This window comes from Saccharothrix sp. ST-888 (assembly GCF_000955975.1).
GTDB lineage: Bacteria > Actinomycetota > Actinomycetes > Streptomycetales > Streptomycetaceae > Kitasatospora.
The window spans coordinates 1-40,810 of sequence record NZ_JYJF01000063.1; the positions used below are offsets into that span (position 1 = coordinate 1).

The window sequence follows — 40,810 nt, forward strand, 5'->3', positions numbered from 1 at the left end:
GTGTCCAGGTCCAGCACCAGGTGGACGGCGGTGGCGAAGCCCTCCTCCCAGTCCTGCCGCAGCAGATAGCCGTTGGCGGCGGGCAGGAACTCGTGCGCGGGCAGCGAGCCGAGCAGGCCGCCGAACGCCCCGGACAGCAGCAGGGCGCGCGAGCCCGCGTCCATGCCCTTGCCGGAGACGTCTGCCAGGACGCACTCCAGCATCCGTCGGCCGGGACCGGTTCTGGCGGCCACCACGAAGTCGCCGGAGAAGGACTGGCCGCCGGCGGGGCGCAGCGCCATGTCCGCGTACCAGCCCTCGGGCAGCGCCGGGACCTGGCTCTGCACCCGCAGCCGTTCGCGCAGGTCGAAGAGCATGGTGCCGCCGCCGCGCCAGGGCACGCCGACCCGGCTGCGGAACTGGGCCAGCAGCAGCCCGGCCACTCCGACCGCGCCGACCACCAGGGCGGCGCCCGGGGTGACGCCGAAGACGTAGCTCTCGGGGTGCTCGCTGGCCACCCGCTCGCCGGTGTGGATCACCGACTCGGTGGACAGGCCCAGCGCGGCGGCGGCGTACAGCAGCACCAGGGTGCCGGGGCGCAGCAGCAGGGCGCCGGCGAGGATCGGCAGGACCAGGGCGGTGGGCGGTACCCAGGCCGGGAACCAGACGTTGAGCAGGACGAGCAGCGGGACCATCGCCAGGAACGCGCCGAAGGCGAGCCAGTCGGAGGCGTCGCCGCGGAAGTAGTCCACCCCGGTTCGGCGCAGCCTTCGCCGGGCCCGGTACAGCCTGGTGCGCAGCCGGGCCGTCCAGGGGTCCGCAGCCGCCGTCGCGGTGGACCTCTTCGCAGTCGTCTGGGGCGGTGGTGCGCCCGGCGTGCTGCCAGCCATGGGCTCCGACCTTATCCACCGGCCGGGGCGGCGTCGATGGGTGTGCCGTGTCGGGCGGGTTGCGCCAGGACTCCCCCGGCGCGTTTCGGCCGCCTGCCCGGCCGCCCATCCCGACTGCGCCGCAAGGAAGTTGGGGACATGGCGGGAAATCGGTCGCGTCCGGCAAAACCGGATGATAGCTGTGGGAAGTATGACTCCGGGTCTTGCGAGTGATTCCACCCATTTCTCTCAAATCGCCCAGACCGTACGCACCTTGGCCCCCGGGGAGTGGGACGCCTGGTTCCGGGCCCTGGAGGTCGCGTTCGGTGGCACAGGGGAACCGCCCGAGGCGCGGCAGCTCTGGCACGACCTGACCGAGGTCGACCGCGCGCAGGGCGTCTGGGAGGGAGCGGTGCCGGTGGCGGGCTCGGGCGCGTTCAGCCTCCGGATGACCGTGCCCGGCGGCGCGGTGGTCCCGGTCGCCGGAGTGACCATGGTCGGGGTGCTGCCGACCCACCGGCGGCGCGGCCTGCTGACCGCGATGATGCGCCGCCAGCTGGACGACATCCGCGCCCGGGGCGAGGCACTGGCCGTGCTCACCGCCTCCGAACCGGCCATCTGCGGCCGCTTCGGCTACGGCCTCGGCACCCTGCGCGTCTCCCTGGACATCGAGAGCCGTCGGCTGAGCCTGCCCGCGCCGCCCGCGGACGGCGCCCGGCTCCGGCTGGCCGACCCGGCGGAGAGCGGACCGGCCTGCGAGGAGCTGTACGCGGCCCGGGTGCCGCTGCGCCCCGGGATGCTGGAGCGCCGGCCGGGCTGGGAACGGCTGCCACTGCTGGACGGTCCCGCGCACCGGGACGGCGCCTCACCGCTCCAGGTGGTGCTGGCCGAGGACGGGCGCAGCGGCCGGCTGCTCGGCTACGCCCGGTACCAGGTCAAGGACGAGTCGACCGGCCGGTCCGCGGCCGGGGTGGTGCTGGTCCGCGATGTCGAGGCGCTCTCGCCCCAGGTGTACGCCAGGCTCTGGTCGTACCTGCTGGAGATCGACCTGACCGACCGGGTGAAGGCCGGCAGCCGCCCGGTGGACGACCCGCTGTTCCACCTGGTCTCGGACACCCGTCGGCTGAACCCCGAGCTCGGGGATTCGCTCTACGTCCGGCTGGTGGAGGTCGGTACGGCGCTCCGGCTGCGCGAGTACGCGGCGCCGGTCGAGGTGGTGCTGGAGGTGGCGGACGAGTTCTGCCCGTGGAACGCCGGCCGCTGGAAGCTGCAGGCTGGCGGGCCCGGCAAGGAGGCGACCTGTCTGCCGACCACAGCGGCGGCCGAGCTGGCGCTGACGGTCCGCGAGTTGGGTTCGGCGTACCTCGGCGGGATGACGCTGGCGGCGCTCGGCGCGGCCGGGCGGGTCACCGAACTGCGCGGGGGTGCGCTGGCGGAGGCATCCCGGGCGTTCGCCTCGGATGTCGCGCCCTGGCTGCCGCACGGGTTCTGACGGCCCGTACGGCAGCTCGCGTCGGAGGGGGGTCAGCCCTGCGGGTGGTGGGCCGGGATCGGGGGGAGCTCGCCGGTGGTCTCGTACTCGCTCAGCATGGCGATCCGGCGGGTGTGGCGCGGCTCGCCGCTGTACGGGGTGTTGAGGAAGACCTCGACGAAGCGGGTCGACTCCTCCTCCGTGTGCATCCGGCCGCCGATGCTGATCACGTTGGCATTGTTGTGCTCGCGGCCGAGCGAGGCGGTCTGCTCACTCCAGGCGAGCGCGGCGCGGACGCCCTTCACCTTGTTGGCGGCGATCGCCTCACCGTTGCCCGAGCCGCCGATCACGATGCCGAGCGCCTCGGGGTCGGCGGCGGTGCGCTCGGCGGCGCGCAGGCAGAACGGCGGGTAGTCGTCCTCGGCGTCGTAGATGTGCGGCCCGCAGTCGATCGGCTCGTGGCCGTTCTCCTTCAGCCACTGGACGAGGTGGTTCTTGAGGTCGTATCCGGCATGGTCGGAACCCAGGTACACGCGCATGCGTATGAGTGTGGCATGCGGGAGGCCGGGCGACCTTTCAGGGGCACGCCCGCGGATGACGGGGCAACACCCCGGGGCGCGGGGGTGTGCGAACAGCCGGGCACCTCGTCGAGGGCCGGTCACGCGCTTCCCCGCGCCCCGGTCGGCGACCCCGGCGCAGCCGGGAGCAGGCACAGCCGGGAGCAGGCTCAGCCGCGGCGGCCGAGGAGCTTCCAGGTGAGGGGCAGCGCGCCCATCGCGAGCAGGACCTTGAGGCCGTCCCCGACCAGGTAGGGGTAGAGGCCCAGGTCGGCCGCCTTGGCCAGCGGGACGTGCAGCGAGGCGGCCAGGTACGGGACGCCGACCGCGTAGATGGCCAGGTTGCCCAGCACCATCGCCACCGCCGTGCGCGGCAGGCTGCGGTCCGCCCCGCGCCGGGCGAACGCGCCGGTGAGGGCTGCCGCCAGGACGAAGCCGATGGTGTAGCCGAGGCTCGGCATCGCGAAACCCGAGCTGCCCCCGGCGAACCACGGCATCCCGGCCATGCCCGCCAGCAGGTAGAGGGCGAGCGAGGCGACGCCCCGGCGGGTGCCGAGGGCGGTGCCGACCAGGAGCGCGGCGAAGGTCTGGCCGGTGACCGGCACGGGCGAGCCGGGGACGGACACCGAGAACTGGGCCGCGAGGCCGGTCAGCGCGGCGCCCCCGGCGACCAGCGCCAGCTCGCGCACCTGGCCGCCGAGCCTGGTGGTCGCTCGCGGAAGGTGGTCGGCGAGGACCGTGGCGGGTGCGGGCGTGGCGGCAGTGGCCATGGGGCAGGTCTCCAGTTCTGGCACGACGTGGTCGTTCGTGGACGCTCGTGAACAGTTGTGAACCTATGCGCTGCGGCGCCTCTGACGGGCATCGGCCTCGACAAAGCGTCCACCCCTCACCTTGTCGGTTTCCGTCCTGTCCTACCTCCACGGTGTCATTTGAGTAGAAATGCGGTCACTTTCGGTCACTCTGATGTCCGGAATCCGGTCCTTGCGTACGAATTCTTGGCATGACCATCCGGCGTACCGAATAGTGGACTGACTGCTCCGCCATCCGTACAGTCTGGATCTTCCTCTATGCCGACCCCCACCACCCAGCCGTTGCTGGAGCCTGCCGAGCAGGCTCCAGGCTCCGAGGGCCAGCAGCTCTCCCACGGCCTCAAGCAGCGCCATCTGTCGATGATCGCGCTCGGCGGAGTGATCGGCGCCGGGCTGTTCGTCGGCTCCGGTGCCGGGATCGCCGCCGCCGGTCCGTCCATCGTGCTGGCCTTCGCCGCCTCCGGGCTGCTGGTCATGCTGGTGATGCGGATGCTCGGCGAGATGTCCGCGGCCCGCCCGGCCAGCGGCTCCTTCTCCGTGCACGCCGAGCGGGAGATCGGCCCCTGGGCCGGTCTGACCGTCGGCTGGATGTTCTGGACCATGCTCTGCGTCGGCGTGGCCGCCGAGGCGATCGGCGCCTCGCACGTGATGAGCAACTGGTTCCCGGGCGTACCGCTCTGGGTCTGGGTGGCCGTCTTCATGAGCTTCTTCTGCGCCACCAACCTGGCGGCCGTGAAGAACTTCGGCGAGTTCGAGTTCTGGTTCGCGGCGGTCAAGATCACTGCCATCTCCGCGTTCCTGGTGATCTGCGCGCTGGCCATCCTCGGCCTGCTGCCCGGCACCTCCTCCCCCGGCGGCGCCAACCTCACCGGCCACGGCGGCTTCTTCCCGCACGGTTCCACCGGCCTGATCACCGGCCTGCTGACCTCGGTCTTCGCCTACGGCGGACTGGAGACCGTGACCATCGCGGCAGCCGAGTCCGAGGACCCCCGGCGCAGCGTGGCCACCGCGGTGCGCACCGCGATGTGGCGGATCGCCCTGTTCTACGTCGGCTCGATGGCCGTGATCGTCACCCTGGTGCCGTGGAACGACGCCGCGGTGACCAAGGACGGCCCGTACGTCGCGGTGCTGAACAGCCTCGGCATCCCCGGCGCCGGCCAGCTGATGAACGTGGTGGTGCTGATCGCCCTGCTGTCGGCGATGAACGCCAACATCTACGGCTCCTCCCGGATGGCGTTCTCGCTGGTCCAGCGCGGCCAGGGCCCCAGGGCGCTGGCCCGGGTGGCCGGCGGGGTGCCGCGGCCGGCCGTGCTGGCCTCCTCGGCCTTCGGCTTCCTCGCGGTGCTGCTGAGCTACTGGTGGCCGACCACCGTCTTCACCTGGCTGCTCAACATGGTCGGCGCCGCCGTCCTGGTGGTCTGGGCCTTCATCGCGGTGGCCCAGCTGCGGATGCGCCGCCGGCTGGAGCGCGAGGCGCCCGAGCAGCTCACCGTCCGGATGTGGCTCTTCCCGTACCTGACCTGGGTGGCACTGGCCGCGATCATCGCGGTGCTGGCCCTGATGCTGACGGACGCCGACAACCGGATCCAGCTGTACTTCACGGCCGGCCTGGCCGTGGTGCTCTCGGTGCTCGGCTGGCTGAAGCAGCGCCGCACCGCCTGACGCCCGACGACACGGCGAGGGGCCCGGTACTCCGGTACCGGGCCCCTCGCCGTGTCCGCTGGTCCGGCCCGGCTACTCGAAGGACGGCGCGGCCGTGCGGGTGCGCTTGATCTCGTAGAAGCCCGGGGTGGAGGCGACCAGGATGGTGCCGTCCCAGAGCCGGGCGGCGGCCTCGCCGCGCGGGGTCGGGGTGACCACCGGGCCGAAGAAGGCGACCTTCTCGCCGTCGGCGCCCTCCACCGCGATCACCGGGGTGCCGACGTCCTCGCCGACCAGCGAGATGCCCTCCTGGTGCGAGGCGCGCAGCTCGGCGTCGAACGCGTCGCTGTCGGCCGCGTCGGCCAGCTCGACCGGCAGACCCGCCGCCACCAGCGCCGCCTCGATGGTCGAGCGCTCGTTGGGCAGGCCCTGGTTGTGGAAGCGGGTGCCGAGCTCGGTGTAGAGCGGGCCGAGCGCCTTGTCACCGTGCGCCTGGGCGGCGGCGATCAGCACCCGGACCGGGCGCCAGGCATTGGCCAGGTTCTGCTTGTACTTCTCCGGCAGGTCCTCGCGGTTCTCGTTGAGGACGGCCAGGCTCATCACGTGCCAACGGGTCTCCACCGGACGCAGCTGCTCGACTTCCAGCATCCAGCGAGAGGTCATCCAGGCCCAGGGGCAGATCGGGTCGAACCAGAAGTCGGCGATCTTGCGGGAGTCTGCGGTGGTCACTGACCTACGTCCTTCACAGTCGACAGCGAAGTGCTCTTGCCTATGTCAGGTCGCAACACCGCCACCTCCGAGCTGATTCCGTGTGACCTGTGCAATGGCACGGCGTGGACTGCGTGAAAGGATGCCCAGCAAGCAACCAGCACCCAGCGTGCGAGCCGGACAAAGGAGTACCGCCCGTGCCGGGCAAGAACCTGAGCCGCGAGGAAGCCCAGCAGCGGGCCGCCATCCTCAGCGTGGACAGCTACCGGGTCCACCTCGACGTGACCTCCGCCGTGGACCCGGCGGCCGCCACCTTCAGCTCCACCACGACGATCGCCTTCCGCAGCTCCGCCCCGGGCGCCTCCACCTTCGTGGACCTGCTGGCACCCGCCGTACGCTCCGTGACCCTGAACGGCCGCGCGCTGGACCCGGCCGCGGTCTTCGACGGCGTCCGGATCACCCTCGCCGGGCTGGCCGAGCAGAACCTCCTGGTGGTCGAGGCGGACTGCGCGTACAGCCGCACCGGCGAGGGCCTGCACCGCTTCGTGGACCCGGTGGACGGCGAGACGTACCTCTACACCCACTACGAACCGGCCGACGCCCGCCGGGTGTTCGCCACCTTCGAACAGCCGGACCTGAAGGCACCGTTCGGCTTCACGGTGACCGCGCCGGCCGCCTGGGACGTCTACAACAACGCGGTGCACGAGGACGTCGCCACCGAGGGCGACGCCCGCGTCTGGCAGTTCGCGGCCACCAAGCCGATCTCCACCTACCTCACCGCCGTGGTGGCCGGCCCGTACCACGTCGAGCGCGACCACTACAGCCGCGAACTCGCCGACGGCAGCACGCTGGAGATCCCGCTCGCCGCGACCTGCCGCAGGTCGCTGGCCCCGTACTTCGACGCGGACGAGATCTTCACCGTCACCAAGCAGGGCCTGGACTTCTTCCACCAGGAGTTCGACTTCCCGTACCCGTTCGGGAAGTACGACCAGTGCTTCGTGCCCGAGTACAACATCGGCGCGATGGAGAACCCCGGCTGCGTCACCTTCCGCGAGGACTTCGTCTTCCGCTCGAAGGTCACCGAGGCCTCGTACGAGGGCCGGGCCAACGTCATCCTGCACGAGATGGCGCACATGTGGTTCGGCGACCTGGTCACCATGAAGTGGTGGGACGACCTCTGGCTGAAGGAGTCCTTCGCCGACTTCATGGGCTCCTTCTCGCAGATCGAGGCCACCAGGTACCAGTCCGCCTGGATCACCTTCGCCAACCGGCGCAAGGCCTGGGCGTACCGGCAGGACCAGTTCCCCACCACGCACCCGATCACCGCGGACATCCGCGACCTCGAAGACGCCAAGCTGAACTTCGACGGGATCACCTACGCCAAGGGCGCCTCGGTGCTCAAGCAGCTGGTCGCCTACGTCGGCCGGGACGCCTTCTTCGAGGGCGCCCGCCAGTACTTCAAGCGGCACGCCTACGGCAACACCGTGCTCGGCGACCTGCTCGGCGTGCTGGAGCAGACCAGCGGACGCGACCTGACGGCCTGGTCGAAGTCCTGGCTGCAGACCGCGGGCGTCAACTCGCTCACCCCGCAGCTCACCACTGACGCGGAGGGCCGGATCACCGAGTTCGCGGTGGTCCAGGACGGCGCGACGGCCCGCCCGCACCGGATCGCGATCGGCTGCTACGACCGCGACACCGTCGGCGGGCTGGTCCGCACCCACCGGGTCGAGCTGGACGTCCACGGCGCCCGGACCGTCGTCCCCGAGCTCGCCGGACTGCCCAGGCCCGCGCTGGTACTGCTGAACGACGACGACCTGACGTACTGCAAGATCCGCTTCGACGGCCACTCGCTGGAGACCCTGCGCACCGGCCTCGGCGAGATCGCCGACGGCCTCGCCCGGGCGCTGGCCTGGTCGGCCGTCTGGAACCTCACCCGGGACGGGCTGATGCCGACCCGCGACTACCTGGCACTGGTACTGCGCTTCGCCGGTCAGGAGTCGGACATCGGCGTGCTGCAGTCGCTGCACCAGCAGGCCAAGGTCGCGCTGGACGTGTACGCCGACCCGGCCGGGCGTTCCGAGGGCGCACGACTGCTGGCCGACTGCGCACTGCGCGAGCTGCGCGCCGCCGCGCCGGGCAGCGACCACCAGCTGGCCTGGGCCCGCTTCCTCGCGCAGACCGCCCGCGAGCAGGAGCAGTTCCAGCTGCTGCGCGGCCTGCTCGCCGGGACCGCGAGGATCGACGGCCTCGACATGGACCAGGACCTGCGCTGGCTGTTCTGGCTGGCCCTGGCCTCCTCCGGGGAGGCGGGCGCCGGGGAGCTCAACGCCGAGCTGGCCGCCGACAACACCGCCAGCGGCAAGCAGAACCTGACCGAGTGCCTGGCCGCACTGCCGACCGCCGAGGCCAAGGCCGCCGCCTGGTCGGCCGTGATCGACTCCGACGAGCTGCCCAACGCCCTGGTGGAGGCCCAGATCGCGGGCTTCAACCAGCCGGGCCAGCGCGAGCTGACGGCCGGCTACGCCGAGCGCTACTTCGCGCTGCTGGAGGACATCTGGTCCGAGCGCAGCATCGAGATCGCGATGCGGATCGTCGGCGGCTTCTTCCCCCGCTACCAGATCGGCGAGCAGACGCTGGCCGCCACCGAGTCCTGGCTGTCCGGGCACCCCTCGGCCGCGCCCGCGCTGCGCCGCCTGGTGCTGGAGTGCCACGACGACCTGGCCCGTGCCCTGCGCGCCCAGTCCTGCGACCGGAGCTGACACGCCGACAGCCGGGCAGCACCCCTGCGGTGCTGCCCGGCTGCGTTGTCCCGACTGCGGTGTACCCACTCCGGCGGTCCGGCCGGGCTGAGCGCCTACTTGAGCGTGGCCGAGGTGAGTCCCGACTGCACCTGGCGCTGGAAGGACAGGTACACCACCAGCACCGGCAGCATCGCGATCGTCATACCGGCGAACAGCGCGGGTGCGTCGCTCTTGTAGCCCGACTGCAGGGCCAGGTTGACCAGGCCCTGGGCGAGCATCGAGTGGTCGGCCTCGCCCGCCGAGGTCGGCTGCATCAGGGTGACCGGCAGGATGTACTGGTTCCACTGGCCGAGCACGTTGAAGATGCCGACGCTGATCAGCCCCGGCTTGGCCAGCGGCACCATGACCTGGAAGAACGCCCGGGTGTGCGAGCAGCCGTCCAGCATCGCGGCCTCGTGGACGGCGGTCGGCAGGGTCCGGAAGAAGGAGTGCAGGAAGAACACGGTGAACGGCAGCGAGTACGCGACGTACACCAGGATCAGGCCCAGGTAGCTGTTCAGCCCGAGCAGCGGGGAGATCTCGCCGAGGTTCCTGACCATGAAGAACAGCGGGACCAGCGCCAGGTAGACCGGGAACATCGCACCGGCCACGAAGAAGAAGTAGATCAGCCGGTTGCCCTTGAACTCGTACCGGGCGAGCACATAGGCGGCCATCGCGCCGAGCAGCATGGTCAGGGTGAGCGAACCGGCCAGCACGATCAGGGTGTTGGCGAAGAAGCCGCCGATGTGGCCCTTGGTCCAGGCGCTGCCGAAGGCCTTGAAGCTCCAGTGGCTCGGCCAGCTCCAGGCGCTGCCGTTGATCTGGGCGTCGGTCTTGAAGGAGCCGAGCACGACCCAGAGCAGCGGGAAGACGATCAGCACGGCCCAGAGGGCGAGGAAGCCGTGCGAGAAGACGTTCAGCACTCCCCCGCTGTCGGCGAAGCGCTCCGTCCGGCTGACGGGCCTGCTGCCCCCGGCCCGTTCGGGGGCCGTGACGGGGGCGGTCTTTTCGATGCTGGTACTCATGCCGGGGCCCCGCTCAGTACTCGATCCGCTCGCGCCGGGTGACCCGCAGCGAGACGACGGACAGGATGAGGGTGAAGAAGAAGATCACGACACCCATCGCGCAGGCGTAGCCGGCCTCGCCGAAGGCGAGGAAGTTGCGCATCAGATACGTGGACATCAGCTCGCTGTGGTGGTCCGGGCCGCCGCCGTAGGTGCGTCCCGGGGTCATGCTGGCGACCAGCGCGAAGGCGTCCATCGCCACGATCGCGAGGTAGACCCAGGCGGTCTGCACGGTCTCCCAGAGCAGCGGCAGGGTGATCCTGAAGAAGGTCTGTCCCCGCTTGGCGCCGTCCAGCAGGGCGGCCTCGTAGATGTCCTTGGGGATCGACTGCATAGCCGCGGAGAACAGCACCAGGTAGAAGCCGACGCCGCTCCAGACCAGCACCCCGAGGATGCACCAGAGCACCAGGTCGGGGTCGGAGAGCCAGGCCACCGGGTGCTGCGCGTCCGCCAGGCCGAGCTTGATCAGGATGCCGTTGGCCAGTCCGCTGCCGTCCGTGCGGTAGACCGCCTGCCAGAGCACGGCGAGGATGGCGATCGAGAGCACCTGGGGGAAGAAGAACACCACCTTGTAGAGCCCGGCCCCGCGCACTCCCTGCACACCGCCCGTGCCGCCCCTGCCGCCGACGTTGAGCATGAAGGCGAAGAAGAGCGCGATCAGGATCGTCACGATCGGCAGGACGGCGAGCAGGAAGACGTTGTGCCACAGCGCGCCGAGGAAGACGTCGTCACCGAGGAGCTTGCTGTAGTTGTCCAGCCCGACGAAGTTCATCTGCTGGCTCTGACCCGACCAGTCGGTCAGGGAGTACCCGAAGGTCTGCAGGTAGGGCCAGAGCACCAGGCCCACGTACAGCACGATCGGAAGAAAGAGGAACCCCACGATGAAGGGGTACTTGCCGTGACGCATCGCCACATCTCCTGTCCGTCAGACACGGGCACGCCGGGGGCCGCCGGTGGCGGGCCCCTGGCGCATCCGTCCGCTCCGCCGGTCAGGCGGTCTTGTTCTTGGTCGCCGACTCCTTGGCACGCTTGATCCACTCGTCCGGACCGATGCGCTTGGCCATCAGCTCACCCGAGGAGTTCTGCAGGTCCTCGTCGAACTTGCTGGCGGTGTTCGGGTACTGGTAGTTGAAGGTGTTGGCGCCGGCGGCCTTCAGTGCCACCACGGTGGACTGGGTGCCGGGACGCAGCTTGACCTCCGGGCCGACCCCGTCCTTGAGGCAGGTCAGGCTGTTGGCGACCTCGGCGAACTTGCCGGAGGCCTCCTTGGTCAGCATCATCCGCAGGAACTCCAGGCCGCCGGCGACGTTCTTGGCCTGCCGCGGCACGATGAACGGCTCACCCGCGCCCGCACGGATCGCCTCGAACGGCAGCTTGTCACCGGGCAGCGACGGCATCGGCAGGAAGGTCATCCCGAAGTCGGCCGGGGTGGAGGGCAGTTGCTCGTTCTCCAGCCAGGACCCGGAGGGGATGAAGGCCGCCTTGTACTGGTTCCAGGCGGTCTGTGCCTCGATGTGGGTCATGCCGTTGGTGCCGGGGAGCAGGAAGTCCTTGTCGACGACCTGGTAGAAGGAGTCGATGGCGGTCTTGACGGCCGGGTCGTCCCAGGCGGTCGGGTCGAGGGTGTCGATCCGCTTCATCAGGTCGAGACCGCCCTGCTTGGCGATCATGTCCAGCATGGCGACGTTGATGTAGTACGGGTACTTGCCCTGGTGGGCCAGCGGTGCGATGCCGGCGGCCTTGATCTGGCCGCAGAGCGTGATGAAGTCTGCCCAGGTCTTCGGTGCCGTCCAGCCGTGGTCCTTGAAGAGCTTGGCGGAGTACCAGAGACCGAAGACGGTGTAGACGTAGGAGAGGTTGTACACCTTGCCCTTGATGGTGCCCGAGTCGATGGTGCCGGGCATCAGCACGTCCTTGACCTTCTTGGACGGGTCGTCGAGGTAGGGGGCGTCCAGCAGCGGCTGAAGGTCGGTCAGCTGGTTGGAGTCGACCAGCACGTCCAGCTTGATCTGCTTGTTGCCGGAGTCGTCGATGACGTCCGGCGGGCTGCCCGCGTTGAAGCGGGGCTGGAGCTTGCCGGTGACGTCCTTGTCGGCCTGCTGGTTGATCTTCGCGTCGGGATAGGTCTTGGCGTAGATGGCCGCGAACGCCTTGAGGTACTCGCTGCCGAAGCCACCGTCGAAGATGAAGGCCTCCAGGGCCGCCTTGCCGTCCACGCCGAACGGGTTCTTGGCGTCGGCCAGGTTGTAACCGCCGCTCTTCGCGCCCTTGGTGTCACTGCCACCGGTGCCGCCGGCGCAGGCGGCGAGCAGCGGGCTCCCGGCGGCCGCGAGCACGGCGATACCGGCGGCGCGCTTGAAGATGTCACGGCGGTTGTACTCGGTTGCAGAGCCCATGAGTGCCCTAACCCCTCGTGTCCAGAAGATGCGGTCAGGTTATGACGGATCGTCAATTCCCGCTGTCGGGGCGCGCCCAGCGGCGAAAGTGCCGGTCAGGGGCGGTTTGCTTCGATGCGAAAAGGTATAGTCCACTGTTCATCTGGCGGCAATAGTCCGACCGTCCGATGCGACCCCCTGACGACCAAAGCGTTGTCGGCGGTGCAGCATGTGCAATTCGCAGGGAGCCTGCACATTTGCACCGACACCCCGCCGACACCGGAGAAGGTAGCGCGTTCGTGCGCGTTTGAACATAGAAACGCGCAGCTTTGAGCAGCACTGCATCAAAAGCACCGCATCGAACCGTGATCGGATGGCGCCTCCGGAAAGCACAAGAGGCCGGTACCCACTCCGAGGAGTGAGTACCGGCCTCTGCCGGATCTACTGGGTTCAGCCGATCAGGCTGCGCAGCACGTACTGCAGGATGCCGCCGTTGCGGTAGTAGTCCGCCTCACCGGGGGTGTCGATGCGGACGACCGCGTCGAACTCCTTGTCACCGGCCTTGACCTTCACGGTCTTCGGGGTGCGGCCCTCGTTGAGCTCGGTCACGCCGGTGATGGAGAAGGTCTCCTCGCCGGTCAGGCCGAGGGAGTCGGCGTCCTGGCCCTCGGGGAACTGCAGCGGCAGCACGCCCATGCCGATCAGGTTCGAGCGGTGGATGCGCTCGTACGACTCGGCGATGACGGCCTTGACGCCCAGCAGCGCGGTGCCCTTGGCGGCCCAGTCACGGGACGAGCCGGAGCCGTACTCCTTGCCGGCCAGGACGACCAGCGGGGTGCCGGCGGCCTGGTAGTTCTGCGAGGCGTCGTAGATGAACGACACCGGGCCGTCGGCCTGGGTGAAGTCGCGGGTGTAGCCGCCCTCGGTGCCCGGCGCGATCTGGTTGCGCAGACGGATGTTGGCGAAGGTGCCGCGGATCATCACCTCGTGGTTGCCACGGCGGGAACCGTACGAGTTGAAGTCGCGCTTCTCCACACCGTGCTCGGTGAGGTACTGCGCGGCCGGGGTGCCCGGCTTGATGTTGCCGGCCGGGGAGATGTGGTCGGTGGTGACCGAGTCGCCCAGCTTGGCGAGGACGCGGGCGCCGGCGATGTCGGTCACCGGGCTCGGGTCCTTCTGCATGCCCTCGAAGTACGGGGGCTTGCGGACGTAGGTGGACTCGGCGTCCCACTCGAAGGTGTTGCCGGTCGGGACGGGCAGCGACTGCCAGCGGTGGTCACCGGCGAAGACGTCCGCGTAGTCCTTGGCGAACATGTCCTGGTCGATCGAGCTGGCCACCACCTGGGCGACCTCCTGCTCGGTGGGCCAGATGTCGGCGAGGAAGACGTCGTTGCCGTCGGCGTCCTGGCCCAGGGCGTCACGGGTGATGTCCACGCCCATGTTGCCGGCGATGGCGTAGGCGACCACCAGCGGCGGGGAGGCCAGGTAGTTCATCTTGACGTCGGGGTTGATCCGGCCCTCGAAGTTGCGGTTGCCGGAGAGCACCGAGACGACGGCCAGGTCGGCGTCGTTGACGGCCTTCGAGACCTCCTCGGGCAGCGGGCCCGAGTTGCCGATGCAGGTGACGCAGCCGTAGCCGACCAGGTTGAAGCCCAGCTTCTCCATGTAGGGGAGCAGGCCGGCCTTCTCGTAGTAGTCCATGACGACCTTGGAGCCGGGCGCCAGGGTGGTCTTGACCCAGGGCTTGACGTGCAGGCCCTTCTCCACGGCCTTCTTCGCCAGCAGGGCGGCGCCCAGCATGACGGAGGGGTTGGAGGTGTTGGTGCAGGAGGTGATCGAGGCGATCACGACCGCGCCGTTGTCGATCTCGTACGAGCTGCCGTCCTCGGCGATCACCTGGGTCGGCTTGCTGGCCTCGGCCGAGTAGGTCGGCAGCGCCTCGGCGAACTTGTCGGCGGCCTCGGCCAGGACCACGCGGTCCTGCGGGCGCTTCGGGCCGGCGATCGACGGGACGACGGTGGAGACGTCCAGCTCCAGGTACTCGGAGTAGACCGGCTCGACCGACGGGTCGTGCCAGAGGCCCTGCTCCTTGGCGTACGCCTCGACCAGGGCGAGCTGCTGCTCGCTGCGGCCGGTGAGCTTGAGGTAGCTCAGGGTCTCGGCGTCGATCGGGAAGATCGCGCAGGTCGAGCCGAACTCCGGCGACATGTTGCCGATGGTGGCGCGGTTGGCCAGCGGGATCGAGGTGACGCCCTCGCCGTAAAACTCGACGAACTTGCCGACCACACCGTGCTTGCGCAGCATCTCGGTGATGGTGAGCACCAGGTCGGTGGCGGTCGCACCGGCCGGCAGCTGGCCGTTGAGCTTGAAGCCGACCACGCGCGGGATCAGCATGGAGACCGGCTGGCCGAGCATCGCGGCCTCGGCCTCGATGCCGCCGACGCCCCAGCCCAGCACGCCCAGGCCGTTGACCATGGTGGTGTGCGAGTCGGTGCCGACGCAGGTGTCGGGGTACGCCTGGCCGCCCCGGACCATGATGGTGCGGGCCAGGTGCTCGATGTTCACCTGGTGCACGATGCCGGTGCCGGGCGGGACGACCTTGAACTCGTCGAAGGCGGTCTGGCCCCAGCGCAGGAACTGGTAGCGCTCCTTGTTGCGGCCGTACTCGATCTCGACGTTCTGGACGAAGGCGTCCGGGGTGCCGAACTTGTCGGCGATGACGGAGTGGTCGATGACCAGCTCGGCCGGAGCCAGCGGGTTGATCTTGGCCGGGTCGCCGCCCAGCTCCTTGACGGCTTCACGCATGGTGGCGAGGTCGACCACGCACGGCACGCCGGTGAAGTCCTGCATGATCACACGGGCCGGGGTGAACTGGATCTCCTGGCTCGGCTGGGCGTTCGCGTCCCAGTTGCCGAGCGCACGGATGTGGTCGGCGGTGATGTTCGCACCGTCCTCGGTGCGGAGCAGGTTCTCCAGCAGCACCTTGAGGCTGTACGGCAGCCGCTCGGAACCCTCGACGGCGGAGAGCTTGAAGATCTCGTACGACTCGTCGCCCACCTGCAGCGAGCTGCGGGCGTCGAAGCTGTTCGCGGACACGACTGACTCCTTCTAGGTGCTTCGTGTGTGCGTGGGGCTGGGCCCCTCCCGCCCACCCGGCGATGAGGTAAGGTAAGCCTTAGCTAACTCACCGTCGCGAGCATGGGCGCCTGCGCCTCTCGGCAAGTATCTTGACGTCAAGATAGACCCTAGTGCGGAGTTATCTCGATGTCGAGATAAACCATAGTGCATGGGCGCGTGAGTCCGACGTTCAGGCATGCCCTTGAGTGCGATCTGACGACACCGCCGCGGCATGTCTCCAAAACTTCCCTCACCGCCCCCGTCACGCAAGTCCTGGGAGCGTGCTCCGACGCACCGGCGGCGGCGGAAGATCCTGGGGTTCGGACGTACCGGGCGCAGGCCGAAGCGGCCGGGCGGCCGACGGGACCGGGACGCGGGTATGGGTACTGCTGGAGGGTACGGGTACCGCCCGCGGGTGCGGTCGCGGGTCCGGCTACGGTGAGCCGCGTCGGTCGATCACCGCCGGCAGCCACCGTCAGTACCGCCACCACCGCCCAGGGAGCCCGCCCGTGATTGTTGTCGATGCCTCCGCACTGGTGCTGGCCCTGGCCGACGAGGGCGCGCGAGGCCAGGCGGCGCGGGCCGAACTCGCGGCGGACGGCGAATGGGCCGCCCCAGAGCACGTGGTGATCGAGGTCATGCAGTCCCTGCGAGGGCTGTACCTCGCCCGCGAACTCGACGCGGGACGGGTGGCCGAACTGGCCGCCGAGCTGCCCGGCCTGGCGATCCACAAGGTGGAGGTCGCTCCCCTGCTCGGGCGGATCTGGGAACTGAAGGACAACCTGACGCCGGACGACGCCGCCTACGTGGCGGTGGCGGAGCAGCTGGGGGTCCCGCTGGTGACGGCCGACCTGCGGCTGATGCGGGCCAGCGGGCCGCGCTGCGAGATCCGCGGCATCGCCCCGGCGCGCTGACCCCGAGCGGTCGCGCGGGCAGGCACCCGGTCGACCGCGTGCTGCCCGGGGCTTGTGCGGCACTCGGGGCTTGCGTGCTGCCCGGGGCCATCGGGGTCCACGGAGGCATGCCGGGGAGGCCCCGCCGAACGGGCCGCTCGTACGGGTGACCCTGCGGCACGGCGGCGCGCCGAGGTCCGGCCCGGGCCGCGACCGTGGTCGATGTCCGTCGCCACGGTCTCAGCCGTGCCCCACCAGGAGGTCCGACCGCACCATGCCCGCCCTGCTCGCCGCTTCCCTGGTCCCGCTCGCCCTGCTGCGCTCGGTCCTGCCGCCCGCCACGGTGGTGGACGCCGACTTCGACCCGGCCACCGCCTTCGTACCGCCGACGGCGATCAGCCACGCGCCGGACCTCGTCCCGTACGGCGCGCACGTCCACGTCACGGTGGTGCGCGCGCCGGACGGGACCACGGTGCGCGTGGAGCTGTCCGGGGTCGCGGCAGCGCACGAGTTCCCGGCCCATGTCCACACCGGACCGTGCGGGGCCGACCCGGCGCTCTCCGGTCCGCACTACCAGCACCGGGTGGATCCGGTGCAGCCGTCCACCGACCTGGTCTACGCCAACGACCGCAACGAGGTGCGGATGACGGTCCGCACCGACCGGTCGGGCAGCGGCTCGGCGAGCGCCACCGTCGGCTGGGCCTTCCGGGTGGGCGAGGCGAAGTCGATCGTCCTCCACGCGGGCACCCCGGCCGGCCCGCACACCGCGAGCGACCGGGCGGCCTGCGTGAACGTCGGCTTCTGACGGACCGAGGGGTAGGTCAGGACCCCAGGGTGGCGACCAGGACGGCCTTGATGGTGTGCAGCCGGTTCTCCGCCTGGTCGAAGACGATGGAGTACTGGGACTCGAACACCTCGTCGGTCACCTCCAGCTCGGACATCCCGGTGGCCTCGTGCATCTGCCGCCCGACCTCCGTACCCAGGTCGTGGAAGGCCGGGAGGCAGTGCAGGAACTTCACGGCCGGGTTGCCGGTCGCCCGGATCGTCTCCATCGAGACCTGGTAGGGCTTCAGCAGCGCGATCCGCTCGGCCCAGACCTCCTTGGGCTCGCCCATCGAGACCCACACATCGGTGTAGAGGAAGTCGGCGCCGGCCACCCCGGCCGCGACGTCCTCCGTCAGGGTGATCCGGGCGCCGGTGGACTCGGCGAGCGCCCGGGCGACCTTCTGCACCTCCTCGGCGGGCCAGAGCTGCCGGGGAGCGACGATCCGGATGTCCATCCCCAGCAGGGCACCGGTGACCAGCAGTGAGTTGCCCATGTTGGAGCGCGCGTCACCGAGGTAGACCAGGGCGACCTCCTCCAGCGGCTTGGCCGTGTGCTCCTGGACGGTCAGCACGTCCGCCAGCATCTGCGTGGGGTGCCACTCGTCGGTGAGCCCGTTCCACACCGGGACGCCCGCGTACTCGGCCAGCTCCTCGACGACCTCCTGGCCGTGGCCCCGGTACTCGATACCGTCGAACATCCGGCCGAGCACCCGGGCGGTGTCCCTGATCGACTCCTTGTGGCCGATCTGCGAGCCCGACGGGTCGAGGTAGGTGGTGCTGGCGCCCTGGTCGTGGGCGGCCACCTCGAAGGCGCAGCGGGTGCGGGTCGAGGTCTTCTCGAAGATCAGCGCGATGTTCTTGCCGCGCAGCCGCTGCTGCTCCGTCCCCGCGTACTTGGCGGCCTTGAGCTGCGCAGAGAGGTCGAGCAGGAAGCGGAACTCCTTCGGGGAGAAGTCGAGCTCCTTGAGGAAGTGCCGGTTCCGGAGGTTGAAGGCCATGCCGGGCTCCTGAAGTGACGGGGACACTGAGACGGGAAGTGTATACGACACCATGAATTTCTATGCAGGAAGGTAGAAGGCCCGCCTTCCTGGCCGCCCCCGCCCGGACGGGCGGGGGCGGCCAGGCGGGGGGTCGGCTGACCGGGCTGCCCAGACGTCACAGCCGCGGGTCGACCGGCTCCGACTCCAGGGCCAGGACGGCGAACACCGGCTCGTGCACCCGCCACAGCGGCTCGCCCGCCGCCAGCCGGTCCAGTGCCTCCAGGCCGAGCGCGTACTCGCGCAGGGCGAGCGAGCGCTTGTGGCCGAGCGAGCGCTGCCGCAGCTGGTCCAGGTACTGGGTGTAGTCCGGACCGTAGATGATCCGCAGGTACTCCCGGCCACGGACCTTGATGCCCGGCTGGACCAGTCCGCCCGCACGGCCTTCGCCCGTATCGCGACGGACGAAGGAGGCGAGCGGCTTGACCACCATGCCCTCGCCACCGGCCGCGGTCAGCTCCTCCCACCAGGCGATGCCCGCAGCGATCGACTCCTCGTCCGAGGTGTCGACCACCAGGCGTCCGGTGCTCTGCAGGATCGGCGCCTGCGGGTCGTCCGCCGCGACCAGACGGTCGATCCGGGCGAGGTGCTCGTCGTGCGGACGCACAGCGAGGTTCGCTCCCTCGGCGGCCAGCACCTGGAAGGGCGCGAGCCGGATCCCGGACAGGCCCTCGGTCGGCCAGCAGTAGCGACGGTAGGCGGCGGTGAAGGCCTCCGCGTCCACCGCGCGCTGCCGCTGCCGATCGGCCAGTTCGCCGAGTGCCAGCCCGCGTCCGGCACCCTGCTCCAGCGCCGCCAGCACCTGCGGCAGCGCCGCGCCCGCCGCCGCGCCGACGGCCGCGTACTGGCGGCGCAGCAGCTCGGCGGCCTTGAGCGACCAGGGCATCAGCTCGGCGTCGAACAGCAGCCAGTCACTTGCCAGCTCCTCGAACAGCCCGGCTCGCTCGGCTGCCGCGCGGACCCGCTCCAGCACCGCGCCGGTCAGCTCCTCGTCGCTCAGGAAGGCCCGTCCGGTCCTGGTCCAGATCGCACCCGGCCCCTCGACACCGAACCGCTTCTCCAGCGCGGCCGCGTCCCGGGCGACCAGGACCACCGCACGGGAGCCCATGTGCTTCTCCTCGCAGACCACCTGCCGCACCCCGTCGTGGCGGTAGGCGAAGAACGCCTCCTCCGGGTGCTCCAGAAAGCCCTCTCGGCGCGAGGTGGCACTGGGCGCCATGGTCGGCGGCAGGTAGGCGAGCAGCCTGGGATCGAGCGCGAAACGGCTCATCACCTCCAGCGCGGCCGCGGCGTTCTCCCCACGCACCGCGACCCGGCCGTGGCGTGCGGTCTCCACCACCCGACGGCCGGCCACATCGGCCAGGTCGAGCGGTCGGCCCTCGCGGGCGCCGGGAGCGTCACTGTGCATCGGACGGACCGGGGCGTACCACTCCTGCTCGGCCGGGACACTCACCAGCTCGCGCTCCGGGTAGCGGAGCGCGGTGAGGCTGCCGCCGAAGACACAGCCGGTGTCCAGGCAGATGGTGTTGTTGAGGAAGCTCGCGGACGGAACCGGGGTGTGGCCGTAGACCACCAGGGCGCGGCCGCGGTACTCCTCGGCCCACGGGTAGCGGACCGGCAGCCCGTACTCGTCGGTCTCGCCGGTGGTGTCGCCGTAGAGGGCGTGCGAGCGGACCCGGCCCGAGTTGCGGCCGTGGTACTTCTCCGGGAGCCCGGCGTGGCAGACCACCAGGTTGCCGCCGTCCAGTAGGTAGTGGCTGACCAGACCGCGCATAAAGGTCCGCACCTGGGCGCGGAACTCCTCGGTCTCGCCCGCCAGTTGGTCCACCGACTCCTGCAGGCCGTGCGAGACGGTGACCTTGCGGCCGTCCATCCAGCGGCCCAGCTTGTTCTCGTGGTTGCCGGGGACGCAGACGGCGTGGCCGGCGCCCACCATGCCCATCACCAGGCGCAGCACGCCCGGTGTGTCCGGGCCGCGGTCGACCAGGTCGCCGACGAAGACCGCCGTACGGCCCTCCGGGTGCACGGCGTCGACCGGGCGGCCCTGCCCGTCCCGGGTGAGGGTGTAGCCGAGCCGCACGAGCAGGGTCTCCAGCTCGGAGCGGCAGCCGTGGATGTCGCCGACGATGTCGAACGGGCCGGTCAGGTGGCGCAGGTCGTTGTAGCGCTTCTCGATGACGATCCCGGCGGCCTCCACCTCCGCCTCGCCCCGCAGGATGTGGACCTTCCGGAAGCCCTCGCGCTCCAGCCCCCTGATCGAGCGGCGCAGCTCGCGCTGCTGGCGGGTGATCACGTGCGGCGGCAGCTGCCGGTCCGGACGGGTGCGGTTGCGCTCGGCGCAGACAGCCGGCGGGACGTCGAGGACGATCGCGATCGGCAGCACGTCGTGCTCCCGAGCCGTCTGCACCAGCTGTCGGCGGGCCTCCTGCTGGACGTTGGTGGCGTCCACGACGGTGAGCCGTCCGGCCGCCAGGCGCTTGCCGACGATGTAGTGCAGCACGTCGAAGGCATCGCCGGAGGCCGACTGGTCGTTCTCGTCGTCGGCGACCAGGCCCCGGCAGAAGTCGGAGGACACCACCTGGGTCGGCAGGAAGTGCTTACGGGCGAAACTGGACTTGCCGGAGCCCGTGGTCCCGATCAGCACCACCAGCGAGACGTCGGTGACGGGCAGGCCGCGGATCGGGGTGGGCGCTGTGCTGGGCGCAGCAGCGGGCACTGTGGTCGGCGCAGCAGCGGGCACTGTGGTCGGCGCTGCGCCGGGCGTTGCGGTCGTGTCGGTCATCGGGCCACGCTCCCTTCGGTGGTGGTCGTGGCGGTGGCCCGGGTCGTGCTGGCCGGGGTCGTGCTGGCCGGGGTGGCCGCTCCGGTACCGGGTTCGGCGGTCCCGAGGCGGAACAGGGCGAGCTGGGTCGGCGCGCCGACCTGCTCGTCGTACCGGCCGACCGGGCGGACGGTGACGGTGTATCCGTACGCGCGGGCCACCCGCTCCGCCCAGGCCAGGAACTGCGCCCTGTCCCACTCGAAGCGGTGATCGGCGTGCCGGACGTGCCCGGCCGGGAGGGTCTCCCAGCGGACGTTGTACTCGACGTTGGGCGTGGTCACGACGACGGCGCCGGGGCGGGCCGAGCCGAACACCGCATACTCGAGGGCGGGCAGCCGGGGCAGGTCCAGGTGCTCGATGACCTCGGAGAGCACGGCCGCGTCATAGCCCTTGAGACGTGCGTCGGTGTAGGTGAGCGCACCCTGGACCAAGCGGACCCGGGACGACTGGCGCTCCGACATCCGCTCGATCCGCAGTCTGCGGGCGGCCGCTGAGAGCGCCCGCGCGGACACGTCCACACCGAGCACCTCGGTCACCCGGGTGTCCTTGAGCAGTGCGCCGACCAACTCGCCCTGCCCGCACCCGAGATCGAGCACCCGGGCCGCACCCGTCTCGCTCAGCGCGGCCAGGATCGCCTCCCGGCGCCGGACCGCGAGCGAGGTGGGCTTCCGCCCGGCCCCGGCCGACTCCGCACCCTCCGTGTTCTCCGTACTTGCCCTGCCGTCGGTGTCCTCCTCGGCGTCCTCCTCGGTGTTCTCGTCGTCCACCGCGTTGTCGAGCTCCTCGGCCTCCCGGTCGTCGGCCTCGGCGAGCCGGGCCAGCTCCAGGCGCTCCAGCGCGGTCCGGGCCAGCGACCAGCGCCGTGCCAGGTAGCGCCGGATGATCAGGTTGAGCTCCGGGTGCTCGGCGAGCCAGCCCTCACCGGCGTCGAGCAGCTTGTCGACCTCGTCCGGCGCGACCCAGTAGTGCTTGGAACCGTCCAGCACCGGCAGCAGTACATAGAGCTGCTGGAGGGCATCGGCCAGCCGCACGGTGGCGGTCAGTTCGACCCGGACGTACCGGGACTCGCCCCACTCGGGGAACGCCTCGTCCAGCGGGATCGCCTCGGCCGCCACCTGCCAGCCGAGCGGCTCGAAGATCCGACCGACCAGCGCCGCGCCACCCGCCTCGCCCGCACCGCTCGCCGGTACGGCGGGCAGCGAGATCCGCAGCGGGAGCGGCTGGTCCGCAAGGCCCGGCCGCAGCTCGCAGACGCCCTTCATCGCCGTCCGGAAGACCGTCCTCAGGGCCACCGCGAGCAGCGAGGAAGCCGCGTAGGGGCGGTCGTTGACGTACTGGGCGAGTGCGAAGTCCGGGGAGCCCCCGCGCCCCTTGCCCCGGCCCTTCCGCACCAGCGCGATCGGGTCGACGTCCAGCAGCAGCGCCGCGGTGCACGCCTCCACCGTCGCCTCGGGGTAGAAGACGTGCGCCTCACCGTGGGAGGTCGAGAACCGCTGCACCTTGTCAGGGTGCTTGTGCAGCAGAAATCCCAGGTCAGTGGCAGGCCGCTCGGCCGTTCCTGTGGTGGAGATCGAGATGAACACCCGTCTGAGTATTGCCGAGCCCAGGCCGTCTGAGCACCGGGTTTTGCCCGTACCCCGTTGCGAAGCCGTGTCCGGACGGTGAACGAGTTCGGCACCGACGGCCGGGATTCGTTAACGTGCACGATGTGACTGCTGAAACCTCCAACCTCGCAAGCGGCGCCGTCGCCGTCGGTCTGGCCACCATCGCCGCCGACGGGACTGTCCTCGACACCTGGTACCCCGCCCCCGATCTCGTCGCCGAGGCGGGCCCGGCCGGCACCGTCCGGCTGACCGCCGAGGAGGCCGAGACGGCTCTCGGCGCAGGCTCCACGGAGGCGCTGCGCAGTGACGCCCGCCGGGGCGTCGAGGTGGTCGCGGTGCGCACCACCATCGCCTCGCTGGACGAGAAGCCGCTGGACGCGCACGACGCGTACCTGCGCCTGCACCTGCTGAGCCACCGCCTGGTCAAGCCGCACGGCCAGAGCCTGGACGGCATCTTCGGCCTGCTCGCCAACGTCGCCTGGACCAGCATCGGCCCGGTGCCGGTCGAGAACGTCGAGCAGGCCCGGCTCGCCGTCCGCGTCCAGGGCGGGCAGCTGGCCGTGTACGGCATCGACAAGTTCCCGCGGATGACCGACTACGTCGCGCCGTCGGGTGTCCGGATCGCGCACGCGGACCGGGTCCGCCTCGGCGCGCACCTGGCCGTCGGCACCACCGTGATGCACGAGGGCTTCGTCAACTTCAACGCCGGCACCCTGGGCACCTCGATGGTCGAGGGCCGGATCAGCGCGGGTGTCGTGGTCGGCGACCACAGCGACATCGGTGGCGGCGCCTCGATCATGGGCACCCTCTCCGGTGGCGGCAAGCAGGTCGTCTCGGTCGGCGAGCGCTGCCTGCTCGGTGCCAACGCGGGCATCGGCATCTCGCTGGGCAACGACTGCGTGGTCGAGGCCGGCCTGTACGTGACCGCCGGCACCCGGGTCACCACCCCCGACGGCAAGATCGCCAAGGCGGTCGAGCTCTCCGGCCAGGACAACCTGCTGTTCCGCCGCAACTCGCAGAGCGGCGCGGTCGAGGTGATCGCCCGGTCCGGCTCGTGGGGCGGCCTCAACGCGGACCTGCACGCGCACAACTGACCTCCTGCGTTCTGCCGGGGCCCTCGGCGTCGTCCTTGCGACGGCGCCGGGGGCCTCGGTGCTTCCCCACGCACCCGGTCGGCGTGCCCGGCCGAGTCCGACGCCGCACCGCAATCCGCTCGCACCCCTGCGCTCGGCAGGGCGCGGGGATCGGACCGCAACGAGTGGTCGGGGGTGACCGCGTGCCCCGGCCGCTCGTTGAACCGACGGCGTCGACACCCGCCGCCTCACGTCGCACCACCGAGCCGAAGGGGCCCCCACATGTCCGAGCCGAGGTCCGAGGCAGCCGTCCCACCACAGACAGCAGCCGCCACAGGCGTGCCCGCCACCACTGCTCCCACTACGCCCGCGACCACCACGCCCGGCAGTCTGCTCGAACAGATGCAGGCCCTGCTCGCGTCCGTCAACGACTCACTGGCCGGTCTCGGCGCAGACCTCCGCTCCGCGGGCGCACAGCCGAAACGGTCCGCCGACGGCGGGGACGCCGACGCCATCTGATCCGCTGCGGAACGGGCCGCCGTCGACAGCTCCGCCGACTCGTCCACCGGGGGCCGGTAGCCGGGCGACCCGCCCGGTGGGGCCAGCGGAATGACCAGGGTCGGCAGACTCCGGTCCGAGCATCGGTCCGCGACCGGCCCGGTCCCCGCATCGTCCGGCTCCACACTCAATTCCGGTGCGCCGCCCGGTCTCGCGCAGTGCCTCTCCCCGCTCCGCCGCTCCCCACCCAGCCGTTCGCCGTGCTGCCGGTCGTCTCCGCTTCGCCGCTCCCGGCGGTGGTCCCACTCCTCGTCCTCGTACCAGCCGTGTCCATCGTCCGGCGAGTCGCTGCCCTCGTCCGTGCTCTCGTCCTCCGACTGCTTGCGTACCGTCCTGAGCAGCTCCGCCACCAAGTCCTTGCACTCGGCCCCGGCGTCCACCCCGTCGATGCACCGCCAGTAGAGGCTCTCGCCGCCGGCACCGCAGGCGAGTACCACGAGCGTCTCGGCGACCTCGTGCAGGAGTCGGCCGAGCTCCTCGAGGACGGGCTCCAGTTCACCGAGTTCGTCCAGCCGGGCCGCTCGGCCGGTGCCGCCCCAGTCGCCCCGGCTCCACTCCTGATCGGCGCCGCCATCGGCCGCCGCGCCGCCGGACGACTGGTCCAGACAACCGACGGTGTGGGCCCCGGCATCGCAGAGCAGCTGGCCCAGCGCGCCGGTCTCACCGGATTCGCGCTCGGCGATCCTCGCTCCGACCGCCTCGGTGAGCAGCCCCGCCTGCCAGGCCTCGGCGAGCGCGTCCGGCACGCTTCTGGCCTCCGCCAACGCGTGTCGAGACGTCCTGATCAATCGCAGCGCGTCCATAACCCGCCGCTCCCCTCGCTTGCGTCGAACCGTCGTCGTCGACGGTGTGTCACGGCGCAAGCGTGCTGCGCGGATCGGGTCCGCGCAGCGCCCCCGGCGAATCCTGTGGACAACCCCGTCCTGTGGAAAACTCATGTCACCCACACGGGTGAACTGCGAGGCAGTCCAGCAGGTCCAGGTTTGCGCGCTCAGATCAGCGAGCCCAGGTCGGCGAGCCCAGAGCGGCGGACTCGGATCAGCCGACCAGGCCATCGGGCCCAAGGTCCAGAGTTCAGGGGTTCAAGGGTCCACATCGGCAGGGCCGAGCGACGGCCCCGCGATCACCCGGCCTGATCGCCCCCTCCCGCCTGGCCCCGGCCGGCTGCCGGAAAGCGCAACTCGTTCCGCTCGATCTTCGCCGCCAGCGCGGTCAGCGGATCCACCCCGAGCACCGTGCAGAACTGCAGCAGGTACGCCAGCACATCGGCCACCTCGTCCCGGACCCGGTGCGCCCGGTCCGGCTCGGCCATCACCGAAGCCGCCTGCTCGGGTGTCAACCACTGGAAGATCTCCAGTAGTTCACCCGCTTCCACGCTCAGCGCGGCCGCCAGGTTCTTCGGGGTGTGGAACGGCTGCCAGTCGCGGGCCGCCGCGAAGTCCGTGAGCCGCTGCTGCAGCTCCCCCAGGGTCGGGCCCGCCGGGCCGTTCGTCTGCTCACTCACACCCCAGGTCTACCCCATCGCCGATGGCTCGGCGCCACCGCCCACCACAGCCCCCTCCGTCCCCGCACCCGCACCCGCACCCGCACCCGCCGCAGCGCCGGTCGCCCCCGCCCCTTCCCCCCGCGCCGACTGCACCGGCACCCGAGGCGGATCGGGCCGCAGCACACTGTGGCCGGTGGCCGGATCCCGTCGGCACTCGACCAGTTCGGCGCCGCCCACCTCCCGTACCGGTGCCGGATCGTTCAGCGCGGCGAGCAGGCGGACATCCCCCTTCTCGCACACCTCGCGGGCCACTCGCAGCAGCGCGGCGATCTGCTCGTTGGCCAGCCCGGCTCCCAGATCCTCGGCCAGTACGGCCAGTTGGCGATGGGCCGGCGGCACCTCGGCGGCGGGCTCGACGTCCAGCACGCCGGCCCCGGTCAGCAGCACGGCGGCGAACGCGAGCAGCCGCAGCATGCCGTCCGATGCCTGGTCCGCGCTGGTCCGCCCGAGCACCCCCTCGTCGAAGACCGCGAGCAGCCGCTCCTGCGCCTCGGGGCCGCGACGGGCCACGTCCAGGCCGAGCAGCGGATGCGGCGCGGCCGCCTGAACAGCCTTGAGCAGCCGGCCGTAACGCCGGGTGCACTCGTTCCTGACCCTGGCCAGGACGGCCGAGATGTTGGCGGCCGAGCCGAGCAGACGGGCGTCCGGATCGGGCTGCGCCCAGTCGCGCATCAGGGCGGGTACGGGGTGCAGCGGGAAGATCTCGCGCAGCGCGGTCAGGAGTTGCTCGGCCGCCGCGAGCACCTTGCACTCCCCGGCCGAGGAACCGGCCACGCGCAGCGGGATCTGGGTGACGATCAGGCTGTCGCTCGGGAAGGGCGCCCGGATGTCACCCTGCCGGGTGTCGTTGTGCCAGGTGACGTTGACCTTGCCGTTCACCACGTCCTGTTCCCCGGTCTCGACCAGCGTCTGCCCCGCGCAGGTGAGCCACTCCCTGGCAACCCGGACCCGCCCGTCGGTGCGCACCACGAGTTCGAGCCGGATCGGGCCGGCGCAGGAACGGACCGTGCACCCGAGGATGATCGCGTTGCGACCGTGCGGCACACAGCCCAGCAGACCACCCCTGACCGGCTGGGCCAGTGGCCCGGCGGTGCCGCCGAGGCCGTCCAGCGAGGGGCCGATCGGCTCGCCGAGCGCCAGCCGGGAGAGCACGGCCAGCGCGTCGAGCGCATTCGACTTGCCGACTCCCGAGGGCCCGTACAGCACGGTGAACGGGGAGAGCGCGAGTGTCGTCCGGCGGTACGACTTGAACGAGGTGAGCCTGAGCTCCTCGACGGCGGGGCGGGCGGAAGTCCTCCCCGCAGGGCTTCCGGCCCCTTGGACGACGCCTCCGGCCGACCGGGCGGCACTTCCGGCCGATGGAGCGGCGGGCTGGGCGGCTTCGCTGGTCACCCGGCGCACCCTAGCTGCCGCCGGGAGAGGCGAAACGTCCCTGCATGCACCGTTCATCCCAATGGATTGTCCGGTGCGCCCCCGGCGATTGACGCCCAGCGCCACCCGCCACCCGGGCGGTCCCGCCCTACTGGTACGTCGCCACCTGCACCGAGCCGGTGACCTCCACCGGTTCCGGCAGCTCGGCCAGGGCGGCGGCGAGTACGTCGGGAGCGGTGTGCCAGGCATTGGGGCCCATCGCCACGACGGCAGCCGCGTCGGCCCGCGACAGGCTGAGCCGGAACTCGACCTCGACCCGGTCGGTCCTGGTCAGCCAGGGGCTCAGCTTCTCGTCGATCCGGCGTTCCTTCTCCTCGTCCACCGACAGCAGGCCGAGGGCGGCGACGAGCTCGCGCAGGTGCCTGGAGGTCGGCGAGACCAGCAGCAGCCGGCCGCCGGGGCGCAGCACCCGCCGGATCTCCGGGCCGTTCCTGGGCGCGAAGACGTTGAGCACCAGATCGGCGCTGTCGCTCTGCAGCGGAAGCGGTCGCCAGGCGTCGCAGACCACCGCGCCGATCCTGGGGTGCGCCTTGGCGGCCCGGCGCAGCGCGTACTTGGAGATGTCCAGCGCGGCGCCCACGCCGCCGACCTGCTCCAGGACGTGGGTGAGGTAGTAGCCGGTGCCCGCGCCCAGGTCCGCCACCAGCCCGTCGGTCCGGCCTGCCGCTGCGACGAGGGCGTCCGCGATCGGCCGGTAGTGGCCGGCGGCCAGGAAGTCGCTGCGCGCGGCGACCATGGCGGCGGTGTCACCGGTGCCGGTGTGCGCGTCGCCGGCCAGCAGGCTGACGTAGCCCTGCTTGGCCTGGTCGAAGGTGTGGCCTGCGGGGCAGCGCAGGGTACGGCCGTTGAGGGCCAGCTGCTGTGCGCAGTGCGGGCAGGCCAGATAGCGCTCGATGTCCTGCAGCAACGTCCGTGGTCCCTCGCCGTGTGGGGTGAAACCCCCAGCCTAGGTCCTGTCCGGCGGATCCCCGATCACGGGCCCACTCGGGCATCGGTCCCAGCGGCACGCCCGGCCGAGCGCCCGACTCGGAAGCCGCCCCGGGCCTGCCGTGGACTCAGTCGGACTCGCCCTCGTCCCCGTCGTCGTCCCCCCGGACCTCCTCCTCCTCGGCCTCGTCGACCACCCAGGCGGCCAGCCGGTCGGACACGCCGCTGACGCCGAGCTTGCCCTCCCTGATCGCCCGGGCCAGGCTGCGGACCTCCCGCGCGGTGGTGGCGACGCTGCAGCCGCTGGCCACCAGGTACGCGTAGGCGACGGCGGTGGCGAAGAGCTCGTTGCTCCGCTCCAGCGCCGGAACGCGGATCAGCTGGTGCATCAGGGCCGCCGCACGGTCCTGCGGCTCGGGGTAGACGGCGATGTCGAAGATACCGGCCTGGTGCCGGGCGACTGCCGCGAGCAGCGATCCGTAGTCGGTGACCGGCGGATCGCCGGGGGTGTACTGCTCGGCAGTCATGAGCAGCCACGAGAGGTCCACCTCAAGGTTCAACGACGCACGTCCTGCAGGCCGTCGCCGAACTCGGCGAGGAAGGTCGACTCGTACTCCTTCATGAACTGCGCGGCGGCGTCGACGAACAGCCGTCCGGTCTCGCCCATGTCCTGCCTGACAAGCCGTTCGATGTACTGGTTCATGCTGATCCCCTGCTGCTCGGCGCGCTCGCGCGCCATCTCGGCGGTGGCCGCATCCACCCGGACGTTCAGCTGCTTCTTCGCCATGAACTAACGCTAGCGTCGAGGTGCTAGCACAACAAGGGCGCATTCCGGCCTCCCCACGCCCCCCTGGTTCCAGTGCTCCCAGAAGGCCGGAAATCGCCTGCGAGCGCTGGGGAACATACCCGCCGACTCCCCCTGTCACCCCTTTGCACGCAACACCGCTACGCGGTCGAACCAGATCCAGCCCCTGGCCGGATGCGCGGGCCCGGACCGGTCAGGCGCCCGCCGCGCCCGCAGTCAGTGCGGGACCACGGCCAGCAGGGTCTGGGCGGCCGTCAGCAGCACCTCGTCCACCTGCCGTTCCACCAGCGGCAGCGCGAAGGCTCCGCCGCCCGCCGCGTACGCCAGCGGCAGGCAGGCGATCAGCAGGGTCCACTGGTTGACCTTGCTGGAGAGCAGCGCCCCCAGCCCGTCGTCGCCGCGCAGCCGCCAGGCGAAGACCACCGCGACGATCAGCTCGGGCGCCTCGGACGCCAGCGGTGCCAGCCACTGCACCAGCAGGAAGCGGTCGATGCCGAGCGACGCTCCGGCGTCCACGAGTGAGGTCGCGAACGGCTCCGCACAGGCGAAGATCACACCCGCTGCCAGGGCGAACACCGCCACCGTGGTGAAGCGCCGACGCCCCCGGGGCAGCAGTGCCAGCCGGGCCGGGACGCCGACCGGCTGCTCCTCGTCGGTCTCGCTGCACCGCCCGATCCGGACCAGGTAGAAGGCGCACCAGAGGATCAGCACCACGGCCACCATCCAGGAGATCTCCCTGGTCAGCGGCATCACGAAGGCGAAGACCGCAGCCGCTCCGAGAAAGGCCACGTCGATCCGCCGGTGCTCGCGCAGCACCACACCCCGCCGCACCCCGGTCCGGCGGTCCGCACAGTAGGCGGCCAGCGCCACCAGCGGCCAGCCGACGCCGACCAGCAGCCGGTTGGCGCCGGTCATGTTGGCCGCCGCATAGGCCGCGTACTCGGGCCTGGTGCCCGCCGCGTACGCGAAGTACAGGTCCACCGCGTACTCGGGCAGCACCGCGATGAATGCCAGCAGCGCCAGCGGACCCGCGATGTCCTCCCGGGCGGTCTCGGCCGCCCACATCAGCAGCAGCGCGGCCGCCAGCACTCCCAGGCCGAACACCACCATCCCGACCACCGCCGCCGGGTGCCCCCCTGCCAGTCGCAGCACCACCGCCGGCGTCGCCCCGGCGCACGCACCCGCGAGCCGCAGCACCGTCGCCCGCCCGCTCGGCGGCACGGCTGCCGGAAGGCCCGTCCCCTCGTTCGCCGTGACGTCGGACACCGGGCGCATCTGTCTCCTCACAGCGAGTCGGCATCGGAGTACGAGCAGGCTACGACCGGTTCCGCACGCCGACCGGCCGCGACGCAGCCGCAATCCGGCGAACCTCCCTCGCCCGGCCCGGCAGACGACAGGGGCGCGGGGAAGGGCACGGGAAGCCTGCACGCAAGGTGCACGGCTTCCCGCGCCGTTCCCCGCGCCCCTGAGACGCGGTACAGCCGACCCGCTTACTCCCCGACCGGCTCCAGGATGGCCACGCACTCGAAGTGGTGGGTCATCGGGAAGAGGTCGAAGGCTCGCAGCGAGACCGGACGGTAGCCGCCCTCGCGGAAGAAGGCCAGGTCACGGGCGAGCGCTGCCGGGTCGCACGCGACGTACGCGATCCGGCGGGCCTCCAGGCCGACCAGGTGCGCGACGGTCTCGCGCCCCGCACCCGCGCGCGGCGGGTCGAGCACGATCAGGTCGGTGGAGGTGATCCCGGTGCGCGGGAGCAGCGACTCGACCTTGTCGCACTCGATCCGGACGTTGTCCACCTCGGCCAGGTTGTGCCGGGCGTCGACGACGGCCTGCTTGCTGGACTCGATGCCGAGCACCGCACCGTCCTCGCCGACCCGGTCGGCCAGCGCCCCGGCGAACAGGCCGACACCGCAGTACAGGTCGAGGGCCATCTCGCCCCACTGCGGGTCCAGGCCCGCCAGGACGGCGTCCACCAGGGTGGTCGGCGCCTCGGGGTGGATCTGCCAGAACCCGCCGTTGCTGACCCGCCAGGTGCGCCCGGCGGCCCGCTCACGGACGAAGGTCCGGCCGTGCACCCGGTGGAAGAGCCCCTGCTCGTCGATCCGGGAGATGGAGACCGGCTGGTCCAGCTCGACCAGCGGCAGCTGGGCACCGGCCCGCGGCGTCAGGACCACCTGGCGGTCCGAAGAACCGCTGGCGGCGATCGCCTCGACCGTCTCGACACCCGGCCAGTCGCGGGCCTCGATGCCCAGCTCGGTCACCCCGGGGGCGGCGATCAGGCAGCGGTCGATCGGCTCGATGTCGTGCGACCGGTGGCGGCGCAGGCCGGCCTTGCCGGTCTCCGGGTCCACCGCGTACTGGATCCGGCTGCGCCAGGCGGGCACCTCGCCGGCCGGGAGCTTGCCGCCCACCGGCTCGACGCTGCCGTCCCAGCCGGCCTCGGCGGGGGTCAGCCCGGCGAGCTTGGCCAGCTGCTCGGTGAGCACCTGCCCCTTGAGCTTGCGCTGCCCGCCCGGGGTGACGTGCTGCCAGTCGCAGCCGCCGCACTTGCCGGGACCCGAGAACGGGCACGGCGCGGGGATGCGCTCCTTGGCGGCCTCCAGGATCTCCACCGCGTCGGCGCGCAGGAAACGGGAGGTGGTGGTGCCCTCGGTGACCTGGGCGATCACCCGCTCACCCGGCAGCGTGTGCCGGACGAAGAGCACCCGGCCCTCGTGCCGGGCCACACAGTGGCCGCCACCGTGCGCGACCGGGCCCACCTCGACCTCGTACCGCTCGCCGACCAGCGAGTCACCGGTCGGGGCCTTGGGCGTGCGCTCGGCACGGGCCGGCTTGGCGGCGCGCAGCGCCTTCGGCGGACGGACGGCCTGCTTGCGCGGACGCTCGCCCTTCGAGCCCTGCGCGGACTTCGCGGCCGCGCTCTTCGAAGCCGACGCGGACTTTCCGGCAGCGGTCTTCGCGGCCGGTGCGGGCCGGTCCTGGGCCACCTGGGGCTTCGGCTCGGCGGGGACGATCGGGGCGGTCTGGGCCGTGTAGCCCTCGCGGTCGGTGGCGGCCGAGCGCGTCGGCTTGGACCCCCAGCGCGGGCGGGCGACCTGTCCCGGCTTGGAGGTCTTTCCGGCCTTGCCGGACTTCCCCGAGGAGCGGGACGGGTTGTTGCGGGTCACGAGGTCGAGTCCTTGCTGGCGTTGGTGAGGTCGGTGCTGGAATTACCCGACTCTACGCGTTCGTGCCTGGGCTCGCCGCGACGGACGGCTCCCGGCGCCGACCACGCGCGCTGCGGCCTGCGCCGCTCGGAGGACTCCAGCTGCCAGGGTACGGAAGTCACCATCACACCGGGCTTGAACAGCAGACGCCCCTTGAGGCGCAGCGCACTCTGGTTGTGCAGCAGGTGCTCGTACCAGTGGCCGACCACGTACTCGGGGATGTAGACCGAGACGACATCGCGCGGGCTGCTGCGGCGCAGGTTCTTGACGTAGTCCAGGACCGGCCCGGTGATCTCGCGGTACGGGGAGTCCAGCACCTTGAGCGGCACCTCGATACCGCGCTCGTCCCACTCCTCGCGCAGCGCCTCGGTGTCCGCCGGGTCCACGTTGACCGTGATGGCCTCCAGCGTGTGCGAGCGGGCCAGCCGGGCGTAGGCGAGGGCGCGCAGCGCGGGCTTGTGCAGCTTGGAGACCAGCACGATGCCGTGCACCCGGGTGGGCAGCACGATGTCGTCCGCCTCCTCGGCGGCCTGCAGCTCCTGGGAGACCCGGTCGTAGTGGCGGCGGATCGCCTTCATCATCACGAAGAGCACCACCATGGTGGCGATCGCGATCCAGGCGTGGCCGATCTTGGTGACCAGGACCACGATCAGCACCGCCGCGGTCATCACCAGACCGAAGGTGTTGATCGCCCGGCTGCGCTGCATGTGACGCCGCTTGGCCGGGTCGGTCTCGGTGCGCAGCAGGCGGGTCCAGTGCCGGATCATGCCGGACTGGCTCATGTTGAAGGACACGAAGACGCCGACGATGTACAGCTGGATCAGCCGGTTCGGGTCCGCGCCGAAGGCCGCTATGAAGATCACCGCGGCGGTGGCCAGCAGGATGATGCCGTTGGAGAAGGCCAGCCGGTCGCCGCGGGTGTGCAGCTGGCGGGGCAGGTAGCGGTCCTGCGCCAGGATCGAGCCGAGCACCGGGAAGCCGTTGAAGGCGGTGTTGGCCGCGAGCACCAGGATCAGTCCGGTGACGCCGGCGATGAAGTAGAAGCCCGGGGTGAAGTTGGAGAACACGGCCTCGCTGATCTGCGCCAGCGCCGTCTTCTGGTGGTAGTCCGCCGGGACTCCCGCCAGCTGGGTCTCCGGGTGCTCGGCCATCTGGGTACCGGTCAGGTGGGCGAGGTAGATGATGCCCATGAACATCGTCACGGCGATGGTGGCCATCATCAGCAGGGTGGTGGCCGCGTTCCTGCTCTTCGGCTTGCGGAAGGCCGGCACGCCGTTGGAGATCGCCTCGACGCCGGTCAGCGCGGCACAGCCCGAGGAGAACGCCTTGAGCAGCAGGAAGACCAGGGCGAACCCGGCCAGCGAACCGTTGCCCGCGGTCGCCTCCAGATGGAAGCCCGCGCTCTCGGCGGGCATGTCCGCCCCGAAGCCGAAGTGCCGGACCAGACCGTAGATCACCATGCCGAGCACGCCGACCATGAAGGCGTACGTGGGGACCGCGAAGGCGGTGCCCGACTCGCGGACACCGCGCAGGTTCATGCCCATCAGGACGATCACCAGGGTGACCGAGAGGGCCATCTCGTGCCCGCGCAGCGCGGGCACCGCGGAGACCACGTTGGCCACGCCGGAGGTGGTGGAGACGGCGACCGTCAGGATGTAGTCGACCATCAGGGCGCTGGCCACCACCAGGCCGGAGTTCGGCCCGTGGTTGACCGTGGCCACCTCGTAGTCGCCACCGCCGCTCGGGTAGGCGTGCACGTTCTGCCGGTACGAGGCAACCACCGCGAGCATCACGATGGCGACCACGACGCCGATCTGCCACGAGAAGTGGATCGCGGACGCCCCGGCCAGCGAGAGGGTGAGGAGGATCTCCTCGGGGGCATAAGCGACGGAGGAGAGCGCGTCCGAGGCGAAGACCGGCAGGGCGATCCGCTTGGGGAGGAGGGTCTCCCCCAGCTTGTCGCTTCGCAGCGCGCGTCCGATCAGGATGCGTTTCGGGAGATCAGCAGGCATAGGCACGTTAAGGAATCGTAAGGGCAGTTACTGCGAGAACGTCCCCCGCGGTACCACCTACGTCGAGACTGCGTTCGGTGGACCGGCTAGCGTGTCGGATGATGAGCTTGGGAGCAGCAGACCGGCTGCCCCGTCGCGCCGAACCGAAGGCGCGGCCTGGAGATCACCCCCGGACAGCGGGGCGGAAGGATGATGAGCGGTGTTTGCGCAGGTCATGACCCCAACGGACTGGGTGAGGTAATCCCGTGCACATCGTCATCATGGGCTGCGGACGCGTGGGCTCGGCCCTCGCGAGAGCGCTGGAGAAACAGGGTCACTCGGTGGCCGTCGTCGATCAGGACCCGACCGCGTTCCGGCGTCTGGGCGCCGGGTTCAACGGGCGGCGGGTGACCGGGGTCGGCTTCGACCAGGACACCCTCAAGGAGGCCGGCATCGAGGAGGCGGGCGCCTTCGCCGCCGTCTCCAGCGGTGACAACTCCAACATCATCGCGGCCCGCGTGGCCCGGGAGAACTTCGGCGTCGAGCACGTCGCGGCCCGGATCTACGACCCGCGCCGTGCCGAGGTCTACCAGCGCCTGGGCATCCCGACCGTCGCCACCGTGCGCTGGACCGCCGACCAGATGCTGCGCCGGCTGCTGCCGAGCGGCGCGGAGCCGCTCTGGCAGGACCCGAGCGGCAGCATCCAGCTGGCCGAGGTGGCCTTCGCGCCGTCCTGGATCGGCCACCGGTTCACCGCTCTGGAGGAGGCCGCCGGTGTCCGGGTCGCCTTCATCACGCGTCTCGGCGAGGGCGTGCTGCCCACGCCGCAGATGGTGGTCCAGGAGGGCGACCTGGTGCACGTGACGCTGCACCGGGCGGATCTGGCGGCCGTCGAGGCCGCGTTCGCGCAGGGTCCGCAGGAGGGTGAGCACTGATGCGAGTCGCCATTGCCGGAGCCGGCGCCGTCGGCCGCTCGATCGCGGGCGAGCTGCTGGAGAACGGCCACGAGGTCCTGCTGATAGACAAGAACCCCGGCTCCATCTCGGTGGAGCGGGTGCCCATGGCGGAGTGGCTGCTGGCGGACGCCTGCGAGATCACCTCGCTGGACGAGGCGGCGCTGCAGCGCTGCCACGTGGTGATCGCCGCGACCGGTGACGACAAGGTCAACCTGGTCGTCTCACTGCTCGCCAAGACCGAGTACGGCGTGCCGCGGGTGGTCGCCCGGGTGAACAACCCGAAGAACGAGTGGCTGTTCAACGAGTCCTGGGGCGTCGACGTCGCCGTCTCCACGCCGCGCCTGATGTCGGCGCTGGTCGAGGAGGCCGTCAGCGTCGGTGACCTGGTCCGCCTGATGCGCTTCAGCCAGGGCAACGCCAACCTGGTCGAGCTCACCCTGGCCGCCGACACCACGCTGGTCGGCACCCGGGTCGGCGACGTCACCTGGCCGGTCGACACCGCGCTGGTGACCATCATCCGCGAGGGCCGGGTGCTGGTGCCGGGCAAGGACGACACCCTGGAGGCCGGTGACGAACTGCTGTTCGTGGCCGCCCAGGAGCGCGAGGAGGAGCTGGAAGAACTGCTCTCCGCCGGAACCGGCGCGCAGTAGTCCCCGCACATGCGTCGAGGGCCGTACCCGGCTGCCGGGTACGGCCCTCGACGCGTGGTCACTCCTCCTCGACCTGCGCCTTGATCGGCGCCGGGGCCTTGAGCAGGATCTGCCAGGTCACGTACATCGCCAGCAGCATCGGCGGGATCCCCAGGGCGACCTTGAGCCAGCCGAGCAGGTTGACGTTGCCGGTGAAGTACAGCGGGAAGAGGATCACCGGCTTGACGCCCATGATCACCACCCACGCCCAGGTGGCCTTGGTGTACGCGGCCAGCCGGCCCGGGTTCTGGTTCCGCCAGGTGAACATCTCGCCGGTGATCGGACCGAGCATCACCCCGATCAGCGGCCAGCGTGCCGCCGCGGAGACGGCCAGCGCGACGCAGTACCCGACGTTGTAGAGCAGGCCGGGCAGGTAGAAGTCCTCGGCCTTGCCGGTCTTCATCGAGATCCAGGCACCGATCGCGACACCGAACACACCGCTGAAGGCGTGCTGGATGGTCTCCCGCTTGAACAGCCGGATCACCACGAAGAGCGCGCTGAGACCGAGCGCCGCCCAGGCCGCCGAGGCGACCTGGTGGGTGAGGTTGAAGGTGACGATGAAGACCAGACCCGGCAGGGTCATGTCGATCATGCCCCGGACGCCGCCGAAGGCCTGGATCACCGTGTCGGCGGCTTCCTTGGAGGCTGCGGCCTCGCGAGCCGCTGCCGCCTCCGGCGTCTCCTGCTCGGTGGTCTGCTGCGACTCCTGGTACTGCTGCGGCTCGTGGTACTGCCCTTGGTTCGCCGCGGTCCCGGCAGCGGACTCCCGGGCCGTCTCGTAGGCGGCGAACTCCCGGCCGCCAGACTCCACCACCGACTCGGTCAGAGTGTGCTCGACGTACCCTTCGAGCTCCGTGGGCACGGTGGTGCGGGCGGCGGGCTCGCCGCCTGGCAGGTTGGTCACGCTCACTCGCTCCCGTGTCCGGCCGGACGCAGTTCGTAGCGGGGGTTGAAGAGGACTCGGCGTCCCCGGGCATGGCTGACCCGACCGGTGGCAATCAGCCTCCGGCCCGGTTCTATCCCGACGATCGACCGCCGGCCCAGCCAGACCACGTCCAGCGCGTCGCTGCCGTCGAAGAGCTCGGCTTCCAGGGCGGGCACACCGGCCCTGGGCCGGAGGGTAACGGTGCGCAGGGTGCCTGCCACGGTGACCACGTCGCGGTCCCCGCAACTGGCGATCGGGGTACAGCCCGACTCCGCCGTGTCCTGGCGCAGCTCCTGGGCCTGCAACTCCTCCGAGGAGGAGGTCAGACGGCTGAGCATGCGCCGGAAGCGGCCCTGCGGCTGCTCGCTGCTGTTGTCACCACTCATGCCCGAAGGGTACCGGTTTCAAGTGTTCGAACGGCAGGGTCCAAGAGTGCGTCAGGCCTCGAAGCGGTAACCCATGCCCGGCTCGGTGATGAAATGGCGCGGGTGCGAGGGGTCCGTCTCCAGCTTGCGGCGCAACTGGGCGAGGTAGACCCGGAGGTAGTTGGTCTCGGTCCGGTAGGCGGGGCCCCAGACCTCCTGGAGCAGCTGGGTCTGGCTGACCAGCCGGCCCGCGTTGCGCACCAGCACCTCCAGCAGGTGCCACTCGGTCGGGGTCAGCCGGATGTCCTGGCCCTCCCGGTTCACCTTCTTGGCCGCCAGGTCGACGGTGAAGCTCTCGGTGACCACCATCGAGTCGTCCTCGCCCGCGACCGGCTCCGCGCGGCGCACGGCGGCCCGCATCCGGGCCAGCAGCTCGTCCATGCCGAACGGCTTGGTGACGTAGTCGTCCGCACCGGCGTCCAGTGCCTCGACCTTCTCGTCCGAGGCATGGCGGGCGGACAGCACGATGATCGGGACACGGGTCCAGCCGCGCAGCCCCTTGATCACCTCGACCCCGTCCATGTCGGGCAGGCCGAGGTCCAGTACGACCACGTCGGGGTGGCGGGCGGCGGCCAGTTCCAGGGCACTCGCCCCGTCGTGGGCCGCGTCGACTTCGTACTTGCGGGCCTTGAGGTTGATCACCAGGGCGCGGACGATCTGCGGTTCGTCGTCCACGACAAGAACCCGGGTCATTCGGGCTCCGCCTTTCGGTTCGGTGGCAGCGGTGGCTGTTCAGGGAAGTTGACGTCGGGCAGGTCGACGGCGGGCAGGGTGACCACCATGGTCAGGCCGCCGCCGGGAGTGTCCTCGGCGGCGACGGTTCCGCCCATCGCCTCGACGAAGCCGCGGGCGACGGCCAGGCCGAGGCCGACCCCCGCGCCGCGCGGAGCGTCACCGTAGCGCTGGAACGGCGCGAAGATCCGCTCCTTGGCGGCCTCCGGTACGCCCGGACCACGGTCCACCACCCGCAGCTCGACCCGGCCGGGCGTGCCCGGCGGATGCAGAGCATCGGCCTTGACCAGCACCTTCACACCGTCGGGACTGTACTTGACGGCATTCTCGATCAGGTTGGCCAGCGACCGCTCCAGCAGCCCGGCATCGGCGTGGATCATCGGCAGGGTCTCGGGCACGTCCAGCTTGACGGCTTCCAGCGGGACCCCGCCGAGTGCGAACGGGACCACCTCGTCCAGGTCGATCTCGTGGATCAGCGGGGTGACCGTGCCAGTCTGCAGGCGGCTCATGTCGAGCAGGTTGTTGATCAGATGATCGAGGCGGTCCGCACCCGCCTCGATCCCGGCCAGCAGCTCGGCCTCGTCGGCCTCGTCCCACTCCACGTCCTCGGTGCGCAGGGAGCTGACGGCGGCCTTGATGCCCGCGAGCGGGGTGCGGAGATCGTGCGAGACGGCGGCGAGCAGGGCGGTGCGGATGCGGTTGCCCTCGGCCTCACGCCGAGCCGCTGCGGCCTCGCCAGCCAGTCGGCGGCGCTCCAGCAGGACGGCGGCCTGAGCGGCGAACGCACCGAGCAGACGGCGGTCCTCGGCCGGCAGCACCCGCCCGCGCAGCACCAGGGCGAGTTCGGCACCGACCGGTACGTCCACGTCGCCGTCCTCGGGGCGCTCCGGGGGCCGCGGCCCGGCGCTGGCGGCGATCCGCCACGGGGCGTGCTCGCCCGCCCGCTCCAGCAGGGCGGCCGAGTCCTGCTGGAAGGTCTCCCTGACCTGGTCGAGCAGGACGGTGAGCAGACTGTCTCCGCTGGGTGCGCCGCGCAGCACCGTACCGGCGAGAGCGCTGAGCGTCTGGGCCTCGGCCTGGCTGCGGGCCGCCTGGTGGGTGCGACGGGCGGCCAGGTCGACGACCGAGGCCACGGCTATACCGACGGCGGTGAAGATACCCACCGCCATGATGTTCTCCGGCTCGGAGATGTTGAAGGTGTGCACCGGGGGCGTGAAGTAGTAGTTCAGCGCCGTGGAGCCGACCAGCGCCGAGGCGATCGCCGGGAAGAGGCCGCCGATCAGCGCCGCGCAGACCGTCAGCGACAGGAAGAGCAGCATGTCGGTGGAGAGGCCGAGCCCGTGCACCTGGGTGAGGAACACCGCCAGAAGCGGCGGCCCGGCCACACCGATCAGCCAGCCGGCCACCGTCCGCGTACGGCCGAGGTCGGTGACCCTGCGGATCGGGATCCGGCCCCGGCCCTTGGCCGCATGCTCGTGCGTGACGATGTGCACGTCGATGTCGCCGGAGTCCCGGGTCACCGTCGCGCTCACGCCCGGACCGTAGATGTACTGCCAGGCGCGGCGGCGGCTGGAGCCCAGCACGATCTGGGTCGCGTTGACGCCCCGGGCGAAGTCCAGCAGCGCGGCCGCCGGATCGTCGCCGAGCACGGTGTGGAAGCTGCCCCCCAGACTCTCCACCAGGGCCCGCTGCTCGATCAGCGCATGCGGGGAACCGCTGCCCGCCAGGCCGTCCGACCGGGAGATGTGCACGGCGAGGACCTCGCCGCCCGACCCCCGAGCGGCGATCCGGGCGGCACGGCGGATCAGCGTGGCGCCCTCGGGCCCGCCCGTGAGCCCGACCACGATCCGCTCGCGCGCCTGCCAGGTGCGCTCGATGCCCTGTTCCTCGCGGTACCGCTGCAGGTACTCGTCCACCCGGTCCGCCGTCCAGAGCAGCGCGAGCTCGCGCAGGGCGGTCAGGTTGCCGAGGCGGAAGTAGTTGGCGCGCGCCGCGTCGATCTTCTCCGGCGCGTACACGTTGCCGTGCGCCAGCCGACGACGCAGCGCCTGCGGTGACATGTCGACCAGCTCGATCTGGTCGGCGCGACGGACCACCGCGTCCGGCACGGTCTCCCGCTGCCGGACACCCGTGATCCCCTCGACCACGTCGCCGAGCGACTCCAGGTGCTGGATGTTGACCGTCGACACCACGTCGATACCGGCTGCGAGAAGCTCCTCGACGTCCTGCCAGCGCTTGGCGTTGCGGCAGCCGGGGATGTTGGTGTGCGCCAGCTCGTCCACCAGCGCGACGGCCGGCCTGCGCGCCAGGATCGCGTCCACGTCCATCTCGGTGAAGACGGCGCCCCGGTGGATCAGCTCCCGGCGTGGCACGGACTCCAGCCCGTCGATCAGCTCGGCGGTCAGTCGCCGGTTGTGGTGCTCGACGAACCCGACCACCACCTCGGTGCCCCGGTCGTGGCGCCGGTGGGCCTCCGCGAGCATGGCATACGTCTTCCCGACCCCGGGTGCCGCCCCGAGGTAGATCCGCAGCCTGCCGCGTGCCATACGTCCCATTTTTCGTGCCGCCCCGGAGCCGCGCCCCCGGACACCTGTTCGCCGGTTTCGAGACTACGGCTTTTGGGTCGGATTTCCGCTGATCAGACCAGTGAATCGGTAGATTTAGCAGGTTTTTGACGGTAGCGGGCCCTGTGGGAGGTTCTGGTACGGAGTAGTGCGGCCGCTGCCGGGTCGGCTGGGGCAGCAGCCTCGATGATGGTCTCGGCGGTCTCTGCCGCGACGCGGTCCCGGTCCGGCGTGCCAGCGCGACTGGGAGCCAGTCCGGGCTCTGGGGCCTGGAGCCGGGCCCGGTGGGGTGGCCGGCTGGACGGCAGCGGTTCGCCGCTGGTCACTCCCTGGAATGGTCCGGAAATGCGGAAAGCCCCCTCCCGGTCTCCCGGGAAGGGGCTTTCTCGAATGATTGTTCGGCGGCGTCCTACTCTCCCACAGGGTCCCCCC

At 71.0% G+C, this 40,810-nt stretch carries 32 protein-coding genes; 8 read left to right on the top strand and 24 right to left on the bottom strand.

All coding sequences use genetic code 11. The features are described 5' to 3' along the window. On the bottom strand, positions 1 to 869 hold an 869-nt coding region (locus tag UK12_RS20005), incomplete at its 3' end, for a SpoIIE family protein phosphatase (protein WP_156178822.1). A 190-nt stretch (positions 870 to 1,059) separates the two neighbouring features. On the opposite strand from UK12_RS20005, the gene UK12_RS20010 reads away from it, so the two are divergent. After that, the gene (locus tag UK12_RS20010) at positions 1,060 to 2,340 is read left to right on the top strand and encodes a GNAT family N-acetyltransferase (protein ID WP_045304423.1); all 1,281 of its coding nucleotides are present in this window, start codon (positions 1,060 to 1,062) and stop codon (positions 2,338 to 2,340) included. A gap of 32 nt (positions 2,341 to 2,372) precedes the next feature. Here the strand turns inward: UK12_RS20010 and UK12_RS20015 are convergent, their stop codons facing one another. Together UK12_RS20015 and UK12_RS20020 are read right to left on the bottom strand one after the other, a co-directional pair. Then, positions 2,373 to 2,858 (bottom strand): ribose-5-phosphate isomerase, encoded by a 486-nt coding sequence (locus UK12_RS20015; protein ID WP_045304424.1) that lies wholly within the window; start codon positions 2,856 to 2,858, stop codon positions 2,373 to 2,375. 188 nt (positions 2,859 to 3,046) lie between these two features. Beyond that, entirely contained in the window at positions 3,047 to 3,646 is a 600-nt protein-coding gene (locus UK12_RS20020; RefSeq protein WP_045304425.1) for a biotin transporter BioY, read from the bottom strand. 297 nt (positions 3,647 to 3,943) lie between these two features. Between UK12_RS20020 and UK12_RS20025 the strand changes: the two genes are divergently transcribed. Further along, complete coding sequence (locus UK12_RS20025; protein WP_197085015.1) at positions 3,944 to 5,347, top strand: amino acid permease; 1,404 nt, start codon at positions 3,944 to 3,946, stop codon at positions 5,345 to 5,347. Positions 5,348 to 5,419: 72 nt separating this feature from the next. Here the strand turns inward: UK12_RS20025 and UK12_RS20030 are convergent, their stop codons facing one another. After that, positions 5,420 to 6,055 (bottom strand): mycothiol-dependent nitroreductase Rv2466c family protein, encoded by a 636-nt coding sequence (locus UK12_RS20030; protein WP_045304426.1) that lies wholly within the window; start codon positions 6,053 to 6,055, stop codon positions 5,420 to 5,422. A gap of 176 nt (positions 6,056 to 6,231) precedes the next feature. Between UK12_RS20030 and pepN the strand changes: the two genes are divergently transcribed. Further along, entirely contained in the window at positions 6,232 to 8,793 is a 2,562-nt protein-coding gene (gene pepN, locus UK12_RS20035) for an aminopeptidase N (RefSeq protein WP_045304427.1), read from the top strand. 95 nt (positions 8,794 to 8,888) lie between these two features. Here pepN and UK12_RS20040 read toward each other — a convergent pair whose 3' ends face one another. From UK12_RS20040 to acnA, 4 genes are all read right to left on the bottom strand, one after another. After that, positions 8,889 to 9,839, bottom strand: coding sequence for a carbohydrate ABC transporter permease (locus tag UK12_RS20040; protein WP_045304428.1), 951 nt, complete (start codon positions 9,837 to 9,839; stop codon positions 8,889 to 8,891). A 13-nt stretch (positions 9,840 to 9,852) separates the two neighbouring features. Continuing rightward, positions 9,853 to 10,785, bottom strand: coding sequence for a carbohydrate ABC transporter permease (locus UK12_RS20045; protein ID WP_045304429.1), 933 nt, complete (start codon positions 10,783 to 10,785; stop codon positions 9,853 to 9,855). Between the two features lie 82 nt (positions 10,786 to 10,867). After that, positions 10,868 to 12,274, bottom strand: coding sequence for an N-acetylglucosamine/diacetylchitobiose ABC transporter substrate-binding protein (gene ngcE / locus UK12_RS20050; protein WP_045304430.1), 1,407 nt, complete (start codon positions 12,272 to 12,274; stop codon positions 10,868 to 10,870). A gap of 429 nt (positions 12,275 to 12,703) precedes the next feature. Beyond that, positions 12,704 to 15,349: an aconitate hydratase AcnA gene (acnA, locus tag UK12_RS20055; protein WP_045304431.1), complete on the bottom strand. Its 2,646-nt coding sequence runs from the start codon at positions 15,347 to 15,349 to the stop codon at positions 12,704 to 12,706. Positions 15,350 to 15,879: 530 nt separating this feature from the next. On the opposite strand from acnA, the gene UK12_RS20060 reads away from it, so the two are divergent. Both UK12_RS20060 and UK12_RS20065 read left to right on the top strand, forming a co-directional pair. Further along, positions 15,880 to 16,284 carry a type II toxin-antitoxin system VapC family toxin gene (locus UK12_RS20060; RefSeq protein WP_045304432.1) on the top strand — a complete coding sequence of 135 codons (405 nt, stop codon included), beginning with the start codon at positions 15,880 to 15,882 and terminating at the stop codon, positions 16,282 to 16,284. 253 nt (positions 16,285 to 16,537) lie between these two features. Further along, the gene (locus tag UK12_RS20065; protein WP_052682016.1) at positions 16,538 to 17,068 is read left to right on the top strand and encodes a hypothetical protein; all 531 of its coding nucleotides are present in this window, start codon (positions 16,538 to 16,540) and stop codon (positions 17,066 to 17,068) included. Between the two features lie 16 nt (positions 17,069 to 17,084). On the opposite strand, the gene argF is transcribed toward UK12_RS20065, so the two are convergent. The 3 genes from argF to UK12_RS20080 all read right to left on the bottom strand — a co-directional run bounded on the left by argF (position 17,085) and on the right by UK12_RS20080 (position 22,529). Beyond that, positions 17,085 to 18,086 (bottom strand): ornithine carbamoyltransferase, encoded by a 1,002-nt coding sequence (argF, locus tag UK12_RS20070; protein WP_045304433.1) that lies wholly within the window; start codon positions 18,084 to 18,086, stop codon positions 17,085 to 17,087. 157 nt (positions 18,087 to 18,243) lie between these two features. Beyond that, entirely contained in the window at positions 18,244 to 20,907 is a 2,664-nt protein-coding gene (locus UK12_RS20075) for a polynucleotide kinase-phosphatase (protein ID WP_082119775.1), read from the bottom strand. Then, complete coding sequence (locus tag UK12_RS20080; RefSeq protein ID WP_045304435.1) at positions 20,904 to 22,529, bottom strand: 3' terminal RNA ribose 2'-O-methyltransferase Hen1; 1,626 nt, start codon at positions 22,527 to 22,529, stop codon at positions 20,904 to 20,906. The genes UK12_RS20075 and UK12_RS20080 overlap by 4 nt, the downstream gene beginning before the upstream one ends. Positions 22,530 to 22,645: 116 nt before the next feature. Between UK12_RS20080 and dapD the strand changes: the two genes are divergently transcribed. After that, positions 22,646 to 23,644: a 2,3,4,5-tetrahydropyridine-2,6-dicarboxylate N-succinyltransferase gene (gene dapD / locus UK12_RS20085; protein WP_442973827.1), complete on the top strand. Its 999-nt coding sequence runs from the start codon at positions 22,646 to 22,648 to the stop codon at positions 23,642 to 23,644. A gap of 227 nt (positions 23,645 to 23,871) precedes the next feature. Here the strand turns inward: dapD and UK12_RS20090 are convergent, their stop codons facing one another. The 9 genes from UK12_RS20090 to UK12_RS20130 form a co-directional block, all read right to left on the bottom strand. Continuing rightward, the gene (locus UK12_RS20090) at positions 23,872 to 25,236 is read right to left on the bottom strand and encodes a DUF6099 family protein (protein WP_331386659.1); all 1,365 of its coding nucleotides are present in this window, start codon (positions 25,234 to 25,236) and stop codon (positions 23,872 to 23,874) included. 68 nt (positions 25,237 to 25,304) lie between these two features. Continuing rightward, a complete protein-coding gene (locus tag UK12_RS20095) occupies positions 25,305 to 25,685 on the bottom strand; it encodes a nucleotide pyrophosphohydrolase (protein WP_197085016.1) in 381 nt (126 codons plus the stop codon). A 9-nt stretch (positions 25,686 to 25,694) separates the two neighbouring features. Further along, positions 25,695 to 27,119, bottom strand: a complete 1,425-nt coding sequence (locus tag UK12_RS20100) for an AAA family ATPase (RefSeq protein ID WP_052682017.1) — start codon at positions 27,117 to 27,119, stop codon at positions 25,695 to 25,697. A 127-nt stretch (positions 27,120 to 27,246) separates the two neighbouring features. Further along, positions 27,247 to 28,065 (bottom strand): putative RNA methyltransferase, encoded by an 819-nt coding sequence (locus tag UK12_RS20105; RefSeq protein WP_045304438.1) that lies wholly within the window; start codon positions 28,063 to 28,065, stop codon positions 27,247 to 27,249. 148 nt (positions 28,066 to 28,213) lie between these two features. Then, on the bottom strand, positions 28,214 to 28,612 hold the full coding sequence (locus tag UK12_RS20110) for a hypothetical protein (RefSeq protein WP_231591300.1): 399 nt from the start codon (positions 28,610 to 28,612) through the stop codon (positions 28,214 to 28,216). A gap of 29 nt (positions 28,613 to 28,641) precedes the next feature. Then, positions 28,642 to 28,872: a toxin-antitoxin system HicB family antitoxin gene (locus UK12_RS20115; protein ID WP_045304440.1), complete on the bottom strand. Its 231-nt coding sequence runs from the start codon at positions 28,870 to 28,872 to the stop codon at positions 28,642 to 28,644. Between the two features lie 234 nt (positions 28,873 to 29,106). Next, positions 29,107 to 30,165, bottom strand: a complete 1,059-nt coding sequence (locus tag UK12_RS20120; RefSeq protein ID WP_052682018.1) for a hypothetical protein — start codon at positions 30,163 to 30,165, stop codon at positions 29,107 to 29,109. Positions 30,166 to 30,380: 215 nt separating this feature from the next. Next, positions 30,381 to 32,057, bottom strand: a complete 1,677-nt coding sequence (locus UK12_RS20125; protein WP_331386660.1) for a class I SAM-dependent RNA methyltransferase — start codon at positions 32,055 to 32,057, stop codon at positions 30,381 to 30,383. Further along, positions 32,054 to 34,108 carry an APC family permease gene (locus UK12_RS20130; RefSeq protein WP_045304441.1) on the bottom strand — a complete coding sequence of 685 codons (2,055 nt, stop codon included), beginning with the start codon at positions 34,106 to 34,108 and terminating at the stop codon, positions 32,054 to 32,056. The genes UK12_RS20125 and UK12_RS20130 overlap by 4 nt, the downstream gene beginning before the upstream one ends. Positions 34,109 to 34,353: 245 nt before the next feature. On the opposite strand from UK12_RS20130, the gene UK12_RS20135 reads away from it, so the two are divergent. Together UK12_RS20135 and UK12_RS20140 are read left to right on the top strand one after the other, a co-directional pair. After that, positions 34,354 to 35,022, top strand: a complete 669-nt coding sequence (locus UK12_RS20135; RefSeq protein WP_045304442.1) for a potassium channel family protein — start codon at positions 34,354 to 34,356, stop codon at positions 35,020 to 35,022. Beyond that, complete coding sequence (locus UK12_RS20140) at positions 35,022 to 35,693, top strand: potassium channel family protein (protein WP_045304443.1); 672 nt, start codon at positions 35,022 to 35,024, stop codon at positions 35,691 to 35,693. The genes UK12_RS20135 and UK12_RS20140 overlap by 1 nt, the downstream gene beginning before the upstream one ends. A gap of 58 nt (positions 35,694 to 35,751) precedes the next feature. Here UK12_RS20140 and UK12_RS20145 read toward each other — a convergent pair whose 3' ends face one another. The 4 genes from UK12_RS20145 to UK12_RS20160 are packed head-to-tail and all read right to left on the bottom strand — an operon-like array spanning position 35,752 to position 40,360. Next, positions 35,752 to 36,636 (bottom strand): DUF3159 domain-containing protein, encoded by an 885-nt coding sequence (locus UK12_RS20145; RefSeq protein WP_197085018.1) that lies wholly within the window; start codon positions 36,634 to 36,636, stop codon positions 35,752 to 35,754. A gap of 2 nt (positions 36,637 to 36,638) precedes the next feature. After that, the gene (locus tag UK12_RS20150; protein ID WP_045304444.1) at positions 36,639 to 37,043 is read right to left on the bottom strand and encodes an OB-fold nucleic acid binding domain-containing protein; all 405 of its coding nucleotides are present in this window, start codon (positions 37,041 to 37,043) and stop codon (positions 36,639 to 36,641) included. 51 nt (positions 37,044 to 37,094) lie between these two features. Then, positions 37,095 to 37,775 (bottom strand): response regulator, encoded by a 681-nt coding sequence (locus UK12_RS20155; protein ID WP_045304445.1) that lies wholly within the window; start codon positions 37,773 to 37,775, stop codon positions 37,095 to 37,097. After that, positions 37,772 to 40,360 carry a sensor histidine kinase gene (locus tag UK12_RS20160; protein ID WP_045304446.1) on the bottom strand — a complete coding sequence of 863 codons (2,589 nt, stop codon included), beginning with the start codon at positions 40,358 to 40,360 and terminating at the stop codon, positions 37,772 to 37,774. The genes UK12_RS20155 and UK12_RS20160 overlap by 4 nt, the downstream gene beginning before the upstream one ends. Positions 40,361 to 40,810 lie beyond the last annotated feature (450 nt).

Bases quoted from the DNA above. Each gene is read 5' to 3' on its own strand.
- UK12_RS20025 (WP_197085015.1), top strand. From the start codon at position 3,944: ATGCCGACCCCCACCACCCAGCCGTTGCTGGAGCCTGCCGAGCAGGCT.
- UK12_RS20150 (WP_045304444.1), bottom strand. From the start codon at position 37,043: ATGAGTGGTGACAACAGCAGCGAGCAGCCGCAGGGCCGCTTCCGGCGC.
- argF (WP_045304433.1), bottom strand. From the start codon at position 18,086: ATGGCCTTCAACCTCCGGAACCGGCACTTCCTCAAGGAGCTCGACTTC.
- UK12_RS20020 (WP_045304425.1), bottom strand. From the start codon at position 3,646: ATGGCCACTGCCGCCACGCCCGCACCCGCCACGGTCCTCGCCGACCAC.
- UK12_RS20160 (WP_045304446.1), bottom strand. From the start codon at position 40,360: ATGGCACGCGGCAGGCTGCGGATCTACCTCGGGGCGGCACCCGGGGTC.
- UK12_RS20155 (WP_045304445.1), bottom strand. From the start codon at position 37,775: ATGACCCGGGTTCTTGTCGTGGACGACGAACCGCAGATCGTCCGCGCC.
- UK12_RS20130 (WP_045304441.1), bottom strand. From the start codon at position 34,108: ATGCCTGCTGATCTCCCGAAACGCATCCTGATCGGACGCGCGCTGCGA.
- UK12_RS20015 (WP_045304424.1), bottom strand. From the start codon at position 2,858: ATGCGCGTGTACCTGGGTTCCGACCATGCCGGATACGACCTCAAGAAC.
- ngcE (WP_045304430.1), bottom strand. From the start codon at position 12,274: ATGGGCTCTGCAACCGAGTACAACCGCCGTGACATCTTCAAGCGCGCC.
- UK12_RS20075 (WP_082119775.1), bottom strand. From the start codon at position 20,907: ATGACCGACACGACCGCAACGCCCGGCGCAGCGCCGACCACAGTGCCC.
- UK12_RS20065 (WP_052682016.1), top strand. From the start codon at position 16,538: ATGCCCGCCCTGCTCGCCGCTTCCCTGGTCCCGCTCGCCCTGCTGCGC.
- UK12_RS20120 (WP_052682018.1), bottom strand. From the start codon at position 30,165: ATGCGCCCGGTGTCCGACGTCACGGCGAACGAGGGGACGGGCCTTCCG.
- UK12_RS20045 (WP_045304429.1), bottom strand. From the start codon at position 10,785: ATGCGTCACGGCAAGTACCCCTTCATCGTGGGGTTCCTCTTTCTTCCG.
- UK12_RS20115 (WP_045304440.1), bottom strand. From the start codon at position 28,872: ATGGCGAAGAAGCAGCTGAACGTCCGGGTGGATGCGGCCACCGCCGAG.
- UK12_RS20040 (WP_045304428.1), bottom strand. From the start codon at position 9,839: ATGAGTACCAGCATCGAAAAGACCGCCCCCGTCACGGCCCCCGAACGG.
- UK12_RS20110 (WP_231591300.1), bottom strand. From the start codon at position 28,612: ATGACTGCCGAGCAGTACACCCCCGGCGATCCGCCGGTCACCGACTAC.
- UK12_RS20010 (WP_045304423.1), top strand. From the start codon at position 1,060: ATGACTCCGGGTCTTGCGAGTGATTCCACCCATTTCTCTCAAATCGCC.
- UK12_RS20090 (WP_331386659.1), bottom strand. From the start codon at position 25,236: ATGGCCTGGTCGGCTGATCCGAGTCCGCCGCTCTGGGCTCGCCGACCT.
- UK12_RS20140 (WP_045304443.1), top strand. From the start codon at position 35,022: ATGCGAGTCGCCATTGCCGGAGCCGGCGCCGTCGGCCGCTCGATCGCG.